Here is a 57,671-nt window from a genome sequence, read left to right on the forward strand (position 1 = left end):
CCCTCGGCGTCGGCCCGTGGGCTGTGTTCTTCCGCGTCGTCGTCCCGCAACTGCGCCTTGCCATCGCCGGCGGAGCACTGTTGGTCGCACTGCACCTGCTCGCCGAATACGGCGCGTTCGTCTTCATCCGATTCAACACGTTCACCACGGCGATCTTCGAGCAGTACCAATCGACCTTCAACGGAACCGCAGCGACCATGCTCGCCGGCGTTCTGGTCCTGCTCTGCCTGTCCCTGCTGATCATCGAAGCGGTCGTCCGCGGCAGCGCCCGGTACGCCCGTCTCGGTCCAGGAGCTGCCCGCCGAGCCGTGCCTGCCGAGCTCGGCCCGTGGTACTCACCGATCGCACTGCTGTTCCTCGGGGTTCTGATCGCGTTGTCGGTCGGTGTCCCCGTCGGCAGTGTCCTGCGATGGCTCATCATCGGTGGCGGCGACGTCTGGGAATGGAACGCCCTGGCCGCCGCGCTGGCGCAGACCCTCGGGTTCGGCATCGTCGGCGCCGTGGTGACCTGTGTACTCGCGTTCCCTATCGCCTGGATCTCGATCCGCCACCGGGGTCGGTTCAGCCGCATCCTCGAGGGCGGCACCTACATTTCCAGTTCGCTGCCCGGCATCGTCGTGGCACTGGCGTTCGTCACGGTCACCATCCGTTATCTCCCTCCGCTCTATCAGAGCGTGACCGTGGTGATCGCCGCCTACGCGCTACTGTTCCTGCCACGCGCACTGGTCAATCTGCGGGCGGGACTCGCCCAGGCCCCTGTCGGGCTCGAGGAGGCCGCCCAGTCGCTCGGCCTGTCCCCACTCTCGGCGTTCTTCCGGGTGACCTTGCGGCTGGCGGCCCCGGCCATGGCCGCCGGTGGCGCGCTGGTGTTCCTGGGTATCGTCAACGAACTGACCGCCACCTTGCTGCTGGCTCCGACCGGTACCCGCACTCTCTCCATGCAGTTCTGGTCCCTGAGCAGCGAGATCGACTACGCCGGCGCCGCACCGTATGCACTGCTCATGATCGTGCTGTCGCTGCCCATGACCTACCTGCTTTTCTCTCAGTCGAAGAAGGTGGCGGGACTATGACCTACGCCCTCGAAGTGGCCGCACTCGACAAGTCCTTCGGCGCCACGCCGGTCCTGCGGCACGTCGGGTTCTCCGTGAAGGCGGGCTCGACCACGGCGATCGTGGGCCCGTCCGGCTGCGGCAAAACCACCCTGCTCCGCCTGATCGCGGGTTTCGAGAAACCGGATTCCGGCACCATCGCCCTGGCCGGCCGGATCGTCGCAGGCGGTGGTTGGACGCCCGCGCACCGGCGTTCGGTGGGCTACGTCGCCCAGGACGGTGCGCTGTTTCCGCACGCCACCGTGGGAGCGAACGTCGGTTTCGGCCTTCCCCGCCGGGCCCGCACCTCAGCGAAGATCACCGAACTGCTCGAGATGGTCTCCCTCGACGCCTCGTACGCGTCCCGACGACCCGATCAGCTGTCGGGCGGGCAGCAGCAACGAGTGGCCCTCGCGCGGGCACTGGCGCGCGAACCGGAACTGATGCTGCTCGACGAACCGTTCTCCGCGCTGGACGCCGGCCTGCGGGCGAGCACTCGCAGGATCGTCGCCGACGTTCTCGCCAAGGCCGGGATCACCACCATCCTGGTGACCCACGATCAATCCGAGGCGCTGTCCTTCGCCGACCGGGTCGCAGTGATGAATGCAGGTCGGCTCGCCCAGATCGGCACCCCCCGCGAGATCTATTCCGCCCCCATCGACGTCACCACCGCACAGTTCATCGGTGACGCCGTCGTCCTGCCGGCTCGCATCGACGGCGGAACGGCACGCTGCGCGCTCGGCGAGATCCCGGTGTCCGCGAACGGTGTCCACGGACGCGCCCAGGTCATGGTGCGGCCCGAGCAGATCGAGCTCACCCTGGATGGCGCCGATGTGTCCGGGATGGTCGTCGATGTCGAGTATCTCGGATCGGAGATGCTCATCGGTATCCGCCTCGACGCCCCCGACGGCGCGGTCCCCGAACGCGTCACCGTGCGCCGCTTCGGTGTCACCACCCTCGATCCGGGCGACCGCGTCGGCATCCGAGTACTCGGCACCGGCGTGGCATACCCGGTTCGGTCTCTCGAGTCGGCGCCGGTCACCGGAGAATGGCAGCCTCCCGGCCTACAGCCCTGACGACATTCGAGCGCTCCTGTCGGCGACCTCCAGGTCGTACCTGCTTCAAGACCGTGCGGTGACGACGCGGTCGTCGAGAAACTCCTTCAATCCGTCACTGAAAACGTCATTGTCGTCACCAGCGACCATGTGGCCGGCGCCCGTGACGTCGATCAGCGTGGCGGTCGGGATCAGGTCGAGCAGTTCCTTCGCACCTTCCTCGCTGACCACATTCGATTGCCGGCCCCGAACAAGCATGGTGGGCACCGTGATCGCCGCCGCAGCCTCTCGAGCGCGTTCGTACCGCATGAGGGAATCGGTTTGACGAGTGGGCTCGTCACCGTGGCGAAGAAACGCCGGATCCCAATGCCAGAACCAGCGGCCGTCGCGCAAGCGCAGGTTCTTGCGCAACCCCTGCGGATTGGACGTGCGAGCACGGTTCGGGGTGTACGCCGCGATCGCTGCGGCAGCCTCGTCCAGGCTGGCGAATCCTTCGAGGCCACTGCGCATGAACGCCGCGATCTCGGCGATGCCCTCGGTTTCGACTTTCGGCGCGATATCGACCAGGACCACCCCGCGAGCGAGGTCGGGATTCTCGCCCTGCCCGATCAACGACGTCATACCGCCCATCGACGCCCCGACCAGTACCGGCTTCTCCCCCAGCTCGCCGATGATCGCCGTCAGATCGGCGACCAGAGCATCGATGCCGTAGTCCCCGTCCGGTGCCCATCGACTGTCCCCGTGGCCACGGGCGTCCACAGCGATGGCAGACCAGCCGTCCGTCGCCAGCCTTCGGCCGGTATTTCGCCAGGAGTGCCGGGTCTGCCCGCCACCGTGCAGCAACAACACCACACCCTTGCGGTCGATACCCGATCCGTTGTCGCTCACAGTGGGTGGGTCCCACCGATCCGCGGCAAGTACGACACCGTGGCCGCGAAATTCACACCGGGTGGCAATCGGATCCATGAGTCCCTCACCAACATTGTCGAGTCGAGTATTCACATCGATGGTGCACTACGCGGTAAACGGCGATTCACCCGCACCGGTCTACTCACCACCGAGCTCCGATCACGTCGTGGAACCATTCTCTCGGCGGCAGCGCCACAACAGAATTCGGACACGGGCTCTCGCCCTGGATGCCACCATCCGCGCGGTCGATTCACCGACGACACCGGCGAAGCTCGTCCGCACACGGTAATGACGACTACAAGCGTTGCTCCACTGCATCATCCGTCGTTCACGAGATCGGGTCACCCCATCCGATCGAAGCGAACAGAGTCGCACCGGGATCGGCTCCATCGGATCGATCGTTGCACTCCGCACTACCAGCCGGGGACTGCAGAGTTTGCGCAAAGTGTAGACGCAGAACAACTTTCAGAATGCCGACAGTCCGGAAATCGCAAAGTTGAGAAAAGCCTCGAAGGTCTTGTCGGGGTCCGCGGCACCGCCCTGCTCGTTCAGCGCACCGGTCGTCTCACCGAGGATGAAACCGGCCAGGAGAGCAAAGAGGGTCTTGCGGGCGTAGACCTGTTCTTCCTCATCGACACCGGCGTTGGCGAGAACCCGGTCGAGCGCTCTCCAGAGGAGGTGATCGCTTCCGGTCACCTCCGGATGCGACAGCGCGTAGAGCCACAGAGACGGATGCCGGCGCGCACTGGTGCGACACGCATAGCCGAGCGCCCGGAGCTGCTCTGTCCACGGGGCCTCGTCATCGTCGGGCACATCCAGTTGGAGGGCAACCAAGGCGCACACCCGCCGGAGAAGGGCGGTCTTGTTGTCGACGTGGTGGTAGAGCGACATCGGGTTGACGTCGAGTTCGACCGCCAGCTTGCGCATGGACAGTCCCTCCACCCCGATCGCATCGATGAGGCGCAGAGCTGTCGAATAGATCTCTTCCGGGGTCAAGGGTGCACCCCGATGCGCGCTGGCGGCCATACGCCGTATGCTAGCGATCGCCATACAGTGTATGGCTGGTGGTGGTACAGTCCCCCGCCCCGGCCCGAAGGAGTCTTCCGTGTCCGCGACTCGCTCCGTCCCCAGCCTGCGAGGAGTGCCCATCCTCGGCAACGCCCTCCAGCTTGCCGGCGACGTACCCACCGACTTCCTGGTAGAAGCGGCCCAGGAGCATCCCGAGGGCATCTTTCAGGTGGACATCCTGGGTCACCGGGCGATGTTCGTCTACGATCCCGACCTCGTTGCCGAGGTCTGCGACGAGACACGGTTCTACAAGAGCATCGCGCCACCACTGTCGCTCGTGCGCGACTTCACCGGCGACGGATTGTTCACTGCACGCGGCAACGAACCGGTTTGGGGTCAGGCACACCGCATCCTGATGCCCGCATTCGGACAGCGGTCCATGAAGGCCTACTTCGCGGAGATGCTCGAGGTCGCCGAAGCCCTGACCGCATCCTGGGCTCGGAGGGAAGGCGAAGACCTGCCCGTCGCCGACGACATGACTCGTCTGACCTTGGACACCATTGCGCTCACCGGCTTCGGCTTCCGATTCGAATCCTTCACCTCCCCACAACTTCATCCCTTCCTTCAAGCGATGAGCAACGCCTTGACCGAAGCCATGGTCCGCGCTCGGCAGCCCCGACTGGTTACCAGAATGCGCACCACACGCGACGAGACCTACCGAGCCGACATCCGTGTCATGCAGGAACTGGTGGACGAAGTCATCCGCCGGCGCCGCGGACGCGACCACGCCGGTAGAACAGACCTTCTCGGTTTGATGCTCGACGCCACCGACCCCCGAACCGGGCAGGCGTTGCCCGACGAGAACATCCGCAATCAGGTGCTGACCTTCCTCATTGCCGGACACGAGACGACCAGTGGACTGCTCTCCTTCGCCCTGTACAACCTGCTGCGCAACCCCCATGCGCTCGCCCAGGCGTACCGCGAGGTCGACCGGCTGCTTCCCGACGGCACCGCGCCGACATACGAAGCGATCATGAAACTGGACGTGATCCCCCGGGTGCTGGAGGAAACGCTCCGAATCTGGTCACCCATCCCCGGCATCATCCTCGAGCCGTTCTCCGACACCGAGATCGGCCACTATCCGATCCGCAAAGGTCAACAGATCTTCGTGTTGCTGCCGGCCCTGCACCGCCACCCGAAGGCGTGGGACAGGCCGGACGATTTCGACATCGACAGGTGGCTTCCCGAACGCAGAAACGCGCACCATCCCGCAGCATACAAACCGTTCGGAAACGGCGAACGCGCCTGTATAGGACGCCAGTTCGCTCTCACCGAAGCCAGGCTGGCTCTCGCGCTGATCCTGCAACAGTTCGCGATCGGTGATCCGCGTGCCTACCGAATGAAGCTCAAGCAGACCCTCACTCTCAAACCGGACGGTTTCACCGTCCGCGTCCGGAAACGCCGGCCTCATGAACGGGCCACCGAGCACACGCCTGTCGCGGCGACAACCCCCGAGGAACCGATCGACGCGGTCTCCGCCGGTACCGTCCTGACGATCGCGTACGGTTCCAACTTCGGCACCTGCGCCGATATCTCCGAACGGCTCGCCGAGCGGGCAGACCGATCCGGTTTCGACGTTCGCGTGATCACCCTCGACGAACTTGCTGCCGAACCGCCCCGTGAGGGGATTCTCGCCGTGATCGCCGCCAGCTACAACGGCCGAGCACCCGACAATGCCCAACTCTTCGATGCCTGTGACGAACTGCCGTCCCTGCACGGCATACGGCTCGCGTTGCTCGGCTGCGGCGACACTCAGTGGCCCACCTACCAGGCCTTTCCTCGACGGGCCTACGCCAAGCTGACCGCGGCGGGAGCGGTGCCTCTGGTCGACCGGGGCGAGGCCGACGCAGCCGGTGATTTCGACGGTGGTGTCAGCGCGTGGACCACTGCACTGTGGGAAGCGCTGGCCGCCGAGTACGGCACAGCTGCCGATGCCGGCGGTAGCCGTTACCGAGTGGACGTTCTCACAGAATCCGACACACGTCCCGAGGTGCTCTCCGCGGCGTCCGTCCCGCTGACCGTGGTCGAGAACCACGAACTCACCGGTGATCCTGCCGGGCTCTGGGACTTCTCGCGTGAGGCACCCCGTCCCGGGGTGCGTTCGATCGTTGCCGCACTTCCCGACGGTGTCACCTATGCCGCAGGTGATCACCTCGCTGTCGTTGCCCGGAATGATCCCGAACAGGTGCAGCGGGCACTACGCGTTCTCCGAATCCTCCGCGGCCAGGTGGTGCGGTTACGTGCCCGAGGAACCACCCACCTGCCGATAGGCAGGCCGGTCACGGTGGGGCTGTTGTTGAGCGAATTCGTCGAACTGCAGGAGCCTGCCACACGCTCCGATCTCGAGACGCTGACCGCCTACACCTCCTGCCCGCATACCCGCGGGCAATTGAGGGCACTCGCCCACGCCTACGCCGAGGAGATTCTGGCCAAGCACGTGTGCGTGACCGATCTACTGGAATGGTTCCCTTCGATCACGCTGCCGCTGGCGGTCTTTCTGGAAACTACCGGACCGATCCGTCCGCGTTATTACTCGATCTCGTCGTCACCGTCGGCGAGGCCGGGTCATGTCCGGCTCACCGTCGGGCTGGTGGAAGGTGCCGCGTGGTCGGGCACGGGCCGGTACCGAGGCACGTGCTCTGCCTACCTGGCAGATCTGACACCCGGAGAGATCTTCTACGGTCATGTCCGCACGCCCATACCGTCGTTCCGTTTACCCGCCGATCCGACGACCCCGGTGATTCTGATCGGCCCCGGAACCGGTATCGCACCGTTGAGGGGTTTCCTGGAAGAGCGCGCCCACACCGCCTCGACAGGACCGATCGAGCTGTTCACCGGTTGCCGTCACCCGAAGCACGACCGGCTCTACGGCGACGAACTCGACACCTGGCACGAAGCCGGCCGGGTGCGGGTGCACACGGCCTACTCCGCGCTGCCCGGCCATCCGATCCGTTACGTCCAGCACGCCGTGGCTGCCGAAGCCGACCGCATCTGGGACCTACTCGAACAAGGGGCACATATCTACATCTGTGGAGACGGACTGCGCATGGCACCGGCTGTCCGACAAGCGTTGGCACAGATCTACGCCGACCGGACGGGCGACGACGGAGAAGTTCGGCTGCGCCGCCTCGAGACCGAAGGGCGCTACCATCAGGACATCTTTGCCTGACACCACACGCGATCGACCGAAGGCGGCAGCTGCACATCGCCGGCAATGGCTGCACAGCTGAACGATTCACTCGTCTTCCCGGACCGGACCGTGCACGCGCACCGCTTCGATCGTTCACCGGTCGGGCAGTTGCCTCCGACCCGGGCGGCGCTCCCCCGGAGGAGCAGAGCCGATATCAGGATCCCGTATGGATATCGCCGGAGAGCATCAGGATTTCGTAAGGATCCGGCCGAACCGGTTCGGTGGGTGCCAGCGTGTGATGCGGGTGCCGACCGGCGCCTGTTCGTGTCGACGGCAAGGGAAGACGATATGACCGACACCGCATACGTGGTGCTGATCTTGATGGGGTTCTCGGTGTGCGTCCTGGTGCTGCGGGCTCTGTACGTGCGCGGTGAGAGATGACCTGGACGGGTGTGGCGAGCGTCGCGCTCGTCGTGCTTGCGGCGGCACTGGTGGTGTACCTGCTGAGCGCACTGCTCGATCCGGAGAGGTTCTGACGGTCCGATGAATCCTGCTGTGGCCGCGGGACTGCAGATCGCTTTGGTCGTCGCAGTCCTGGCTTTGACCTATGTTCCGCTCGGTGACTATATGGCGAGGGTCTACACGACCGATCTCGCCCTGCGATGGAAGGACTTTCGAGTCGAGTCCCTGATGTACCGACTGTGCCGGATCGATCCCCGCGCCGAACAGACCTGGTACGGATACGCCGCGAGCGTGCTCGGCTTCTCGCTGGCGAGTGCGCTCTTCCTCTACGCGCTGCAGCGCCTTCAAGGTGTCCTGCCGCTCGACCACGGTCTGGGAGCGGTGAGTCCGGCAGTCGCATTCAATACCGCCGTCTCCTTCGTCACCAACACCAACTGGCAGTCCTACGTTCCCGAGACGACGATGAGCCCGATGACCCAATCTGTCGGTCTCGCGGTACAGAATTTCGTGTCCGCAGCCGTCGGTATGGCCGTGGCGGTTGCGTTGATTCGCGGCCTGGTGCGTGTCGGAGGTGGCGGTGAGATCGGCAACTTCTGGGTGGACCTGACCCGTGGGACCGTGCGGATCCTGCTGCCGCTGGCGTTCGTCATCGCACTGATCCTGTTGTCCCAGGGAGTAATCCAGTCGTATCGCAGTGGGTTCACCGCCACCGGCCTGGACGGGAACACGGTCACCACAGCACTGGCGCCGGTCGCTTCGCAGGAGGCCATCAAGGAACTGGGCACCAACGGCGGTGGCATCCTCGCCGCCAACTCTGCACACCCGTTCGAAAACCCCACCCCGATCAGCAACATCGTCGAGATTCTCGCGATCCTTCTGATTCCGGTCGCATTGACCCGCACCTTCGGCACGATGATCGGCAACCGCCGACAAGGCCTGACTGTCCTTGCCGTGATGGCCCTGCTCTACACCACCGTGCTGGCAGTGACGATGGCGGCCGAATCCGGCACTCGCGGCGTGGCTGCGAATGCCGCCGGCGCGATGATGGAGGGCAAGGAGGTGCGCTTCGGGATTCCCGGTTCGGTGCTGTTCGCCGTGACGACCACAGGAACGAGCACGGGCGCGGTGAACTCCGCACACGACAGCATGTCCCCGCTCGGCGGCGGTGCCGTGCTGCTGAACATGCTGCTCGGCGAGATCGCGCCGGGTGGAGTGGGAACCGGCTTGTACGGCATCCTCGTCCTGTCGGTCATCGCCGTGTTCGTCGGCGGTCTGCTCGTCGGCCGTACCCCCGAGTTCCTCGGCAAGAAGCTGCGCAGACGAGAAATCACCCTGGCCGCGCTGGCGGTGCTGGTAATGCCTGCGCTGGTGCTCACCGGCACCGGGATCACAGTGATCCTCTCGTCCACGACCGGATACCTCGGCAACTCGGGTGACCCGGGCACACCCGGCGCGATCCACGGCTTCACCGAGGTGCTCTATGCCTACGCGTCCGCGTCGAACAACAACGGCAGCGCCTTCGGTGGCCTCACCGCGACGAGCGACTGGCTTCAATCCTCCCTCGGGATGTGCATGCTGTTCGGGCGGTTCCTGCCGATCCTGTTCGTCCTCGCCCTGGCCGGGTCGTTCGCCACACAGCGACGCGTCCCGTCCGGTTCGGGGACCCTTCCCACCGCCGGCGTCGCATTCGCCGGTCTGCTCACCGGCACGACGGTGCTTGTCGCGGCCTTGACCTTCTTCCCCGCCCTCGCCCTGGGCCCGATCGCAGAGGCACTGCAGTGACTGTAGATGTTCGTCCGGAGCGGGAGACCGCCTCCACCCGGCCACACCGTGTCGGCAGCGGGGTGTTCACCACCCGCGAGCTGGTGACGTCGTTGCCCGGCGCGATACGCAAGCTCGACCCCCGACATGTGGCGCGCAATCCGGTCATGTTCGTCGTACTGGTCGGTTCGGTGGTGGCCACCGCTGCGGCCGCGGCCGAAGGCAGTCTGTTCGCCTGGTCGATCGCGGCGTGGCTGTGGTTCACCGTGCTGTTCGCCAACCTCGCCGAGTCGGTCGCCGAAGGGCGGGGCAAGGCACAAGCAGCGAGCCTCCGAAAAGTCAAGCAGGACACCATCGCTCGCCGCCTCACAGGTCGCGGCACCGAGGAATCCGTCTCGACCACCGAACTGCACGTGGGTGATCTCGTCGTCGTGGAGAGCGGGCAGACGATTCCCGGTGACGGGGATGTGATCGACGGTATCGCCACAGTCGACGAATCGGCGATCACCGGGGAATCCGCACCGGTGATCCGGGAATCCGGTGGGGACCGGTGCGCGGTCACCGGTGGTACCACCGTGCTCTCCGACCGCATCGTCGTGCGGATCACCGCCGCACCCGGACAGACATTCGTGGACCGGATGATCGCTCTCGTCGAAGGCGCCGCCCGGCAGAAGACCCCCAACGAGATCGCCCTGAACATCCTGCTCGCCGCGTTGACGATCGTGTTCTTGCTCGCGGTCGTCGCGATCGGGCCGATGAGTGCGTACGCCGGGGTCGAGCAAGGACCGGTCGAACTGGTCGCACTGCTGGTGTGCTTGATCCCCACCACCATCGGCGCGCTGTTGTCCGCGATCGGCATCGCCGGGATGGACCGGCTCGTCCAACGCAACGTCCTGGCCAAGTCCGGCCGTGCTGTCGAAGCCGCCGGGGACATCGACACGCTGTTGCTGGACAAGACCGGCACCATCACCTACGGCAACCGTCGCGCCACCGCATTACACCCCGCCCCCGGCGTCACGGACGTCGAAGCCGCTTCGGCCGCGCGACTGTCGAGTCTGGCCGACGGCACACCCGAGGGTCGCAGCATCGTCGAACTGTGTGCCGAGCGGTACCACCTCGATCCGAGCCCGTCCGGCAACGAGGGGTCCGCGGAGTTCGTCGCATTCACGGCGCACACCCGGATGAGCGGGCTCGACATGACCGGTGACGCCGGGAGCCCCGTCCGCATCCGCAAAGGCGCCGCCGACGCCCTCATCCGCTGGGTGGACGAGCACGGTGGGTCGACACCGCCGGAGGTGACCGTCGTCGTCGACAGAATCGCCCGTGACGGCGGGACTCCGCTGGTGATCGCCCGAGCCGATGATCGCAGCGCATCGGTACTCGGCGTCATCGAATTGACCGACGTGGTCAAACCCGGCATGGCACAGCGGTTCGCCCAACTGCGGGCAATGGGCATCCGCACGGTGATGATCACCGGCGACAACCCTCTCACCGCCAAGGCCATCGCGTCCGAGGCCGGGGTCGACGACTTTCTCGCCGAAGCCACGCCGGAGGACAAGCTGGCATTGATCCGAGCGGAGCAGCACGGTGGTCGCCTCGTCGCGATGACCGGCGACGGGACCAACGACGCACCGGCCCTCGCTCAGGCAGATGTGGGGGTAGCGATGAATACCGGAACCTCGGCAGCCAAGGAAGCCGGGAACATGGTCGATCTCGACTCCGACCCGACGAAGTTGATCGAGGTCGTGGAGATCGGCAAACAGTTGCTCATCACGCGCGGGGCCCTGACCACTTTCTCGCTGGCCAACGACCTGGCCAAGTACTTCGCGATCCTGCCGGCCCTCTTCAGCGGGATCTATCCGCAACTGGCAGGGCTGAACATCATGGGTCTTGCCACACCGCAATCCGCGATCCTCTCGGCGGTGATCTTCAATGCGTTGGTGATCGTGGCGCTGATCCCTCTTGCCCTGAAGGGGGTGCGCTACCGACCGGCGAGCGCGTCATCGCTGCTCAGCCGCAATCTGCTGATCTACGGTCTCGGCGGGGTGATCACGCCGTTCGTCGGGATCTGGTCGATCGATCTCGTGGTGCGTCTTGTTCCGGGAATGGGGTGATCGTGATGCGATCGTTCGGCTTCATCACAGGCGTAGTGCGAGCGGCTCGGGTGGGACTGCTGATGCTCGTCGCTCTGAGCGTGATCGTGGGCGTGGCCTACCCGGCCGCAGTATGGGCACTCGGACGACTGGGATCCGTCAACGCCGAGGGGTCGCCCCTGACGGATGCGAACGGATGCGTGGTCGGCAGCAAGCTGATCGGTGTGGACCCACAGGTCCCCGCGGGCGAGCCGGATCCCTTCTTCCACCTTCGGACGGTGGGATCCGTCGCCGCCGATGACGCCTTCGCCCCGGGCGACCCGGCCGCTGCGCTCCCGTCGAACCAGGGCCCGAGCAGTGAGATCCTCGCCCGCTTCGTCGAGGAACGACGCGCGGTGATCGCAGCGCGGGAGAACGTGACACCGCACTCGATACCGGTCGACGCGGTCACGGGCTCCGGATCCGGCATCGATCCGCACATCTCCCCTGGCTATGCGGCCTTGCAAGCGCCCCGGGTAGCGCGGGTCACCGGCCTCGCCGAAGAACAGGTCCGCGACCTCGTCGCCGCGCACACCGAGGGCCGACAACTCGGATTTCTCGGGGTCGAACGAGTCGACGTACCCGAGTTGAACGTCGCCCTGGGACTGACTGCACCCGACTGCGACCAGGTTTCCTCGGGTGGATGATGGCATCGTGACCAGTACTGCGCCCAACACATCTCGACCGCTGCGGCGGGGACGGCTGCGAATCTATCTCGGAGCCGCCCCCGGCGCGGGCAAGACGTTCGCGATGCTCGGTGAAGCGCATCGGCGACTGGTCCGAGGCACCGATGTGGTGGTGGCGATCGTGGACACCCACGGCCGGGCTCGCACCGCCGAGCAGCTGGCCGGTCTCGAAATCGTCCCTCCGCGGCGACGCACCTATCGCGGCACGGAATTCGAAGAGCTCGACCTCGATGCCGTACTCGCCCGCCGGCCTGCGGTCGCCCTGGTCGACGAGCTCGCCCACACCAATGCTCCGGGCAGCCGTCACCCGAAGCGATGGCAGGACGTCGAAGAATTGCTCGACGCAGGCATCGACGTACTGTCCACCGTGAACATCCAGCACCTCGAATCCCTCAACGACGTCGTCGAGCAGATCACCGGTGTGGTCCAGCGCGAGACCGTCCCCGACGATGTGGTGCGCCGCGCCGAGCAGGTCGAACTGGTCGACATCACCCCCCAGGCGCTCCAGCGACGCCTCGCACACGGCAACGTGTATGCCGCCGAGAAGATCGATGCCGCCCTGCGCAACTACTTCCGCGAGGGCAACCTGACCGCCCTGCGCGAAATCGCCCTGCTCTGGCTCGCAGACCAGGTCGACGTCGCTCTGGCCAAGTACCGCGGCGACCATGCCATCACCGCCACCTGGGAGGCCCGCGAACGGGTCGTCGCGGCCGTCACCGGCGGACCCGAATCCGAAACACTGGTCCGGCGCGCCAGCCGAATCGCCGGCCGGGCCGGCGCCGAACTGATGGTCGTGCACGTCGTACGCGGCGACGGACTGACCGGTGTTTCGGCGCCACAGATGACGAAGGTCCGAACCGTGGCAGAGAGTGTGGGAGCGAGCGTGCACAGCGTCGTCGGCGACGACGTACCCACCACACTGCTCGACTTCGCGCGCGAGGTGAACGCCACCCAGCTGGTGATCGGTACATCCCGCCGCTCGCGATGGGCACGCATCCTCGACGAGGGGATCAGCTCGGCGGTCGTGCGCGACTCGGGCAGGATCGACGTGCACATGGTCACCCACGAACACACGAGCCGCGCACCGAAGATGGCACTGCTGGGCCGCCACGACCACCGTCTGCAGTCCTGGATCGCAGCGGTCCTCATCCCCCTTGTCGCCACCGCCCTGATGGCCGGACTGGACCGACTGTCCGGAGTGGCCGGCCAGAACGCGTTGTTCTTCGTGGTCATCCTCGTCGTCGCACTGTTCGGTGGCGTCGGCCCGGCCATCGTTGCGGCCCTGCTGTCGGGACTGCTGCTCAATTTCTTCTTCACCGAGCCGCGTTACAGCTTCACCATCGCCGAGCCGGACAATTTCGTCACCACCGTTGTCCTTCTCGTCGTTGCGGTGGCCGTCGCCGCATTGGTCGACGCCGCCTCCGCCCGGGCGCGCGAGGCCCGGCTCGCTTCCCAGGAAGCCGAGTTGCTCGCCTCGTTCGCCGGCGCCGTGCTGCGGGGTGCCGATCTTCCCCAGTTACTCGAGAAGGTCCGGGAAACGTACACCCAGGACGGTGTCAGTCTCCTTCGCAGTGACCGTAATTCACCCCAGGTGCTGGGGACGGCCGGGGCGGCACCACCGATGTCCCTGCACACCGCCGACACCGCCTGCGAGGTCGACGACAGCGCCTATGCTCTCCTACTCGCCGGACCACAACTGCGTGCGCATGACCGGCGGATTCTCACCGCTGTGGCCGGACAGGCCGCCGCGCTGGTACGGCAGCAAGAACTCGCCGCAGAAGCCTCCCATGCGTCGTCTCTGGCCGAAACCGATCGTCTACGGCGACTGTTGCTCTCTGCGGTGAGCCACGATCTGCGAACCCCGTTGGCTGCCATCAAAGCCTCGGCCTCCAGCCTGCGCAGCACCGATATCGAGTTCTCCCCCGAGGACACCGCGGAACTGCTCGCGACCATCGAGGAATCCACCGATCAGCTCACCGCTCTGGTATCGAACCTGCTCGACTCGTCCCGGCTCGCAGCCGGAGTCATCACTCCCGTGGTGACTCCGGTCTACCTCGACGAGGTGATCCATCGAGCCCTCCTCACCCTGACGAACGGAGAGTCGGAGCTCTCCCGCACAATCCGTGAACGCATTCACATCGACGTCGGTGAGACCACGGTCGCTGCAGACGGCGCACTGCTCGAACGGGTCGTGGCCAACCTTCTCGACAACGCACTGCGCTATGCCCCCACCGGCCCGATCCGCGTCGAATCCATCACCTCCGACGGCCGCACGGTCCTCACCATCGCCGACACCGGCCCCGGCCTTCACCACAAGGACACCGATACCTTTCCCCGGGCAGGAGATCACCGTGCCACCGGCGGCGCCGGACTCGGTCTGACCGTCGCCCGCGGATTCGTCGAGGTCATGGGTGGAAATCTCACTACCACCGACACGCCCGGCGGCGGCACCACCATGGTCGTCGACCTCGCCGCCGCACCGGTCGAGGTCCGCCCGTGACCCGCATCCTCGTCGTCGACGACGACCCCCAACTCCTTCGCGCGTTACGCATCAACCTCGCTGCCCGCGGATACGAAGTGCACACTGCTGCCGACGGACGTACCGCTCTTCGTGCCGCCGCACACCAACAACCCGACGTGATCGTGCTCGACCTGGGTCTGCCCGATCTCGACGGCATCGAAGTCCTTGCGGGTCTCCACGGTTGGTGCTCTGCCCCGGTCATCGTCCTCTCCGCCCGTACCGACGCCGCCGACAAGGTCGCCGCCCTCGATACCGGAGCCGACGACTACGTCACCAAGCCTTTCGGGATGGAAGAGTTTCTCGCCCGGATCCGAGCTGCCGCCCGACGGGCCAGCGCCTCCCCGGCTCCTTCCACCCCCGTGGTGGAAACCGACGCCTTCACCGTCGACCTGGCGGCGAAGAAAGTCACCCGGGACGGTACCGACGTCCACCTCACCCCCACCGAATGGGGACTGCTCGAAATCCTGGTCGCTCACCGCGGCACACTCGTCAGCCACCGCGAACTGCTGAGCGAATTGTGGGGACCGTCCTACCTCACTCAAACCCATTACCTACGCGTCTATCTCGCTCAACTGCGCCACAAGCTCGAACCGGACCCCGCCCACCCACGCTATCTGCTTACCGAACCCGGACGCGGATACCGTTTCGAGCCGTGAACGTAGTAACCACACTGCTGGGCGTTCGTCCACACTTTCCTCGATCGCGGGGGCGAGCAGGTCCTGCTGGAAGGACGGAGCCGCGACGTGCCGTGCGGGATATACCTTGATCTCGACCTTTCTCATCCCGCTACCGAGTGCGAAGCGGCGCAGCCACAACTCCTCGGCCCAGAGTCGAGCGGTACGCAGGGCAGGGCAGGATGTCACCTGCTCCTACGTCGGTCCCTACACCGACAACCCCGTGTGTGTGTGGGGGGGTGGTCGTGCTTCCGGTCGCGGTCTCGAATGGTCTGTGCGATGCCCCCATGGTCGCCGCAAGGTGCGGGTACTTCTCAGCGAGCGGGGCCGGGCATCGCACTCGGCACTGGCACCACGCATCCGTGAAGTCGAAAGGACCTCTTCGGAAGAGGCGCCGAATGCCTTCGCATCCAAAGTAATACGACAGGGGCCCTACACAACGCGTCGGCGCGGTTTCTGCCATGGAACCGAGTTCGAAACCGAGGACTTCCTCGACGGGCGTGCCCGTCAAGCCCGAGGTGTGCGTCCCATCGTGTAGAACTCGACGTTGGGCATCATCCCCGTCACGCTCGCCATGCGGTTACTCAACCCGAAGAACGCGGTGATCGCCGTGATGTCCCATGCATCCTCATCGGTGAGGCCGTGTGCGTGCAGGGCTTCGAAGTCGTCATCGCAGATCTCGTGCGAACGCGCGTTGACCTTGGTAGCGAAATCGAGCATCGCACGTTGACGTGGCGTGATGTCGGCGAGGAGATAATTCGTTGCGACCTGCTCGGCGACAGTCGGTTTCTTCTCGTAGACGCGGAGAATCGCTCCGTGTGCGACGACGCAGTACAGACATTTGTTCGCAGCGGAGATGGTCGTCACGATCATCTCGCGATCACCCTTCGTCAGTCCCGATTCCTCGCGCAGCATGATCGCGTCGTGATACGCGAAGAACGCTCGCCACTCGGCGGGACGACGCGCGAAAGCCAGGAACACGTTCGGCACGAACCCCGACTTGTCCTGTACCTCGAGGATGCGCTCGACGATGTCCTCGGGCAGATCCGCGAGTTCGGGGAGCGGGTAGCGTTCACTCATAGCCAGAAAGTTAATCATAATTAACCGAACTTTCAAGTGTCGCCTTTCGCAATCCGGGCAGGCGTGGACATCACCCCGACCCTGAACCACGACGGCACTACGCGCGGATCGACATGGCCCACCCTGGCAACTGCGCGGAAGGAAGCGGCGGGTCGGCGCACCCGAACCCGGGTAGGAATCACGAAGACCGGCCGTGCAGCAGCCCTCCCGCGAGATCCAGGTTTGTGTGTCCGCTCAGCCAGGCACCGAAGACCTCTCTCGTTCAACGAATGTGATACCGGCGAAACGCGATCCAAGATCGATTCGGAATCATCACCCAGTTGATCCCGAACGTCCGGCGCTCCACTTGCCGGACACCTCGGCCCGCAACGTGAACGAACGCACCGCGTTCGCGGCGGTCGGTGCGCCTTCCCCCTCCTCGGCGAGTGGGGCACCGACATGGCCACCGTTCCCCGCACCGTTCGCTTCAACTGTTCAGAATCCGGACAGTTGCCGAAACCCGGGGTCGACCACTATTACCTGCATCACATCTGTGTGGGTACGTTGGAGGGGTCGGCGTGGGCCGCTTCCTTCTGCATCGGACCGGAGCGCGGAGAGGACACGCGATGACGAATGGGCGACGCCGACCGATTCGACCACACATCTGTCGGTCCGGACGTCCGGTCGGCGGACTCCCGGTGACGGTAATCAGCAGGATTTGCAGACTCGGTACCTCGCGCTGTCACCAGAACCGGTCGGCCGGAGGCAACTGGAAGGAGAACGGCGATGCACACCTTGCGCCCGGAGATCGAACTGTCCTGGAAGCGCTCGCAGCTCAGCGGTATCGATCCGGCACGAGTGCCCGAGCCCACTCTTCTCGACCCGTCGGATTCGGCTGGGCGGTTGTTACGGGCCGCCCGACCGGTGCTCGACGACCTCCGGGTACAACTGGCAGGTACGGAATGTGGGATCCTCCTCGTCGACCGTAACTGCTGCGTCGTCTCGCGGATGTTCGACTCGGACGCCATGAGATCCGCAATGGAGGATGTCGGGGTACTACCAGGCGTCGCACTGTCCGAAGAGACATATGGCACGAACGCGCTGGGCACCCCACTCGAAGTACGTCAAGGCCTCATCGTTCACGGCGACGAGCATTTCCTCGAACCGTTCAGGCAATTCAGTTGTTACGGTCACCCGATCGTGCATCCGGTCACGCGCAGAATCGAAGGCATCCTCGACATCACTTCGACCGAGAAGACGGCCAATCCCCTCTTCGTGCCTTTCCTCGCACGAGCCGTCCGGGACATCGAGGCACGTCTGCTCGAGGGGGCACGCGAGTCGGATCGCCGCGTGGTCGACGCATTCCAGATCGCAGCCCGCCAACGCGGCGTGGCCGTGGCGGCCATGGGACAAGACGTCATGCTCACCAACAAGGCCGCCGTCGAACTACTCGAACCGGGTGATCATGTGGCGCTGCGCGCACTTGTGGAGGACGTGCCGCCCGGAGAGTCGCGCACACTCGACTTCGCGCTCTCCAGCGGTGGATACACCGAGCTTCGCATCAGTCGTGTGGCCGGCACCGAAAGCGGTGCACTGTTCCTTCTCGATGTCGACGAGACCCGAGCGCCCGTACGTCGACGGGCTACGGTGCAGGACGCGACCTCTCGGTTGAGATCCCGCCTGACCGAATTGCGTTCCAGTACCGGCTCGATTGTGATTTTCGGCGAGGCAGGAAGCGGGCGGAGTTGGGCTGCACGAGAGTGTGCGGCGGATCCGATGTGGGCCATCGACGCCGCCCACGTGGTGGCCGAAGGCGAGAGTAAGTGGTCTGCGAGGCTGCTCGAGCACGTCGAGACAGGACCCGAGCACGTCCTGATCGAACACGTCGACCTTGCCCCTGATTCCATCCTCGCGCTGCTGGCGTCTCTCGCTTCACGCGTTGACGGACCGAGATTCGTGTTCACCGCCGATCCCGCCGACACCGTCCGCCCCGCCGCCCGGGAGCTGTTCGCCCGTTGCGGCGCGCACGTGACGGTGCCGGCTCTACGACAGCGGATCCGTGAACTTCCGGCGCTCGTCGCTGCGCTTTCGACCGAGCTCGGACGTTCGGAGATTCGTTTGGGGCCCAGTGCATTGGCAGCACTGTCGGAACACACGTGGCCGGGCAATCTCGTCGAACTACGCGCAGTCCTCAGCGCCATTTCCGACAAGGAAGGCGCGATGATCCGGGTCGAGGACCTGCCCGAACCGTATCGGGCACCTGCTCGGGTGGCTCGTCTGGGCGGCCGCGAACGCGCCGAGCGGGAAGCGATCATCGAAGCATTGCAGGAAAGCGGCGGTAACAAGGTGCATGCGTCCGCCCTCCTCGGCATCAGCCGCACAACGCTGTACAGCCGGATCCGGGCTCTCGACATCAAGATGTGACCGATTGCTGTCCAATGCTTGAACAGTTCCGCCACCTCTTCGGGAGGCACGATGAACGTGTTCCACATCATATGCATCACCCCCAGGAGGTTGTGGCATGACAGGTGTTGCCGAGCAGTCGGTTTCAGCGAAAGTTCGTGATTTCCTCGCCGGTACCAAATTGCTGTACATCGACGGCCGCTTCGTCGATGCAGCATCCGGTCGCACGTTCGTCACGTACGATCCCGCCACGGGCGAGCATCTCGCCGACGTCGCCCACGGTGAAGCCGCCGACATCGACCGCGCCGTCCGGGCCGCACGCCGCGCATTCGACGAGGGACCGTGGGCCTCGATGAAGCCGAACGAACGTGAGCGTCTCATCTGGCGGGTCGGCGATCTGCTCACCGAGCGAGCTGCCGATTTCGGCCAGCTCGAGGCTCTCGACAACGGCAAATCCGCTGCGATCGCATCGGCTGTCGACACCGCGTGGGCAGCCGACGTCTTCCGGTACTACGCCGGCTGGGCCACCAAGATCGAGGGCAGTACGGTCAACGTCTCCATGCCGTTCGCGCCGGGCGGTCAGTTTCACGCTTACACGCTGAGGGAGCCGGTCGGAGTCTGCGGGCTGATCGTACCGTGGAACTTTCCCCTGCTGATGGCGTCGTGGAAGCTCGCACCCGCTCTCGCAGCCGGCAACACTGTGATCCTCAAACCCGCCGAACAGACACCGCTGACCGCACTGATGCTCGCCGAAATCTTCGAGGAGGCAGGCTTCCCGCCCGGCGTGGTCAACGTGGTACCCGGCTTCGGTGACGCAGGGGCCGCGCTGTCAGCGCACGAAGACGTCGACAAAATCGCCTTCACAGGCTCCACCGAGGTCGGAAAGAAGATCGTCGACGCGGCCCGAGGCAACCTCAAGAAGGTCACCCTCGAACTCGGCGGTAAGAGCCCGAATATCGTCTTCGCCGACGCCGATTTCGATGCAGCCGTGCAAGGCTCACTCAACGCATGGCTCTTCAACCACGGCCAGTGCTGCGTCGCCGGCACCCGCCTGTACGTCGAGAACACCATCTTCGAACGTTTCACCCAAGCAGTCGCCGAGGCCGCGAGCAAAGTCAAGATCGGTCCGGGTCTCGACCCCACGACCGAACTCGGTCCGCTCGTGTCGCAGGAACAACTCGACCGGGTCACCGGCTACCTGCGCGACGGGCTCGCGGACGGCGCGCGGGCCCTGACAGGTGGTCGGCGCTGGGGCGAGACCGGATACTTCGTCGAGCCCACCGTCTTGGTCGACGTGAAGCCGGAGTTCAGCGTCGTGCGGGAGGAGATCTTCGGGCCGGTCGTCGCCGCGATGCCGTTCGATGCCGATGACGGCATCGTCACCGCCGCCAACAGCTCGATCTACGGCTTGGCTGCCGGCATCTGGACCCGTGACATCTCGAAGGCACACTGCACCGCGCGTCTTCTGAAGGCCGGATCGGTATGGATCAACCAGTACAACGGCTTCGATACGGCCATGCCGTTCGGTGGCTACAAGCAGTCCGGCTGGGGTCGCGAACTCGGTGGGGCCGCCATCGACCTCTACACCCAGACCAAAGCCGTCAACGTCGCGCTCTGACATCCCCGTACCCCGCACTCAACAGGAGAGCACATATGAAGACCAAGGCTGCTGTTCTACTCGAGGCCGGAAAGCCCTTCGAGATCATGGAACTCGACCTGGACGGCCCCGGGCCCGGCGAGGTACTCATCAAGTACACCGCGGCGGGACTGTGCCATTCCGATCTGCACCTGACCGACGGCGACCTCCCGCCGCGCTATCCCATCGTCGGCGGCCACGAGGGCTCGGGCATCATCGAGGAAGTCGGACCCGGTGTCACGAAGGTCAAGCCCGGCGATCACGTGGTGTGCAGTTTCATCCCCAACTGCGGGACCTGCCGATACTGCGCCACCGGCCGACAGAACCTGTGCGATATGGGCGCCACGATCCTGGAGGGATCGATGCCCGATGGAAGCTTCAGATTCCGCTCCGGTGAGTTGGAATTCGGCGCCATGTGCATGCTCGGGACATTTTCGGAGCGGGCCACGATATCCCAGCACTCGGTCGTCAAGGTGGACGACTGGCTGCCCCTCGAGACCGCGGTTCTCGTCGGCTGCGGCGTCCCCTCGGGATGGGGGACCGCTGTGTACGCCGGCGGTGTCCGGGCCGGTGACATCGTTGTCGTCTACGGCATCGGCGGTCTCGGTATCAACGCGGTGCAGGGTGCGGTGCAAGCCGGAGCACGGTACGTGGTCGTGGTCGATCCACTCCCCTTCAAACGGGAAACCGCGCTGAAATTCGGGGCCACCCATGCCTTCGCCACTGCAGAGGAAGCCGCAGCGAAGGTGAACGAGCTGAGTTGGGGCCAAGGCGCGGACCAGGCGCTGATCCTGGTAGGTACGGTCGACGAAGAGGTGGTCGCGGCTGCGACCGCCGTGATCGGTAAGGGCGGCACCGTCGTCATTACCGGCTTGGCCGATCCGACCAAACTGACCGTGCACGTGTCCGGCGCCGATCTGACGCTGAACGAGAAGACAATCAAGGGGACGCTGTTCGGGTCGGCCAACCCGCAATACGACATCGTCCGACTGCTGCGTATGTACGACCAGGGCGAGTTGAAGCTCGACGAACTCGTCACGACACGCTACTCACTCGAAGAAGTCAACAAGGGGTACGAGGATCTGCGCGCCGGCAGGAACATTCGCGGCGTCATCGTGCACGAGCGGTAGCGGACCTGCCCACCCGCACGCACGTGCGGGACCCTCTGCCCCGGCACACCGGTGATCTCACCGGCAGGCCGGGGCGGAGGTATCTTCGCAGCAACCGTGCTCATTTCGCCCCATGACGGGAGTCAGGTTGTCTTCGCGGCCGATTACTTCCAGTACGCCCGATACTCGACGGTCGCCTTCGCAAGCCCGTGAGTGTGACTGAGGGTCTCGACGATCGAGCGCGTGGTGTGGCCAGGCAACCGATGGGGGTGCAGGCTCACACCGAGATTCGTCGACATCGAAGCCGATTCCCACACAGTGCGCTTCGTCCGGCGAGGGTCGTGTTGCCTGATCTACCTCACGGAGAACGACCAACGCGCGAGCTGCCCGCGCCGGACACCGGCCGATCGCCACGTGCACCTTCTCCGACATTTCACTGACACCCGAATCTGCGCAGAGGCCGGGGCCGGCTTGTCCATCCCAGGACAGTACCCGGCTCACACGGTCGGATCCGGGGTAATCATCTTTCTGGTAGCGCTGACAATCCTCACCCGTTCCCGAAGCCTGGCGCCGATAAGACGTATGGACCGACCCGACGAAGTCGCCGAGCTGATCGCCTGGCTGTCGTCGAACGGTCCGAGCTTCTCCACCGGTGCCGTGTACGACGCGAGCGGTGGGCGCGCATCGTACCGACACTCTTCCTCGCACCCCGGGTCGAAGCACCGTCGTGCGCAATCGGGACAGGGGACCCGGTCCGCGACGGGCGTCTGCGACGCACCTGCCGGAACAAGAGACGGCGTTGCCTTCTTGTATCCAAGATGTATTCTTGGCTGGTGGAGGAACGCGGGACTCCAGGACCTACCGAACGACACACAGGACGACCATTCGTAAGCATGTCGCGCCTCCCTGCCACGAGCGCAGCGTCGCGAACCCGACGGAGTTGCGAGCGATCGATTCTCCACGCACACAGTTGCTCTCGCAGAGAGAACGACACTACGCATAAAGACGTCGAGAGGTCCGTGCGCCCCAGCACGTCACTCCGGAAACCATGCCGCCTCAGCGAGCACCCGAAAGGACCACGCAGTGCCGATGCCTCCCCACGGGGTGACGCAAGTCAAGCTGATCACCGCGCAGTTGTTCTCCGGAGCCGGAATCGCATCCGGCTACGCCGTCGGTGGCCTGCTCGCCGAACAGATCACGGGGCGGACCGCGATGGCCGGATTCGCGCAGATGAGCGTCATCCTCGGTGCCGGGTTGATCGCCTACCCTTTGGCGGCGCTCGCGGCACGTACCGGACGACGCAAAGCCCTGACCCTGGGGTTCGGGATCGGCACCCTCGGCGCCTCGGTTGTGCTCGCGGGCGTGGCGATGGGGTTCCTGCCACTGTTCATGCTGGGAATGATGATGTGCGGATCGGCGACTGCAGCCGGGCTGCAGGCGCGGTACGCCGCTGTCGACGTCGCCGGTCCTGCGGCGACCGGACGGGCGATGTCCCTGGTGGTATGGGCAACGACCATCGGGTCCGTGCTGGGTCCGAACTTCACCGGCCCCGGCGCACATCTGGGCGAAGCGCTCGGAATGCACCCGCTGGCAGGGCCCTACCTGATCTCGATGGCCGCCTTCGCCCTTGCAGCTCTGGTCGCATCGACCCTGACGAGCGCGCCCCGCGCAAGCACCATGCAGTCGACCCGGACCGTCAAGGACGACGACGGAGCCCACGACGGTGCTGCAGTCGGCGACACGACCGTCGATACACCGCCGCTCGGCCTCATGGATGCACTGCGTTTCGTTGTGGCTCAGCCGATTCCGCTGTTTGCGATCGTCACGATCGTCACCGGTCAGATGATGATGACGAACGTGATGGTGATGACACCGGTGCACATGCATCACCAGGAATTCGACCTCGGAGCCATCGGTCTCGTAGTGAGCATTCACATTGCCGGGATGTACGCGCTCTCACCGATCTTCGGATGGATGTCCGACCGCTGGGGGCCGGGAACCGTGATCGCGTCCGGGGTCGCCGTCTTCATCGCGACGATCACGCTCGGCGTCCTCGACGCCCTGGCCCCGGTGTCATCGATGCCGTTGTTGACCACCGCGCTACTGCTCCTCGGCGTGGGATGGTCGATGTTTCTCATCGGCGGCTCGGCGTTGCTGACGGCTTCGGTGCCGCACCATGCGAGGGTCACGCTGCAGGGCGTCTCCGACTCCGCGATGAACCTGGGCGGAGCACTGATGGCTGCCATGGCCGGCACAGTGTTGGCGGCAGGCGGCTTCCTGTGGATCAACCTCATGGCTACCGCAGTTCTGCTCATCACTCTGGCATTCGCGGTCAGAGCGGTGCCGCTGATGACGTGGCCCGGCCGAGCAACACCATCCGCCCCGGACGACCACCACCTCGAAGGTGCAGAGCGGTGAACCTCCTTCCCCACAGAGCGGCAACCATCCGCACACCTTCGCTGGGCATCGAGCCCGGCCGAGGAAGCGGCATCAGAAGAACACCACGCACATGATCTGCGCTGCCCTACCGGCCTCGCGAGCGCGGCCTCCGTGGAATCCGTTCCCAGCACATGCATCGCCGAGTCGGATGGTTCCGATCGCTACGCTCGACAGTCCCAGATGAATCCGTCTCGGATTCGAGTCGAGGACGAGGAGACGACGATGACCGCCGGCCCGAACGAGAGCCCCAGTGCCTCCGAGCGTGCCTATCAGGTGATCCGCGATCACATCCTCGACGGCACCCACGCCCCCGGCACCATGCTCGGTGAGAACACGCTGGCGGCCGATCTCGGGGTGAGCCGTACACCTGTGCGTGTCGCACTTGCGCGCCTTCAGGACGAGGGGTGGATCTCCATCTACCCCAAACGTGGTGCCTTGGTGCAGGGAATGAGCGAGCGGACCGTCGCAGAACTCGCCGACGCCCGGTTCGTCCTCGAGACGACGGCGGTGGATCGAGCCTCCGGTGAATTGCGTCAGCGCCTGGCAGAACGCCTCGAACATTCCATCGACGAGCAACGCGCTGCCTTCGCCGGCAAGGACGTTCGTCGATTCATCGACCTCACACTCCGGTTCCACCGCGGGTTCGTGGAGGCAGGAGGCAACAGCGTCCTGCTCGAGCTCTACGACCAGCTTTCCGACCGGCACCGGTTCGTGCTCTTCGCATCGGGTGAGCACTTGCTCACGCGCTGCGCCGACATCATCGCCGAACATGTCACACTCGTCGAACACCTCCGAGCGGGCAACGCAGCCGAGTTCGCAAGAACGCTACGCGGTCACATCGCAGAGAACGCCCCGGCAGCGGCGGTCGGCCGAGACATGATCGAGTTCACCCCCTCCATCCACCAGTAGAAATGCGGGAAGCCGCAGCTCGACACGGCCGACCGGTGCGCTCCGGGGCCTGAAGAGGCAGGACCGGGCGGCAACCGATTCGATATTTCGAACAGGTATTCCGTTGGATCGGCACCTTCGACCCGCCGGCCCGGGCTCGCATGCACCCCGAACACGATCACCGAATCCCTCGGATCGGACCGTAGCCGTCCAGCGGGGCCGGAACGTAGTGGACTCCGGTCGAAAGACACCCGATTTTGACTGATCAACACTAATCTTGAACACTGTTCAAGTGATCGACACCGAAGTACTCATCGTCGGTGGCGGCCTTGCCGGACTCGGCGCCGCCCACTACCTCACCCGCCGCGGACGGACAGTCCACGTCCTCGAACGCAGCAGCGGCCCCGGTGGCACCTGGCTCGAGAACACCTATCCCGGTTGCGAGTGCGATATCCACCCCGCCCTGTACTCCTACTCGTTCACGCGACTCCCCGGCTGGATCAGCGGACGGGCCGATCATCACCAGATACTCCGCCACAGCCGACTCCTCGCAGACCGGATACACCGATCCGCGCGCGTCGACTACGACACCGAGGTCACCGACTGCCACTGGAACGACACCGACGCGCGGTGGCACGTCCACACCCGCTCCGGAACACTCCACCGCGCCCGCTTCCTCGTCCTGGCGACCGGCGCACTGAACGTCCCGCGCATCCCACGCCTACCCGGCTCCTTCGCCGGTCCGGTCCTGCACACCGCCCGCTGGAACCACGACCTCGACCTGCGTGGCGCCCGCGTCGGCGTCATCGGCACCGGCGCCAGTGCCGCCCAACTCGTCCCCGCCCTCATCGACCACGCCGGCCGGGTCACGGTGTTTCAACGCACCCCCGCCTGGGTCCTGCCCCGAGCGCGTACCCGGGTGCCGCTGCCCTACCGTGCACGCCGGACCGTCGAATATTGGCGCAACGAGACACTCCTCCCCGCCCTGACCGGCTCGAAACGTCGCCGCGCCGCCCTCGAGGCGCGGGCTCTGCGTCACCTCCACGCCCAGATAGCCGACCCCGTCCTGCGTCGAGCGCTGACGCCCTCGTACCGGATCGGCTGCAAACGCATCATCTTCTCCGACACGCTCTACCCCGCCCTGTGCCACCCCACCACCACCCTCGTGACGTCACCCCTCACAGAACTCGCAGCAGACGCCGTCCGCACCGCAGACGGCCGGCGGCACGAGATCGACGTGCTCGTCCACGCCACCGGATTCCACGTCTCCGCCGCTTTGATGCGATTGCCCATCCACGGCCGAAACGGGGTCAGCCTGCAAGAGGTCTGGGCTCGTGACGGTGTCACAGCGCACTTGGGCACCACCGTGGCCGGTATACCCAACGCGTTCATTCTCGGAGGACCGAACACCGGAGTGGGACACACCTCGGTGCTCTTCATGCTCGAAAGCCAACTCCGTTACGTCGCTGCCGCACTCGATGAAACCGACCGCACCGGTGCCGATGCACTCGTCGTACGTGAACAAGCACAACACCGATCCACCACACGCATCCACCACGACTCGGCTGCAACGACCTGGACCCGAGGCGGCTGCCGCAGTTGGTATCTCGACCGTGAAGGAATCAACCGCTCCCTGTGGCCGGGAGCCACCTGGCGTTACCGGTTGCACACCCGCGCATTCGATCTCCACAACTACACATCGATCCGGGCGTCCACAGGGGGCAGCGACGGCATCGAACAAGCCGAGCCCGGTCGCCAGAGGGATGAGAACGGCTCCGCAGCCGGAAACTGACCTCACCTTCCTTGCTCACGAGCTGCCCGCAACAGACTGTCCGTGCGGTCTCACCGACCGGTCGGACCGCGGCGGCCGGACACCCCTGATCGACCTCGAGGTACCCGCGGCCGTTGCCGGTCGGGCCCGGAGCACGAGTGGCCGGATACAGGCACTCGAGCGCGGCCTGCTCGTTGCAGGAAATGCCCACGGGCACGGAGCGCCCGCCGAGACCGAGGGTTGCTGATGACGGCATCCCTCGGCATGCCCGGTGCGCCGTCCGCGGTGAACCTTCGTCCGGACCCGACCCGGAAGTCATTCGAGGGTGAAGAGCTGTTGCGCGGTGGCGGCGTAGGCGGTGTCGACATCGACGGCCAGCAACGCTTCGACCGGACCGACCACTGCTTTCTGTTCCCATGTTCGGCCGGTGTCGCTGCGCCAGGCGACACCTTCGGCGTCGACACCCCATAGGGATCCGTCGCCGGCGGCAGAGAGCAGCATCAGTCTCGGCGCATCGGGAACGGCGGTGAAAGTGCGGGCGGAATCCGAACTGTGCTGCAACCCGTCGACGGTGGCCGCCCAGACGCCATCGTCGGTGACGGCCAGGGCTGCGGCGACCAGGGGGGCTCCGGAACTCCAGGTGACGCCGGCGTCGGTGGACACCAGCAGTCCGGTGGTGCCGTCGAAACCGACGAGCACCTCTCCGTCGGTGGCCAGAGCGTGGAAGTCCACTTCTCCGACAAGGGATTTCGGTGTCCAGATGTGACCTCCGTCGGTGCTGTCGATCAGCCCGAGCGGGTTCGGAGCGGAACTCGATGGTCCGGGATGTCCGGAGGCGAAGAGTCGATCGGTGCCCGGCACCCCGGTCAGTCCCATGAAGTCGTCGTCGGAGGTACCGATCCGGGTGGTGCGCCCGTCGACGCCGAGGGTGACCAGACCGGTGTGGGTGCCGGCCAGGATCGTGCCGTCGGCCCCACGGTGCAGCCCGTGCAGGTGGTCGAGGGCGGGGGTCAACGTCACCGCGGGCACCTCCGACACCGGAACAGTCCCCGATCGTGTCGGTGTCGTAGCGGGCTGCTGAGTCGAGCATCCGACGAGCACGGTCAGAGCGGCGACGGCGGTGAGCGCACCCCGGTAGGGGCGCGCGAACGATTTCCACATGGAGACAGAGAGACTTTCTCGAAGGGGGTGGGTGCCGCGCCGGTCAGGTGCGGGTCAGGTGGGCGGGGTCGAGGTCGAGGCGGCGCAGTAGCTGGGCGTTGAGGGCGACGACGATGGTCGAGACCGACATGAGCACCGCAGCCACCGCCGGGGAGAGCGCAACACCGGCGAAGGCGAGCACGCCGGCGGCCAGGGGCACGGCGATGATGTTGTAGCCGGTCGCCCACACCAGGTTCTGCCACATCTTCCGGTAGCTGGCGTGGGAGAGCTCGATGATCGACAGCACCGCCCGCGGATCGTTCGCCGCCAGCACCACCCCGGCGGATTCGATCGCGACATCGGTGCCGGCACCGATCGCCACCCCCACGTCGGCCCGGGCCAGGGCCGGGGCGTCGTTGACACCGTCACCGACCATGGCGACCGTGTGTCCACGCTGTTGGAGTTCGGTGACCTTCGCGTCCTTGTGTTCGGGCAGCACCTCGGCGAACACCTCGTCGATGCCGAGATCGGCCGCCACGGTGTCGGCGACCTGCCGGGCATCGCCGGTGATCATCGCGACCTTGACTCCGCGGGCGTGCAGGGCGTCGATCGCCTGGCGGGACTCCTCGCGGACGGCGTCCTCGAGTGCGACTGCACCGAGCACCCGATCATCTTCGGCGATATGCAGCACCGAGGCTCCGCGCCGTACCCATCCCTCGGTGACCGCGGTGACGTCGGCGGGTACCGACAGCGCCAGGTCGGTGAGCATGGCGGGGCCGCCGACGGTCACCGCAGTGCCGTCGACGAGCGCCCGCACACCGCGGCCGGGCAGGGACCGGAAGTCGGTGGCGGTGAGCCGCTCGTTTGTCGGGACGCGGGTGTCCGCTGCGTCCACGATCGCGCGTGCGACGGGATGTTCGCTGTCGGCTTCGACCGCGGCGGCGCGGGCCAGCAGATACGACTCGCCGATTCCGTGGGCGGTCGTGACATCGGTGACCTGGTGCCGCCCCTGGGTGAGGGTGCCGGTCTTGTCGAACAGGACCACCTCGACGGTGCGCATGCGTTCGAGCGAGAGCCGGTCCTTGACCAGCACACCGGCTTCGGCGGCGCGTTCGGTGGAGATCGCGATCACCAGCGGGATCGCCAGTCCCAGGGCGTGGGGGCAGGCGATGACCAGCACGGTGACCGTCCGCACCACCGCTTCGTCGATGTTGCCGAGCAGCGCCCACACCGCGAAGGTGAGCAGGCCGGCGATCGCGGCGAAGTAGAACAGAAACGCTGCGGCCTTGTCCGCCAGCGCCTGCGCACGCGACGACGACGCCTGGGCATCGGCGACCATGCGTCGGATGCCGGCCAGGGCGGTGTCCTCACCGAGGGCGGTGATCCGCACGCGCAGGGCGCTGTCGGTGGCGACGGTGCCGGCGACGACGGTGTCACCGCTTCCGCGGGTGACGGTCTTCGATTCGCCGGTGATCATCGATTCGTCGACCTCGGCACGTCCGTCGATGACGGTGCCGTCGGCGGGCACCCGGGCCCCGGCTCGCACGAGCACTACGTCGTCGAGTGCCAAGTCCGCCAGTGACACTTCCTCGGTGCCGTCGTCGGTGATCTTCTCGGCGGTGTCGGGCAGCATCGCCGCCAGCGCGTCGAGTGCGCCCGACGCCGACCCGAGAGCGCGCATCTCGAGCCAGTGCCCGAGCAGCATGATCACGATCAGCAGCGCCAGCTCCCACCAGAAGTCCAGGTCGAAACCGCCGAGGCCGAGGGTGGTGATCCACGAGGCGAGGAAGGCGACGCTGATGGCCATCGCGATCAGCAGCATCATCCCCGGTCGGCGCGAGCGCAGTTCGGCCCAGCCGCCGGTGAGGAACGGGGTGCCGCCGTAGACGAAGATCACCGTGCCCAGTACCGGCGGAATCCACATGGCCCCGGGAAAGTCCGGCATGGTGTAGCCGAGCAGCTCGGCGACCATATGGCTGAACCCCACGACCGGTAGCGACAGGACCAGTGACACCCAGAAGCGTCGTCGGAACATCTCTCCGTGCGCGCCGTGTCCGGCGTGCCGATCGTGCCCGGTGTGCTCACCCTGCCCGACGTGGGCGAGGTACTCGCCGTGCACGTCGTGCTCGTCGGGGGTCGGACTCTGAACGCTGGCGCCGTGCTCGTGCCGGGCGGGCGCCGGGCCGGGGTGGGGGTATCCCTGGTCCGGGTGCGACATCGAAAGCCTCCTGGGATGGCGGGCCGAGAGAAAACCGGGCGGGGCCGGTTACAGGGTGGTCAGCAGCTCACGCATGGTGTCGATCTCCTGCTGCTGAGTGTCGACGATGGTGCGGGCCATGACCACCGCATCGGGGAACTGCCCGTCCTCGATCTCGGTCTGTGCCATGTCGACGGCGCCTTCGTGGTGGGCGATCATCTGCTCGAGGAACAAGCGGGCCGCGTCGATGCCCTGCGCATCCGCCAACGCCTGCATGTCCTCCTCGCTCATCATCCCTTCCATCTGCATTCCCTCCATACCGTCCATGTCCTCGTTCATGTCCATGCCCGGCATGTCGTTGTTGCTGGTCTCGGGCATTTCGGTGGGTTCACCCCACTGTTCGAGCCAGGACTCGAGCTGTTCGATTTCCGGTCCCTGCGCGGCCTTGATCTGCTCGGCCAGCGCGATGACCTCGGCAGGGATGTTCTCCTTGGCGAGGAGCATGTCGCTCATCTCGATGGCCTGGCTGTGGTGCGGGATCATCATCTGCGCGAACATCACATCGGCGTCGTTGTGAGCCGCAGCCTGTTCTGCGGGCGTGCTTGCCGAGGCCGGCGCGGTCGAGGTCGCGACGGTGGTGCCGGTGTCGGAGTCACTGCAGGCAGCGGCGGTGAACACCACTGCCAGGGCCATGGCGCCGGCGGCAAGGGGCCTCTTGTTCATCAGGGTGTGTTCCTTTCTCGAACGAGTACAGGCATCGTGATGGGACGGTTCGGTACCGCCGGTCGGCGGGGGGCGATCACGCCAGATAGGACACGGTGGTCATCATTCCGGCTTCCTGGTGATAGGCGTTGTGGCAGTGCAGCGCCCATCGGCCGGGGTTGTCGGTATCGAATTCGATCTCGACGGTGCGCATCGGCCCGATGGTGACGGTGTCCTTGCGCAGTCCGGTGTCGGTGAGCGCGAAGGTGTGGCCGTGCAGGTGCATGGGGTGGAACATGTCCGACATGTTGCGCATCCGCATGCGCACCCGTTGTCCTTGGTTGACGTTCAGCGGTGCGCTGGCGGGATGAGCGCGGCCGTTGAGGGTCCAGCGGTACGGCGACATGGTCCCGCCCATATCCACGCTGTGATACAGGTCGTGATCACGCTCGGCCAGACGCACATGATCCCGGGGCGCAAGGTCGGTGCCGAGCAGCACCCGCCGGTCCAGTTCATCGGGGCGGGGTTGTGGCGGCAACTCGCCGGCGGCGGTGCGCACCACGGCCTGTCCGTACCCGGTCTTGCCTTCGGCCTGGGCGAACAGGGGAAACACCCCGTCGCCGAGGGTGACCAGCACGTCGAAACGCTCACCCATGCCGATCAGCAGTGCGTCGGTGTCCTGCGGTACGACCGGGAAACCGTCGGTGTGGGTGACCGTCATCCGGTGACCGCCCACTGCGACACGGAAGGCGGTGTCGGCGCCGGCGTTGACGAACCGGATCCGTGCCCGTTGCCCGGGTGCGGCGGTCAGGACCATCGGATCGTCGGGTACACGCCCACCGACGAGGAAATGGGGATAGCTCACGTCCCCGGCACCCCCGAGCAGCGGCGAGAGCATGGTTTCCTCCCCCATGTCCATACCGCCCATGTCCATGGCGCCGTGGTCCATCCCGCCCGTGGTGGTGTCACCGTTGCTGGTATCGGCACCGATACCGAGCTCGCGGGCCACATCCTCAGGGGTACGTCCGGTGCCGTCGAGCCAGTCGTCGAGCACCACGATCCACTCGTGCTCGTACGCACCCGGATCGGCCGGATCATCGACGATCAGTGCGCCGTAGAGCCCGCGGTCGAGTTGCAGACCGGAATGGGAGTGATAGAAGTACGTGCCCGCATGAGGGACGGTGAACTCGTAGACGAACCGCCCTTCGGCGGCGATGGGGTCCTGGGTCAGCCCGGGAACCCCGTCCATGTCGTTGCTCAATGCCAACCCGTGCCAGTGCACACTCGTCTCCACCGGCAGCTGGTTGTCCACCTCCACCCGCAGCAGATCCCCGGCACGGGCGCGGATCAGCGGCCCCGGCACCTGGTCGTCATATGCCCAGGTGGACACGATGCGTCCTCCGAGATCCACCTCGACCGGACGCGGCGCCAACCGGGCCGAGACCACCTGCTGGCCCGGGGAGCGGCGCTGCTGCTCGAGACGACGCACCACCGGTGACGTGGCGGACACCGGCACGCCGGTCGCGGCCCCCGACGGGGAACAGGCCGCCAGAACCCCGACGCCGGTCAGCATCGAGCCGATCAGGAAGGCTCGGCGGGGAATCCTAGCCACGGGCCTGCTCCTGTTGCTCGCCGGTCGAGGCGGCGCCACCGGGCTGCGTCAACGTCCGTCGGCGGGACACGAATTCATCGGAGGTGATATCGCCACGGGCGAAACATCTTTCGAGCGTCCGCAGTGGATCGTCCTGCTCGGTGCGAGCAGGACCGTCTGCTCGATCGGTGCGGAACAGGGCAGCCACCAGATAGATCGCCACCGCCCAGAACACGAGCGTGCACACTGTCATGACGGTCCATCCCGCCCACCCGATGTCACCGACCCAGCCCATCATGGTCGCCTCCATCCCTCGGTTTCGTACCTTCAGCGTCGGGCATCCACCCCACAGGTTCGGTGGAGGTCGTATGAAGATTTGCTCAAGAAGCCCGCCGCGGCGCCGACTCCTGGACGGTGCCGGCGATGGTGGACACCGTGTCGTCCTCTTCCGCTCGCCCACCCGCATCCGGCAGCGACCCGACGACGCCGGTGCGCCCCTCGACCGGTCTGCGGGCGATGATTGTCGAGGACGAACCGCGTTTGGCGAATCTCGTGGGCGCTTCTCGTTGCGCGTCGTCGGATTCCACTACACCGAAGTCAATGCCGGATCGGCGTGCTACATCCCTCGCCACGACTTTCCGGCGCATCGAGACCCTCCGCGCGACTCGCAGTGGCAGATCGTGAGCCCGGCGCCCGTCGGTGGAACCGAGGGCCGCTCGTGGGCCCGTCACACTCCGTGCCGGTTCCGCCACACCGTGCAGCCCCTGTCCGCGTTCCTCTCCGCATCGCCATCTCAGGTGAGGAGCAGAAAGATGGACGGCGTCTCGTCACTCCGGCATATGGTCGTCGAGTTCGAGAGCAACTGCCCGTGTGAGAGCGTCCTCGGCGGGGAGCGCAGCCTGCTCGGCGGGCGAGAGGTCGTAGCGCGATACCGCGATCGGCTGCGTGGTGCCGGCGAGGGCGTACCGGACGACGGACTCGTTCTTGTCCGCGACGAGGAGCATCCCGACGGTGGGCTGGTGCTGCGGTCTGCGCAACCGATCCTCGACCAGCGCGACGTAGAAGCCGAGTTGGCCGGCATCACGAGGGTCGAACCTGGTGGTCTTGAGTTCGATGACCACGTACCGGAGCTGTTCGACGTGGAAGAACAGCAGATCGACGAAGAAGTCGTCGCCCTCGACATCGAAGTGGACCTGACGACCGACGAACGCGAACCCGGGGCCGAGCTCACGCAGAGTGTCGATGATGCGCTCGACGAGCCGATCCTCGAGCTGGCGCTCGGCGGCGTCCCCGTCGATGGCGAGGAACTCGAGCGTGAACGGATCCTTGGTGATCTGCTGAGCAAGCTCGGAGTCGGGGCGTTCGAGAGCGCGCGGAAAGTTCGACGGGGCTGCCCCCTCCCGCGCGTGCAGGTTCGTCTTGATCTGGTGAGCCAGCACGGGACGACTCCAGCCGTGTGCGACGTCCTTGGCGCTGTACCACTCGCGTAACTCGACGTCCTCGAGCTTGTCGAGCAACTCGATGACATGTCCCCACGGCAATTGGCCAACGGGTCGTTGGCCGATTGCCGCCGGGTCGGGCCAGGCCTCAGCGAACCTGCGCATGTACTTGAGGTTGGCCGGGGAGAATCCCTTCACTCCGGGAAACTCGGTGCGCAGATCCTCCGAGAGCCGGGACAGGACTTTGCTGCCCCAGGGAGCTGTTTTCTGTCGCTCGATGATCGTCGCACCGATCTGCCAGTAGAGCCGGAGCAGTTCGGTGTTCACCCGGCGCTGGGCCACGTAGCGTGCTCGATGCACGAGCCGTTTGATGCTCTCGAGCGTGTCGGCGTACTCGGACGGGACGGGAGACGACATTCCTCGACGCTAACGGACCGAACCGGCCCTCCGTCCTCCTGGGAGGGTGCGCCTACAGAGATGTCGCCGGATACCTGGCGGGGAGGCTGTCGTCGACGTGGCGATATCGCACATCGGCTACTCGGAGACCGCACCGATGTGGTGGGCGAGCTCGTCGTAGTCGACCTGCCGCAGCGCCGGGGCGCCGGTGACGCGACCTCGACACGGTAGGCCTCGGACCGTGTCGTCACCGAGGCAGTCGGCGGTATTCGGCACACCGATCCTCGATCGAGGTCGTTCGGCCGAGCGCTGCAACGGTCCGGCGGTAGGCGCACATTCAGGCGTAGTGGCAGGCAGGCCCGGTCATCGTCCCGCTCGCTCCAGCACCCTGCGTGCTTGCCGAGCGACCGCTTCGTCGATCAAGAATCCGGCTTCATCCACAGCAACACCGGACTCCGCCGCCTCCAGGCCGGCCAGCACGGCACGGGCCTTGCATACCTCCTCCGAGGACGGTGTGAACACTCGGCGAACCGGGGCGAGCTGCGCCGGGTGAATGCACGCCCGCCCAACGAATCCGAGGCGCGCAAGGGCGCGCGTATCCGCTTCCAGGGCGTCGCTGTCACGGAAATTGCGTGACACCGCGGCAGGGGGCGGATCGATTCCTGCCGCCACACCCGCAGCGATGACTCGGCTGCGTGCGAACAACAGCGCCGTCCCGTCGTCGTCGACCTCGACACCGAGGTCTGCGGCCAGGTCGACTTCTCCGAGTTGCAGAAACCGCATTCGGGGCGCACGAGCAATGGCCGGTGCGGCGAACACACCGGCAGCGGTCTCGATCAGCGCGGATACCGCAGCATCGGGACAGAGCTCTGTCAGGAGGCCATCGACCTGTTCGACGTCGTGTGCGGATCCCACCTTCGGCAGCCACACCCCCGTCAGCCGCGGGTGCGCGACCGCACGGATGTCCGCCTCCTGCAGCGCTCCCGGGTTCACACGCACCCATACCTCCACGGAACCGGGGGCGAGCGCAGCGATCCACCGAGCTACCGTTTCACGCGCGAGCACCTTTCGATCAGCGGCGACCGCGTCCTCGAGGTCGAGCACGATCGCGTCGGCACCCGAGGCGAGTGCCTTGTCGAAACGCTCCGGACGATCACCCGGGACGTACAGGTAGGTCAACGCCACGCTCATCCGATGACCCCGGAACCGGAGACCAGCGCCTTGGCTATGACTGTCCGCATGATGTCGTTGGTGCCCTCGCCGATCGACATGAGAGGGGCGTCGCGGTACAACCGCTCGACGACGAACTCCGTCGAGTATCCGTAGCCGCCATGGATACGCATCGCTTCGAGGCTCGCGGTGATGGCCGTCTCGGAGGCGAAGTACTTCGCCATGCCGGCCTCCATGTCGACTCTCTTACCCGAGTCTGCCTGCGAAGCCGCCCAATACGTCATCAGCCGGGCGGCCTGCAGATGAGTGGCGATGTCCGCCAGCTTGAGCTGGATCGCCTGGAAGTCCGCGATCGGCTGCCCGAACGCGGTGCGCTCTCGCGCGTAGGACAGCGCTGCGTCATAGGCGGCCTGGGCGATACCGACGCTACGGCCGGCGATGTTGAGCCTACCGATTTCCAGGCCCGACAGGGCCTGCTGCAGACCACGCCCTTCTGTTCCGCCGAGCAATGCGTCGGCCGGCACCCGAATGTCGTCGAGGAGGATCTCGCAGGACTCGGTGCCCTTGTACCCCAGTTTGCCGAGATCCCGTTGCACCTCGAAACCTGGAAGCGTGGTGTCGATCAGCAGGATGCTCATGCCTTTGTGTGCCGGTTCCGCGGACGGGTCGGTCTTCACCAGAACCGGGAGGACGTTCGCGTGCCGGGCGTTGGTGATCCACGTCTTGGCGCCGCTGACGATGTAGTGATCGCCGTCGCGCCGCGCAGTCGTTCGGATTCCCTGCAGGTCCGTGCCCGCGCCGGGCTCGGTGAGTCCGATCCCGGTCCGCCACTCCCCCGTGGCCAGCTTCGGCAGCAGGGTCTGCTTCTGTTCCTCGGTGCCGTGGCGGTTGATCATCCAGCAGGACAGATTGTGGCTGCCGAGAATGCCGGCGATGCCCATCCAACCGCGGGCCAGTTCCTCGTACACGAGTGTGAACGACACCTTGTCGAGGTCGATACCGCCGTACTCCTCGGGCGTGGTGATGCCGAACAGTCCCATGGCCTTCATGTGTTCGACGATCTCGGTGGGATACCGTCCCGATTTCTCCCACTCGTTGGCGACGGGAACGATCTCTTTGTCCACGAAGTGACGTAACGCCTTTCGGAACGCCAGTTGCTGCTCGTCGAAGGTGAAATCCATGATGGCTCCTGGGATGTTCGGTGCACAGGTGGTCAGTGCAGGGGTGCGGGCGCGATGCGGGCCGCGAGATCGAGGACGGCGGTCAGATCCGGCTCGTCGGCAAGCCCGAAGATTCGGTCGGCGAGCTCCGGGGCACAGGGATGATCACCGCAGTTGGCGATGAACTTGGCGAGCAACTGCTGATCGTCGAGGGGGAACGCGGCGGTACCACGGCTACCTGCGACGCGTCCCTCGAATACACGTCCGTCGTCGAGAGTGACGATCGCATGTCCGGATGCCGACGCCGCCGGACCCTCGGTCGGGGCTTCGACGACACGGACCGTGCGAGCGGTCGCGAGCACCGAGTCGCGGGCGATCGACGCGCCGGTGTAGGTCGCGACATCGATACGTCCGTCGTGCACGAGCGCAGCGACACTCCACGGAAGGTCGAACTTGCCGTCGTAGGTGCTGCGCGGTGCGGCCACACCGGCGTTCGGACCACATACGATCGGCACGGAATCCGGATGAACGTGCACCTCGATATCGACCACCTGCGCGGGGTCCACACTCCCAACGCTCAGAGCCGCCGTGACCGCGTCGAGAGTGACATGCATGAGCTGGCAACTCGGGTAGGGCTTGATACCGATGCGGGTCGCTTCCCACTCGGTGCCCAATCCGTCCGTCAACACCGTGAGGTCGGCGGGTCGCTCCGACATCGACGCATACACACCCCGGCGTCCTTCGAGTACCGACGCCGGGCCGCTGGCGCCCGCAGCAGCCAACCGGGCTGCGAGGATCCCGCCCAGTGTGGCCGAGCCGGGGTGCAGAGCCTTGGTGTCGGCGTCGGTATCGAGGAACTCGAGCAACCCTCCACTCGACGAGCCCGCGACACCGAGAGCGTGCACCAGCACCGGAACCGGCAGCCCGGTCAGCTTGCCCGCGACAAGCGCCGCGGCGAACGGGCCGACCACGGCTGTCGCATGGAGGCCACGTCCGTGGAAACCGTGAGGACTGGCGGCCCCGAGCCGGCACGCCGTCTCCAGTCCGATCGCAGCAGCGGTGAGAACGTCCGCTCCCGTGGCTCGAACCTGTTGTCCGACAGCCAATGCTGCAGGAACGGACACCGCAGTGGCGTGGACGAGGGCACCGGCATGAGTGTCGTCGAAGTCCAATGCGTGCACCAGCACCGCGGTCGCCATACCTGCCGCCGGAGCGGAGATCGCCCGCGTCCCGGTCAGCGGCCTGGCTTCGGCCGGACCGCCGAGCGCATCGGCGACCGTCCATGCGGCTCGCCCGTATCCGAGGCGTTGCGCGGCGACGGCGTTACCGACCCCGTCGAGAAGATGTCGCGCGACAGCGTGCCGGACATTCTCGGACAGGTCCGCGACGGTCAGGCCGTGGGCCCATCGGGCGAGGACCGACGACGTCACGCCCGAGCCTCGCTCGTTTGTTTGCCGAAGGCACCTTGGCCGGTCAGCTCCGCAACGCGTTCGGTGCTGTAGCCGAGGTCGCGGACGATCTCGTCGAAATGTTCGTTGCGTAGCGGAGCACGCCGGTACTGCGTCGGCTCGGAACCGAACCGGACCGGGGAGGCGACTTGGCGCACCGTACCGAAGGTGGGGTGTTCGGTCTCGACGAGGAGGCCTCGTGCACGGGTGTGCGGTTCGGTGAGAGCTTGGGCGACGTCGTTGATCGGGCCCGACGGCACACCGGCCGGCTGCAGGCGCGAGAGCCAGTAGTCCACCGGCTGCGTAGCGAAGGTCTGCTCGAGAATGGGGAGGAGTTCGTCTTGGTTCTCCCCGCGCAGCGCGAAGTTCGCGAAGCGTGGATCGGCGCCCAGGTCGGGTCTGTCGATCGCGACGACGAGGCGTTCCCAGAACTTCTCCTTGGCGCAGCCGACGACGAGCCAGCCGTCGCTGGCCTCGAATGCCTGGAACGGTACGAGGGAGGGGTGCGCCGAGTTCTTGGTGCGCACCGGTTCGAAGCCGGCGTTCAGATGCCAGGTGGCCGGGTAGGTGAGCAGCGACATCGCGGTGTCGTAGAGCGAGACGTCGCAGTCTCCGCCGATGCCGTCCCGTTTGGCGGCGTGGAGTCCGGACAGCAGGCTGATCGCGGCGACGAAGCCACCCGAGTAGTCCACGAGCGAGAGCCCGGATTTGGTGGGAGGTCCTTCGGGGTCACCGGTGACGCTCATCCATCCCGCGAGTCCTTGCAGAATGTAGTCGTATCCGGGCTCTTCGGCGCGCGGGCCGGTCATGCCGAAGCCGGTGAGGCTGCAGCAGACGATGGCCGGATTGAGGTGTTTGAGGTCGTCGTAGGTGATGCCGATTTTCGCCGGTACATCGCCGCGGAGGTTGGAGTAGACGGCGTCGCTGGTGCGGACGAGGTCTTCGAACACTGCGCGACCGGCCGGTGACGACAGGTCGAGCGAAAGGCTGCGCTTGTTGCGGTTGAAGGTTTCGAAGAACAGTGAGTCCTCGCCGTCGTTGTAGGGCGGGACGTAACGTCCGACGTCGCCCCCGACGTTGGGGTCTTCGATCTTGATCACGTCGGCACCGAGGTCGGCGAGGTGGACACTGCCGAACGGGCCCGCCCCGTACTGCTCGAGCGAGATGATGCGGACGTCCTGGAGTGGTTTCACGACAGCGCCCCTTCCGGGTCGGCGGGTGCCGGCAGTTGCAGCGGTCCGCTCTTGGCTTCGGGGAAGTAGTTCTGGCCGATTCCGCTCTCGCGGGTTGCGACCATGACCGACCGTTTCCACGAGATGACTTCCGTGCCATCTTGATTCAGTCCGCGGGTGATCATGGATACGATTCCCGCATAGGGTCGGGATTCGGACCGGCGCAGTCCTGTGCAGATGCTCTCCGCGTAGATGGTGTCCCCTACGTATACCGGGTGCGACATCTTGATATCGGTGAACGCGAGGTTCGAGATGGCGTTCTGGCTCATGTCGAGCACCGAAATACCCAGTACCACAGCGACTGTCAGGCCGGAATTGACGATGACCTTGCCGGCGGTGATGGGGTTCTGCGCTGCGAGATGAGCGTTGAAGTGGTTCTGGTTGGTGTTCATCGACAGCAACGTGATCCACGTGTTGTCGGCTTCGGAGATCGTGCGCCCGATGGGGTGCTGGTAGATGTCCCCTACAACATAGTCCTCGAAGAATCGGCCGAGAACAGCCTGATGCACTGCCACCGTGTCTCCTCACATCAGTTCGGCGAGTACGTTCCTTCGAACAATACATCAGACATTTGGAGGGTCAATAGGGCGGAGCGAGGCAATTATCGTCAAATCTGCAACCTTCATCCGCCTAAAAAGCAGATGTTTTATCTCTAGTCCGGACCGCGTCGATCCATCCGGCGATACGAATCACCCAAGTTGTCCAGATGCCGACGCATCAGATCCATCGCCGCCATGGAGTCTCCGGCGGCGACGACATCGAGGATCGCGCGGTGATCGTGATCGACACACTGCCAGAACCCCTCCGGGGCATGCTCGCGCCCGAATCTGCTCGACAGCACCCGGAACACCGGCGCAGTGATCAATTCGAGCAACGGATTGTCGGTCGCCCGCAGAAGGACCAGGTGGAACTGCTGATTCTTCGCGAACGTCTCGGGCCCCTGCAGACTGTGCGGGTCGAAGATCGACGCTTCGAGTTGCTCGAGGTGCTCGTCGGTCCGGCGGAACGCGGCCATGCCCGCCGCCGGCACCTCCATGAGGTTCCGCACTTCCATCAACTGTGCGACGGTGACCGTTTCCGCTGCCGCCATCAAAGCCACACCCGTCTCGAGATGCGCACTGATGTGCCCGACACTCGGCGCGGCGACGAAACTCCCCCCGGTGACACCGCGGGTCGTCGTGATCAAGTTCTGGCTCGCCAGCGAACGCAGGGCCTCACGGATCGTGCTGCGGCCGACACCGAATTCGGCGGTCAGCTCGGCTTCCCCGGGCAACCGGGCACCGGGTTGCAACTCACCGGACAAGATTCGGGTGCGCAGATGCTCCGCGAGGACCGCATAGGCAGGTCCGTTCTTGACGGGTGCGTCCCCGGTCGTCGATTCGGTCACGAGCGTCGACTCTTCTCTCTCGAAAGCTGCGGTGAACGGCCCGAGCCTAACCCGACATTGCGGCCGGGGTAGGTCACCACGCACCCATCCCATACCCGCTAATCATCCGCTCTTTAGGCGCAATTTCCAAGGATCTGACCTGAGCATGCCGGGATTCGAGGCAGATTCGCACCGAAAACATCTGAGGTATTGATTTCTCGGGCGCCCTCAAGCACGATGACCTACATCACCCCTCCCGGTGACCCCCCACCCCAGACTTCGGACCGCCGTACGGCTCGGTCGTCCCCTCCGCTCCTCGCGGGCACCGAAAGATTGGAAGTACTGATGAAGAGAATTGGAGTCGACGTCGGCGGCACGTTCACCGACCTCGTGCTGTGGGACGACGACGGCACCGTAGTGGTCCACAAGACTCCGTCGACGAACCACGACCCGTCCATCGGAACCATGGACGGCATCGAGGTCCTCGCCGAACGCGCCGGCATCGACCCATCCGACATCGACATGTTCTTCCACGGCACCACCGTCGCCACCAACATCGTGCTCGAACACAACGGGTGCAGCGTCGGCATGATCACGACCGAAGGCTTCCGCGACCTGCTGCACATCGCCCGCAAGAAGCGCCCCCTCAACTACTCGAACTATCAGGACCTTCCCTGGCAGAAGTGGCAATTGGTCCCACGCCGCAACCGCCGGGTCGTGCCCGAGCGGATCGACGCCGCCGGCAACGTCCTCACACCGCTCGACGAAGACGCGGTGCGCCGAGAAGTTCGCCTGCTCCGTGAACGCGGAGTCGACGCCATCGCCGTCGCCTTTCTGCACTCCTACCGCAACCCCACACACGAAAAACGCGTCAAGGACATCATTCTCGAGGAGTACCCCGAGGTGTTCATCTCGCTCTCCAGCGAGGTCGCCCCGCAGTACCGCGAATACGAACGCTTCTCCACCGCGGCACTCAACGCCTTCATCGGACCGAAGACCTCGCGCTACATCGCCAGCCTGGCGCAGAAGGCTGCCGCAGCGCAGGTCGGTGACGACGTGCACCTGATGACCTCCGCCGGTGGTCTCGTCACCTCGCGCAGCGCCAGCGAACAGCCGGTCTCGCTGCTGACCAGCGGCGTGGTCGCCGGACTGCTGGGTGGATGCGCCATCGGCAAGGCCTCCGGATTCCCGAGCGTCATCACACTCGACGTGGGCGGAACCTCCGCCGACATCGGCGTGGCACCGAACGGCGCTCTCCGAATGAAGCACCTCCTCGACACCCGCATCGGCGACTACCACGCCATGGTGCCGATGGCCGAGGTCGACACGATCGGTGCCGGCGGCGGTTCCATCGCCATGGTCGACGAAGGCGGCATGTTCCGGGTCGGACCCCGAAGCGCCGGCGCATTCCCCGGACCCGCCTGCTACGCCCGCGGCGGCACCGAACCGACCTCGACCGACGCCATGGTCATGATGGGCTGGCTGCGCAAGGACAGTTTCCTGTCCGGCACCATGAAGGTCGAACCCGAGCTGGCCCGCACCGCGATCCGGACCCACATCGCCGACAAGCTCGGAACCGGCGTGGACGAAGCCGCGATGGGGATCTTCAAGATCCTCGCCCACTCGATGACCGAAGCGATCAGCCTCCACTCGGTACGCAAAGGCTACGATCCGCGCGACTTCTCGCTCATCGCCGAGGGCGGCGCCGGTCCCCTCTTCGCGTGGCAGATTGCCGACCAACTCGGTATTCCGCGTGTCGTCGTGCCCGGGCACCCCGGCATCACCTCTGCGGTCGGCCTGCTGACCACCGACATCCGGTACGAAATCCCTACCACGGTGTGGACGTCTTCCGCGGACGCGGATCTGAACCTGCTGCGGACCCAGATGGACCGGCTCTCCCGCGAGGCCATCGCTCAACTCGAAGCCGACGGCGTTCCCGCCGAGAACATCTCGCTCGAACGTAGTGTGGATTGCCGCTATGTCGGTCAGGGCTACGAACTGCGGGTCCCGGCACCCGACGGCGAGATCGACGACGTCTGGGTCAAGACCGTCTCCGAGGCCTTTCACGAGGCACACGGGCGGACCTACTCCCAGCGTTTCGACGACAAGCCGGTGCAGCTGATCAACATCCGCGTCACCGGTGTCGGCGCCGTACCGCACGTCCGTATCACCGAGATCGACACGGGCACCGCCGACGGTTCCGCGGCGATCAAGACCATGACCCGCGCATTGTTCTGGCGCGACGAAACAGCCGCGCCGCAGTGGATCGACACCCCGGTCTACGACCGCTCGCTTCTCCTGGCCGGCAACACCATCGAAGGCCCCGCCATCGTCGAGCAGTTCGATTCCACGACCATCATCGGCATGAATCAGCACGCCACCGTCGACGCGGTCGGCCACATCATCATCGAGAGGAAGCCCGCATGAGCAAGACCCTGATGCCCAGAACCGGCGTATCGCTCGCGGGCGAATCCCACCGTACGTGGAACGACGTGGAGGTCGACCCGATCACCCTGCGCGTCATCGGCGGTGCACTGCAGTCCATGGCCAAGGAGATGGCGCAGGTCCTCTACCGCATGGCCTACTCGAGCCTGATCCGCGAATCCGAAGATCTCGGCGCCGGCATCTTCGACGTCAACGGCCGCGAACTGTGCGAATCGGATTCGACACCGATGCACTGCGGTTCGATCCCCGCCTACATCCGGGGCGTCAACCGCAGACTCGCCGGCACCTACCGGCCCGGCGATGTCGTCCTGCACAACCATCCGTACCACGGCGCAGCCCACTCCCCCGATTACGGCGTGATCATCCCGATCTTCTGGGAGGGCGAGCACATCGGATTCGCCGGATGCACCGGACACGTATCCGACGTCGGCGGCAACTTCCCCGGTCTGTGCATGGACGTCGTCGACGTCTGGGCCGAGGGCAAACTCATGGATTCGATGAAGATCTATGACGCCGGAGTCCGCAACGATTATCTCATCCAGCACATCCTCGACAATGTCCGCACACCCGAACAGAACCGAGGCGATCTCGAAGCACTCATCGCCTGCGCGCGCATCGGTGAGAAGCGATTCGTCGAACTGCTCGAGAAGTACGGCCTCGACACCGTCATGAGCGCCAGTGAACGGTGGATGGACTACTCGGAGAACATGCTTCGAAGCCGAATCCGCGAGATCCCGGACGGCAGCTACGAAGCACCTGTCGGCTATCTGGACGACGACGGAAAGAACCGCGGTGTCCCCCTCAAGGTCGCCGTGCGTGTGCAGGTCGAGGGAGAAGACATCCTCATCGACCTCACCGGTTCCAACGACCAGGTCCCCACCGCCTTCAACGTGCCTTTCGAAGGATCCGTCCTCCCTGTCGCAGTCGCCGCGATCCGCACCATCCTGCTCGACGAAGACCTGACCGAGGAATTCGTCCCCCAGAACGACGGTTGCTTCCGCCCGGTGAAGGCATACGCACCCGAGGGAACGATCTTCAACCCGGACTTCCCGGCATCGTGTTTCGCGCGGTTCTCCCAGGTGAACCGAATCTTCGACTCCATCAACCTCGCCCTGGCACCCGTGCTCCCCGACCACGCGATCGCCGGGTCGTCGGCAGCACTGTGCGCCATCGCCTACTCCGGTGTCGCCGAAGACGGCGAATCCTATTGGGTCTACATCGAAATCAACGAAGGCTCGTACGGCGGACGTAACGGCAAGGACGGCATGGACGCCGTCGACTCGCTCATGGCCAACACCCGCAACAACCCCATCGAAGAACTCGAACTCAACCACGCCATGCGTGCCCTCCGATACGAACTCCGCGACGAAGCTCCCGCCCCCGGCCAATGGCGAGGCGGCATCGGCAGTGTCCGCAAATGGCTCATGGAGACCGATACCTTCCTCGGCTCCGAAGCCGACAACCGCTCCGACCCGCCCGCCGGAGCGCTCGGTGGCCACGACGGCGTCGCAGGTGCATTCACCCGCAACGCCGGAACGGACCGCGAGGAGGTACTTTTCTCCAAGGTCACCCAGGAAACCATCCGGGAGGGCGAAACCTTGGAGATCAAGCTGCCTTCCGGCGGTGGATTCGGCAATCCGTTCCTCCGTGATCCCTTCCAGGTCCTCAGCGACGTCTGGGACGAATACCTCACCGCGGAGGACGCTCGGCGCGACTACGGGGTCGTCGTCGACACCGACTCGTGGACCGTGGACGAGGACGCCACCGCGGCACTGCGCGCAGGGAGCCCATCCTGAGCGGCACCACAGGTCGGGCCGCCGCTATCGGCGGCGGCCCGACCGCTCGTGTTCTCGACGAAACATTGGGCAGCGTCGTCACCTGGATTCACCCCGCGATCGGTGCCGCACCCGACGGGCCACTGGCGGGTATGAGAATCGGTGTCAAGGACAACATCGACGTCGCCGGCGTCCCCACCACCTGCACATCCCGCTTCTTCGCCGACCGCATCGCGTCCGCCCACGCGGACGTCGTCGGCAGGTTGCTCGCTGCGGGCGCGCAGATCACCGCGAAACTCAACATGGCCGAGTTCGCGGTCGGAGTCACCTCCCAGAACTCCGCCGCGGGCCCCGTTCGCAACCCCTGGGACCCCACACGCGTCCCCGGCGGTTCGAGCGGAGGCTCCGGCGTCGCAGTCGCTGCAGGACTGGTGGATGCCTCCCTCGGCACCGACACCGGGGGATCCGTCCGTCTACCCGCAGCGGCATGCGGTATCACAGGCCTGCGACCGACCTGGGGCTCGATCAGCAATGCCGGAGTCTTCCCGGTCAGCGACGCCTTCGACACCGTCGGTCCGATGGCACGGTCGGTGACCGAGGTTGCCCGCCTCTTCGATGTACTGCGTGTCGCCCCGGCCCCGTCGCCTGCCCCCACTCGACGGATAGGGTTGCCGTCGGTGTTCATCACCGACGACGTCGACGCTGCCATCAGCGACGCAGTCCGAGCGGCGGCACGACAACTCGGAGAACTGGGCTACGAGACAATACCGGTCACCGTCCCCGGTGCTGCTCGCGCACAGGACATCGTGTACACGCTGTTGTATTCGGATCTTGCTGCGCTGCACCGTAACCGAGTGCATTCCTCACCCGAACTGTTCCATCCCGACACCCTCGCACGCGTGTCCTTGGGTCTGTCCATCTCGGACTCCGAGAGAACAGCAGCGATAGCCGGCGCAGCGGAGTTCCGTCGCGGACTCCGTGCACTGTTCACGACCGTCGACGCCGTACTGACCCCGACCATGCCGGTCGATGTGCCTCGCATCGCCGGTGGCGACGATGTCATTGCACGCTCACGCCGACTCGGACAGTTCAGTTATCCCTGGTCCCTCCACGACGGACCCACGCTCGCACTCCCGGTCGGATTCCATCCTCGTTCGGGGATGCCGATCGGTGCTCAACTGACGGCGGCCGCCCACCACGAATTGCTGCTCTTCGAGATCGGTGAAGACTTTCAGAGCACAACGGACTGGCATACCCGGAGACCGCCGCTACACATCACGCGGTGAGCCGCCATCGGAGGGGGCAGAGACCCGTCGAGGCAGTGGTGCGCCCCGGTTCCCGATCAGCCGCGCACGGTCACCATCAGGGCCTCCAGGGAATCTGCGGTGTGCAACCCCAGTGCAGCTCGGACCACCGCTGCTGCACGCTCCGGCGACAGCCTGTTCTCGACATTGAGATCGAACTTCATCGTGAGTTCCTCGTCGGAAAGCGGATTCGCCGGACCACCACGATTGTGGTCGACCCGAGCCTCGTGCCAGACACCATCGCGAGTGCGTACCCGCAGCACTGCCGGGAACTGATAGGGGTAGATCTCGTCGCACCGGTCGTCGCTGCGGCTGGTGACCAGACCCGCGAGTTCGAGCGTGCGTGGATCCTTCGCGGCCTCGTCGGTGAAATCGGCGTGTCCCACTCCGAGTCCCGATCCACCGAGCAGCGCTCGTGCGACGGTGAACGGACCCGAGAACGCTGCATGATATCCGGATTCGGGGGCCGCTTTCGAGGCGGGAGGTTCGGCGATGGTGCGCAGGACCGGTTTCGGAACACCGAGTTCGATCTCCGCGATGTGGGCGGGGTCGAGCCCCTGGCGGACGAGCGTGCGTGCAGCGTCGATCCCGGCGTGGGTGAAGTGGTTGCACGGATACGGCTTGAAGAAGATACCCGGCAGTTCCCAGCGTTCGCCCAGTCCATCCAGGACCTTCGCGGTGTCGGCCCGATCGCCGCAGAAGGCGTGCAGGAAACCGAAACGTCCTTCGATCACGGTGGGCGGTCCGGTGAGGCCGGCACGAGCAAATTCTGCCGAGGTGACACCGGAATGTGCCGCCCATCCGCAGTGCGCGCGCTTGACCGTGCCGCCGGTGCGGTTGGCTTCGAGCAATCCGGCGCCGAAGCTCGCGGCGATGCCCATGGCGTCTGCGATACCTTCGGCGTCGAGGCCGTACAGCATCGCTGCGGCAGCAGCCGAACCGACGGCACCGCAGATGGATGTCGCGTGCAGGCCACGTTCGAAGAACTCGGAGTTGCCGAGTTCTTCGTCGTAACCGCCCATCCCGAGACGGACCACGATCTCGATGCCCACGCCCGCAGCGTCGAGGACGGCTGCGCCGGAGGCTCCTACCGCTTCACCCACGGCGAGTGCCGCCGGGATCACCGAGGCGGACGGATGCAACACCGACGGCAGGTGGGTGTCGTCGGAGTCCATCGAATGGGCGAGTGTGCCGTTCACCAGCGCGGCAGTGGCGGCCGGAAAACGTTCTCCGGTGCCGATGCCGGTGGCCGCGGCCGCACCGGCCCAGTTGCGTGCCACCTCGATGACGGCACGAGCCGAGGGCTGGTCGTGCGCCGCGAGGGAGTTCCCGAGCAGATCGAGTACCCGCCGCGCGACGTCCTTCCGCAGTTCTGCGGACAGTCCCGTGGTGCGGATGTCGGCGGCGAGGGCGGCGAGCCGACCCACGACCGTTCCGGTCAGGTCGTGTCGGGTCTCGGTGCCGGTCACGAGGCCACCACCGCGACGGGACGGACCGGCGATCCGGTGCCGCCGGTGATGCGCAACGGTGCCATGACGAACGTGAATTCGGTCAGGCCACGCGCGCTGGCGTCTTCGAGGTTCAGATGCTCGATGATGTGAATTCCGTTCTCCACAAGCAGCACTCGATGAACCGGAAGAACGCTGTGTCCCTTCCCCGGGGGGATGTGTTCGAAGGCGGTCGTGTCGGAACCTGCGGCTGCGATGCCGCCGGCCGCGAGCCACCGCCCCGCACCCACATCGGCACCGGGGACGCCGTCCTGCCCGGCCGACCGTTACGGTCTGCCCGGCAAGGGACGACTCGCCGAGGGCGCCGACGCCGACATCGCAATCGTCGATCCCGACCGTACCTGGACGGTGCATGCAGCGGATTCCGAATCCACCCAGGAGTACACGCCTTTCGAGGGATTCGAACTGTCCGCTGCTGTGACCGACACCTTCGTGCGCGGTAACCGGGTTCTGACCGACGGAGTCGTCACCGGCACGCCTGCCGGCCGCTACCTCGCCCGTCCGTACTGAGGAGACACCAGTTGACCGACGACAAGACCCCTGCCGGACCCCTGCGTGGGATCAAGGTCCTCGACGCCTCCACCATCCTTGCCGGGCCGCTCACCGCCCAGATTCTGGGCGACTTCGGCGAGGTCATCAAGATCGAACATCCGGCCAAGCCGGACGGCATGCGTGGGCACGGCCTGGACAAGAACGGCGTCCCGCTCTGGTGGAAGATGGTCGGCCGCAACAAGCAGACCGTCACCCTGAACCTGAGCACCCCGGACGGTCAGGAGATCTTCCGTGATCTCGCCACCGACGCCGATGTGGTGGTGGAGAACTTCCGGCCCGGCACGTTCGAACGTTGGGGACTGTCCTATGCCGAACTCACCGAGCGGAATCCCGCACTGATCATGTTGCGGGTCACCGGTTTCGGGCAACAGGGACCGTATGCGACGCGTCCCGCGTTCGGCACACTGGTGGAATCGATGAGCGGCTTCGCCCATCTCACCGGCCACCCCGACGGACCTCCCACACTGCCTGCATTCGGCCTCGCCGACTCCATTGTCGGTATCGCCGGGTCGTCCGCAGTCTCGATGGCGCTGTTCGAACGTGAACGCAACGGCGGCACCGGACAAGAGATCGACCTCGATCTCCTCACACCGATCATGACCGCGGTCGGGCCCGGTGTGATCTATGCCGATCAACTGGGCATCGACCAACAGCGCACCGGCAATCGGTCGCAGAACAACGCCCCCCGGAATCTCTATCGCACCAAGGACGACCATTGGGTCGCCGTGTCCACGAGCGCCCAGACGATCGCAGAACGCGTACTACGTCTGGTGGGGCACCCCGAGGTCATCGACGAGCACTGGTTCGCCACCGGCCGGACCCGCGCGGAGCACGCGGACCTGCTCGACGAGTACGTCGGTGGATGGATCGCCGACCGTACCCGCGACGAGGTCGTCGAGGCTTTCGAGGATGCCGGCGCCGCAGTGGCACCGGTCTACCGACCCAGCGACCTGCTGACCGACCCCCAAGTCGTCGCGACCGACATGGTCACCACTGTCGACGACGACGAACTCGGCCCCGTACGCATGCAGAACGTCATGTGGCGCATGGGCCGCTCCCCCGGTGCGATCCGCCACGCCGGGCGCCCTGCCGGTGCCGATACCGACAGGGTCCTCTCCCACCTCGGGTGCACTCCCGAGCACATCGACGAATTGCGGGCCCGCGGCGTCATCTGACCCTGCGACTGCGTCATCCGAAGAGTTCGCTATGAAATCGCGTTGGTGGACCATCGCCATCATTCTGGGCCTGGTAATCGTCAACTACATCGATCGCAGTGCCATCTCGTTCGCAGCATCCGACCTGCGATCCGAGTTCGGGATCACTCCCGGCGAGTACGGCGTGATCAGTTCCGCATTCTCGATCGGCTACATGCTCTTCGCGCTCCTGTCGGGACCGCTGGTCGACCGCTACGGTTCCCGACGCGTGCTCATCGTGGGCATGTTCATCTGGGCCGCCGCCACAGCACTGACCCCGTTCGCCGGCGGGTTCATCGGCCTGATCCTGCTACGCATCCTCCTCGGAGCCGGTGAAGCGCCGTGCTTCCCCGCAGCCACGCGACTCGTCAGCCGCTGGCTACCGGCACAGGAGCGAGGCAAGGCGCTCGCGCTGATCGGCGGTGTGGCGGTCTCCGGCAGTCTGCTCGTCGGGGGGCCGATCCTCACCCAGCTGATCGCCCTCACCGGCTGGAAGGCGATGTTCTGGATTCTGGCGATAGTCGGGGTCGTGTGGGTCGCGATCGCCTATCCGACACTGAAGAACTCGCCGACCGAGGCGAAGTTCGTGTCGAAGGAAGAGCTGGACTACATCCGTGCCGGCCAGTTGGACGGTGAGGAGACCGGTCACGAGTCGAGCACCGACTGGGGCGAGGTCCTCCGCAACCGGAACCTCTGGCTCGTCGGCCTCGGCTACTTCTCGTGGGGCTTCATGTTCTGGGCCTTCATGTACTGGCTTCCGCAGTACCTCGAGCACGAATTCGACCTGTCCATCAAGGAGGTCGGCGCGTTCTCGGTGGCGCCGTGGGCAGCCGGTGTGCTGGGTGCGCTGCTCGGCGGAATCCTGGTCGACCGCGTGTACAAGCGCACGCAGAGCATCCGCTCGCGGTTCATCATCATCGGTGTCGCACTCCTTCTGGCGGGTGCGTCGATCGCACCGATCCTGTTCTTCCGCGGCAACCTCACCGTCGCATTGATCTGCATCTCGGCGGGCGTCGGCTTCGGCTTCGTCACCGGCGGCATCTGGTGGGTCGCGTCGATCGATGCCGCCCCCAGCCAGCCCGGGACCGCCGCCGGCTTCGCCGATGCCTGTTTCGCACTGTCCGGTATCGTCGCCCCGTCCGTCATGGGCTTCAGCGTCAGTCGCACGGGCACCTACGACGGCGGATTCCTCGTCATGACGGCGTTGTGCCTGGTCGGCGCAGTGGCCATGCTGTTCTTCACGAAGGAACCGCAGCGGCCGCATGCTGCAACAAGCGAGTTCGACGACCCTGCACACCTGAGGCGTGCCTGAATGACAGGCTGCGCTATGCCCGACCGCGAGGCAATCGAACTCGCTCCGCACTCCGACCGGTGAGGATTCTGTCCGATACCGAAAGGCCGGCACTGTCCTTCTCGCAACAGTTTTCATTCGTCCCGGTTCGCCGCGCGGATGCTCCCCGCGAGAATGCCGATCAGGGTCCCCGCCTCTCACGGCACCGAACATTCGTGCCCGGAACACGGTCGAGGCCCTGCCCGGAAGGCCACTGCAGCGACGGACGGCTCGCTACATCTTTTCCATCCGTACGATTCACGGTCCCGAGGCCGTAGTTCGGATCGAAGGTGATCCCTCCGAATCCTGGCGTTCCGGACAGCGTCCGGAACGCCAGGACGTGTTCCATCCCGAAGTGGGCGCTGCCCCCTGAAGCTCGCCGCATACAGGAACGGGAGCGACACTCGGCCGATCCACCTCCACTGGACGGCGTGCTCGCCGAGTGAACGCGACAGCGACGAGGACCATGACCTATCCGGTTCGTGAAGCGTCCTGGCACGATGCTCCCGCCTGTCCGAACCGTCGCCGAGACACGAGGCTCACTCTACGAGCGACAAGCGGTGCCCGATACCCGATCACGGGATGACGTAACCGAGTTCGTGCGCTGCGGTATCGCTGGCATCCGCCAAGCCTGGATGCGACAGAGGATAGCGACAGCACAGGACGTTGCGGGAACGCGTCGGCGGTCGGTTCGCCGACGGCGACGGCCGTGCCGCCGGCGAACCGACCGCGATAGACGATCCCGGCGGGATCGGTGTGGGCGCGATGGAGGGTGCGTGCCCACTGCTGGGACAGTCGGTGCGGCGCCGAATAGAGAGCATGGTTGCCGCCGCCCACCCGGGTGGCCCAGACCCCTCCCCCGATGCCGGACACGTCGGGCAACCGCAGGACGCGGGTGAAGCGAACGCCGGTCGGATACGGGCCACCGCGGTGGCGATCGGTCCCGTGCCGACCGAAATGCCTCCGCCGGCGCCCCTCCGGGGCTCGAAGCGCCGTACCCGACGCCGTAACCGGAATGCTCGGCCCGCGGAAGCGGCTGCTGGTCCGATCGCAGAATCGGTCCGAATTCACGCAGGGCATTCCACGCGAGCACATGGGGCCGGTGGTGCGGTGCACGCGCCACGCGGTCTCGCTCGGCTGCCCTTCGAGCACTTCCTTCGGTGACAGTCCTGCCCGACGAAGGTACGGGATGAGCGCGGTAGCGGGAGCATCGCCGCATCTATGCCACTTCCCATTCGGTGGCGATGAGCACGTCGACGACATGCTCGACGTCGTCCGACCTACCGGCGGTGCCGGTCAACCACGCGACGATCGACACCGGCCGGCCGTCGACCACCGACGAGGGTTGCGGCTGCGTCAGCAGTGCCTGCACCGTCAGCGGATGCAGGTTCCTCGGGAGGTGGGGCATGACTCCGTCGATGTGCGGCACGGTCCCACCGGCGGTGAATCGAGCCGGGGCAACAGGCGGTTACGGCCGGAATCGAATGCCCACAGGCGACCGTTCGCGATACGTTGCCTGATGCGAGCGGGCGTTACGCCGAGGCGGACCGCCGCCTCGGCGATGGACAGAGAGCCGGCGACGAGGCCGGCCATGCGGATGTCTCGGTCGACGCGTGCAGCCGTGGCCTCGGTGGGCCTGCCGTGAACCCGGACTCGGTGAGCAGGCGGGCGTCGTGTTCGGTCGGTGCGGGCCCGCAGGGTTCACCGTATGGAGCCCCTTCAGGATCTGCACGAGTTGATCGCGGCCGATATCCGTGCCGGTGACCTCCCGCAGGGCGTTTTCGAAGTCGAGGTCGCCTCGTGGGTACCGGCCTCCGTGGTGGCTTCGCTCGTCACCACGCTCTACTTTCTTCGCCGATCTTCGCTCGCAAGTACATGCGAGCGGATTCATCGACCGCTGCGCATCCCTGAACCCTCACATGCGCTGGGTCCCTGTCGGGACGAGACAACGCCCCAGCTGATCTCTTCCACCTGCTTGTTTCTCTCCGAACCGACCGGTATGCGCAGCACCGCAGGATCCACGACACCCGCACCCCAGGAGCGGCGCCCTGTCTCCGCCCGATCCTGCCGACGGCGGCAGGCGAGAGCCGACAGGCAGGACCGCATCCCGACGAACCGTTCGACGACGCGACCCGATCCTCGACCGGGCAGAACCCGGAACACCAGCGCATCCCGAACCGGCCGGAACAGACCTGTAGCCGTCACCCCCAGTCATCCTCGTCTACTACCCACTCGTCCTCGGGCGACTTGCCGTCACTCCAGTGCGTCCAGGGGGCGACCACTCCCCCACCTGCCCCTCGTCCTCGGCATGAGTGCCCGGGAATTTTCCGCTATCGTGCGCTGCCCGATAGCGGGGAGAGTCGAGGACCGGTCGAAGCCGGAGTGTCGACCACCTGCAGCTGTGTCGGCCGAGCGTCCCGGTCGGAAACGTCGAGGTTCCTGCGATCCTGGAATCCGGTCGCTTGCATCCGGTGACCACTGTCGCGGGCGTCCGAGGGATAGTCGCTCGCAACGACCGGCACCCTCGCCTCGGACGGTGGAACGACGTGGTGGCGGAGTTTGCGTTCGCACGTCGGCAGCCGAGCCCCGACCATCGTCCGTAGGCGGTGCCCTGCCTACCCCAGCCCTGCCTACCCCAGCTGTCGCGTCATCCGCCGTCGCGGACACTCCCTTCGCGACCGGTCGTCGGAGCGACGAAGAGTCCCTCCTCGAGATCACCCGGCCACCGGTCCGTGTGGGCTCCTTTCGAGCATCACCGTCGAACGTCTCACCCACGGGACGTGTAACGGTGATGCATGCACGGAGTACGCCGATCACCGCGGACGAGGCAGGACACACCGGCGGAGGATCCACGCGACCGGGCGGGCGTACCTCTATAGCGCAGAAGGGGCGTGCCCTCCGTTCCGCTCGACAATGTCCTATGCAGTCGGATGCTCCGAGCCGGTTTCTGTCCTCGTCGGGGTCGGCATCCGGATCAGGCGCGCCGAGAACCGGCCCGATGGTGTGATCCGCCCCGTCTCGGCGCCTGTCGGTACCCGGCCGCGGTGAACCGTTCCGACCGCCCGCGAAGTCCGTCTTCGAGCATCGGGACGCGCAGGCCTTCTGCCGAGAAGCCCTACGGCACGCCGAGTGCGGCAGATAACCGGACCATGCTTCTTCTCCCCCGATTTCACCGAGAAACCTGAAACGCCGGTGCCCAAGGCATGATTCGCCGTTGAGTCCCGGGGCCGGTTTCCTCTCCGCATCCTCCCCGTCCGGAACCGCGAAAATAAATTCGAGCCGGTACGCGACAGAAGAGAGATCATGTGATGAAATTACTGCCAGCAATATAACCGGACCGAAGGAGATCGAACCTTACCGATCGCAAACAACTACATGACGCTCGCGCAGCACATGACGAAACCCCCTTGCGGGGGCTCGTCATTCGGTCGAACTTTGCCGAGATCGATCGGTACTCAGAACACCTAACGGCGTTAGTTTTCACCTTCGCCGCTAGGTGCCCTTATGGATCCGAAGTTGCCGCTTCGTCTCCGTCATGCGCTCTGACCAGGGATTTCCTTGCCGAGATCCCCAGCTCCCCGAAGGGACTTACCATGCCTGGTACGTCTCAGGGTACCCCATGCCCTGAACAGCAAACAACCTTTTCGACGACTTCCGGTGAGGAACCTCGTCGTCCCAAAGAAATATCGATTGCTTCCCCCCGCTTCGATGCCGAAGATATCGAATTCTCTGCCGCGATATCCCGCGCTGAAGAGAATATCCAGCGCGTCGAGAAAATGAATCAGGAAAGCGACCAACGTGGCCACACATGGTCCATTCCCGTGCCACCGTCGATGCAGTCCAAAACCCCCATTTGGTCGGGACGTATGCAATGGCAACGGCAGGTCCGCGAATTGCTCAACGAAGAGAAAGGCAGAAATGTCTGCCGACGCCATCACGCCGATCCCGAGCGGGTCTTTGCCGTCGCGGTAACGATGGCGTCCTTTGCGGACCTTCGCACGGGCCGCCGCGTGACGGCCTCCCGCGACGTGCTTGCAGACCGCGCGGGCGTGTCCGTTACTGTCCTCAAACGTGCTCGACGAGTCCTGTCCGACCTCGGCCTGGCCCGAGAGATGATCCGAGGACGATTTCTCCGCACGCTCGAGCAGTGGGCCGCTGAGGCTCACCACGGTCGTAGACAAGTCAAGGGCACCAGCGTCTGGTCGCTCATCTCCCCCAGGGCGGCCGTTCGGAGCCCCTGTGATGCCGGCCGGCCGGAGTCTTCGGCACGCTCCTGTCGCGCAGCGCTCTCCAGCACCGACGCACCGTCACCGCCCCGTTATCCCCAGACAAGCGATGGTGGCCCCCAATCTGTTGCTCTTTCTTTTGGTTCTTGTACTTCTGTTAAGAAGTACAAGACAACGCGCGCGAGCGCGCGCAGGAACAGAAATTCTCCGAAGGGACGGTCGCAGCCGCGCCCGATCGGCCTTCAGAAGGCCGCTGCAGCGCTAGTGGCCGCAACCCCTTGCCTGGAGGCAGCGGGGCATATCGGATCCGTCTGCGACGCACTCAGGGACCATTACGTCGATACAGAGCGGTGGAGTGGCCGCGATATTGCGACTGCGCTCAACGAGGACACTCGACGACGTGGATGGATCTGGCCGTCTCGAGGTTCCTTGAAGCATCCGGTTCGATACCTCCGCTGGCGACTTGCCGCTATCGACTGGTCGCTCCCCTCCCCCACCGAACGTGCGGAGGCCGCGAAACATCTCCGCGATGCCGAACGCCGCGCAACTGCCCGTGTGCTCGCTCACCGAAATGCCCAGACCGCTTCCGCGGGGACACGGCAGAGCGCCATGACACAAATTCGTGAGCTGCTGCAGGGGAAACGGTCGAAGGTCTCCGGATCGTAGTCGGCCTCACAAAGTCATATGGTGACACGGCCAGCAGAATCGGGAGTCGGTAGGCGCTCGCGTCACGCAGCGCAGGCTGTGTCCACAGAGACGGTTTACCGCGGTAAACCACATGAACTACAGGACCCTCAACATTGCCCTACTGCGGCACCGAATCTCGCCACATCGTCTATCGCTGGTTTACCGCGGTAAACCGCGACACGATGGAGTTGCTCGAGCCGCCGGTCGCTGCACGGAGTGGCCCTGTCGATAAGAAGCACCGGTCTCGGGCTTCCCCGCGACCGCTGGTTTACCGCGGTAAACCAGCGTAGGACAGTGTCCACTGGTCCGCTTCGGCCACTGAGCCGCGAACAATCGAAACCCACGCACCGTAGGTCGGCCCTCGGCCGAGGCTCCCCCGGCCTGCGCGTATCCATCGGTTTACCGCGGTAAACCGCGACACGATGGAGTTGCTCGAGCCGCCGGTCGCTGCACGGAGTGGCCCTGTCGATAAGAAGCACCGGTCCCGGGCTTCCCCGCGACCGCTGGTTTACCGCGGTAAACCGATCAATCCAGTCAGGGATCCCACCGTCTCAGCAACCGGAGTACACCTCGACGGGACGGTCCGAGAAGGTTGGATCGGCGCCTCATCCTGTCGTGCACCGGCTGCGGTTTACCGCGGTAAACCGCGCGTCGGACCCCGGTCGGGGGTCTCACTCGAACTGAACATGAGAACACTCCGTTCGGACACGCATTCGCTCCAGCGAAAGACTGTCCTCGCAAAGAGAGGGCATCGTGGGCGGAGATACTGCACTCAGTGGCCGGGAAGAGCGTTGAGGCACAGACACACGCCGGGGGCTGCGTATCGAGCACGTGGTGGGTTCGGAGTCGTCCATGAACGGTTGTGTCTATAGAGCGTTCTGCCCGTCGACGGTTTACCGCGGTAAACCGTCGACGGATCCTTCTCGTTATTGCCGGCGTATGGTCGGGGGCGGAGGGGTTCTCAGCAGGCGCAGACGGTGGCTCGGTTTACCGCGGTAAACCGCGCCACCGTCTGCGCCTGCTGGACTCGAACGGGCGACATTCCGCGGGATCCGCAGGTCGAATCGTGGGCAGGGCGGTACATGCGCCTATACCAAAGACGCGATTCGTTCGATCCTGGTTTACCGCGGTAAACCGCGGCATCTGTTGTACAGATCCGCGTAATAGGGGAGCGGACACGGCATCCTCGCGTCGGTGCTGGCCACGCCGATGACCAGACGGCCCCGCAGCAGTGGTCCGACAGCCCCGGGTGTCGATCGCGCCCAGATGGAAAGGGAGTGGGTTGCTATGAGGCGACCCCTCGATCCTCCGGTGCTCGGTGACGTCGACGCTCCGGTAACTCGTGTGTAAGTACAACAAGAATCCGTCGCTCTGCTCGAGCAACCTCGCGACATCCTGCCGTTCTGAGGCCCGGTTTACCGCGGTAAACAGTGCCTCAGAACGGCAGGATGTGTAAACGGTAAGAGGGAGGTGAAGCGTCACGCAACGCGCGAGAGCCCCGCCGCCCGGACTGGGGCTCGCAAGGATGTACTCGCCGGTGGATCCGGAAGTTCGGTCGCGTAGGGGAGGGGAGGGGCAGCCTCCGAAGTGCGGGAGCCAACGACCAGGGGAGAGAGGGATGCGGAGTGACCGCATCGAATCGCCCGTCCTTCGCTCGGTCGAATCGCAGTAGGTCTGCCGAAACCCGTCACGATACCGAAATGGTGGGCGATCGTGCGCGATGCGATGTCGCAGCAGGGGCGCGCCCCTGCAGAAGTACGCGTCGTATAACTTGGAGACGAATGTCGTGATCGAGCAAGACTCGGACGTGGGGTGGATCGGTGCGCGACGCGAACTCGGACGGGTATCCGATTCGGTGGTTTACCGCGGTAAACCACCGGCCGCTGGAGGATCTGGACCAGTACCGCTGAGCCAGCTCGCTCGCTCTGCGAAAGCAATCTCGGCAGGACGGAAACTCGGAGCCTCGTCCCTCCCCGTCATCGGTGTAACCTCCGCGTCGCTCAGGGGAATTCGAGACGC

The 57,671-nt window shown here is 65.5% G+C and carries 42 protein-coding genes and 1 pseudogene (1 of these 43 only partly in view); 22 read left to right on the forward strand and 21 right to left on the reverse strand.

Annotated elements, in window-relative coordinates:
* Positions 1-1,070: the 3' portion of an ABC transporter permease gene (locus tag A8G18_RS09570; RefSeq protein ID WP_037222918.1), read on the forward strand. Its footprint begins 433 nt before the window's first position; only the last 1,070 of its 1,503 coding nucleotides appear in the window; its start codon lies beyond the left edge, outside the window; its stop codon occupies positions 1,068-1,070.
* Entirely contained in the window at positions 1,067-2,164 is a 1,098-nt protein-coding gene (locus A8G18_RS09575) for an ABC transporter ATP-binding protein (protein WP_064063691.1), read from the forward strand. Before A8G18_RS09570 ends, A8G18_RS09575 begins: the two co-directional genes overlap by 4 nt.
* Positions 2,165-2,209: 45 nt before the next feature.
* On the opposite strand, the gene A8G18_RS09580 is transcribed toward A8G18_RS09575, so the two are convergent.
* Positions 2,210-3,109 (reverse strand): alpha/beta fold hydrolase, encoded by a 900-nt coding sequence (locus tag A8G18_RS09580; RefSeq protein ID WP_064063692.1) that lies wholly within the window; start codon positions 3,107-3,109, stop codon positions 2,210-2,212.
* Between the two features lie 408 nt (positions 3,110-3,517).
* On the reverse strand, positions 3,518-4,078 hold the full coding sequence (locus A8G18_RS09585; protein ID WP_016933505.1) for a TetR/AcrR family transcriptional regulator: 561 nt from the start codon (positions 4,076-4,078) through the stop codon (positions 3,518-3,520).
* 79 nt (positions 4,079-4,157) lie between these two features.
* Between A8G18_RS09585 and A8G18_RS09590 the strand changes: the two genes are divergently transcribed.
* The 7 genes from A8G18_RS09590 to A8G18_RS09620 all read left to right on the forward strand — a co-directional run bounded on the left by A8G18_RS09590 (position 4,158) and on the right by A8G18_RS09620 (position 15,468).
* Complete coding sequence (locus A8G18_RS09590) at positions 4,158-7,289, forward strand: bifunctional cytochrome P450/NADPH--P450 reductase (protein WP_245207822.1); 3,132 nt, start codon at positions 4,158-4,160, stop codon at positions 7,287-7,289.
* 398 nt (positions 7,290-7,687) lie between these two features.
* A complete protein-coding gene (gene kdpF / locus A8G18_RS09595; protein WP_024100290.1) occupies positions 7,688-7,786 on the forward strand; it encodes a K(+)-transporting ATPase subunit F in 99 nt (32 codons plus the stop codon).
* Positions 7,787-7,793: 7 nt separating this feature from the next.
* On the forward strand, positions 7,794-9,494 hold the full coding sequence (gene kdpA, locus A8G18_RS09600; RefSeq protein ID WP_064063694.1) for a potassium-transporting ATPase subunit KdpA: 1,701 nt from the start codon (positions 7,794-7,796) through the stop codon (positions 9,492-9,494).
* Complete coding sequence (kdpB, locus tag A8G18_RS09605) at positions 9,491-11,587, forward strand: potassium-transporting ATPase subunit KdpB (protein ID WP_064063695.1); 2,097 nt, start codon at positions 9,491-9,493, stop codon at positions 11,585-11,587. Before kdpA ends, kdpB begins: the two co-directional genes overlap by 4 nt.
* Before the next feature lie 5 nt (positions 11,588-11,592).
* A complete protein-coding gene (locus A8G18_RS09610) occupies positions 11,593-12,252 on the forward strand; it encodes a potassium-transporting ATPase subunit C (protein ID WP_064063789.1) in 660 nt (219 codons plus the stop codon).
* Positions 12,253-12,259: 7 nt separating this feature from the next.
* Positions 12,260-14,791, forward strand: coding sequence for a sensor histidine kinase (locus A8G18_RS09615; RefSeq protein WP_064063790.1), 2,532 nt, complete (start codon positions 12,260-12,262; stop codon positions 14,789-14,791).
* Positions 14,788-15,468 carry a response regulator gene (locus A8G18_RS09620; RefSeq protein ID WP_016934561.1) on the forward strand — a complete coding sequence of 227 codons (681 nt, stop codon included), beginning with the start codon at positions 14,788-14,790 and terminating at the stop codon, positions 15,466-15,468. Before A8G18_RS09615 ends, A8G18_RS09620 begins: the two co-directional genes overlap by 4 nt.
* A gap of 525 nt (positions 15,469-15,993) precedes the next feature.
* Here A8G18_RS09620 and A8G18_RS09625 read toward each other — a convergent pair.
* Positions 15,994-16,566, reverse strand: coding sequence for a peroxidase-related enzyme (locus A8G18_RS09625; protein WP_064063696.1), 573 nt, complete (start codon positions 16,564-16,566; stop codon positions 15,994-15,996).
* Positions 16,567-17,331: 765 nt separating this feature from the next.
* Here A8G18_RS09625 and A8G18_RS09630 point away from each other — a divergent pair.
* From A8G18_RS09630 to A8G18_RS09655, 7 genes and pseudogenes are all read left to right on the forward strand, one after another.
* Positions 17,332-18,969, forward strand: a complete 1,638-nt coding sequence (locus A8G18_RS09630) for a sigma-54-dependent Fis family transcriptional regulator (protein WP_064063697.1) — start codon at positions 17,332-17,334, stop codon at positions 18,967-18,969.
* 97 nt (positions 18,970-19,066) lie between these two features.
* Positions 19,067-20,566 (forward strand): aldehyde dehydrogenase family protein, encoded by a 1,500-nt coding sequence (locus A8G18_RS09635; protein WP_064063698.1) that lies wholly within the window; start codon positions 19,067-19,069, stop codon positions 20,564-20,566.
* Positions 20,567-20,601: 35 nt separating this feature from the next.
* Entirely contained in the window at positions 20,602-21,714 is a 1,113-nt protein-coding gene (locus tag A8G18_RS09640) for an NDMA-dependent alcohol dehydrogenase (RefSeq protein WP_016934781.1), read from the forward strand.
* 522 nt (positions 21,715-22,236) lie between these two features.
* Positions 22,237-22,383 (forward strand): annotated as a pseudogene (locus tag A8G18_RS23345) (3-oxoacyl-ACP reductase); the annotation flags it as partial.
* A gap of 399 nt (positions 22,384-22,782) precedes the next feature.
* Positions 22,783-24,111 (forward strand): MFS transporter, encoded by a 1,329-nt coding sequence (locus A8G18_RS09645; protein WP_064063699.1) that lies wholly within the window; start codon positions 22,783-22,785, stop codon positions 24,109-24,111.
* Between the two features lie 243 nt (positions 24,112-24,354).
* Entirely contained in the window at positions 24,355-25,041 is a 687-nt protein-coding gene (locus A8G18_RS09650) for a GntR family transcriptional regulator (protein ID WP_041804383.1), read from the forward strand.
* Between the two features lie 271 nt (positions 25,042-25,312).
* Positions 25,313-26,812 carry a flavin-containing monooxygenase gene (locus A8G18_RS09655; protein ID WP_064063700.1) on the forward strand — a complete coding sequence of 500 codons (1,500 nt, stop codon included), beginning with the start codon at positions 25,313-25,315 and terminating at the stop codon, positions 26,810-26,812.
* Positions 26,813-27,106: 294 nt separating this feature from the next.
* Here A8G18_RS09655 and A8G18_RS09660 read toward each other — a convergent pair whose 3' ends face one another.
* The 14 genes from A8G18_RS09660 to A8G18_RS09720 form a co-directional block, all read right to left on the reverse strand.
* On the reverse strand, positions 27,107-27,952 hold the full coding sequence (locus A8G18_RS09660; protein WP_064063701.1) for a F510_1955 family glycosylhydrolase: 846 nt from the start codon (positions 27,950-27,952) through the stop codon (positions 27,107-27,109).
* A 43-nt stretch (positions 27,953-27,995) separates the two neighbouring features.
* Complete coding sequence (locus A8G18_RS09665) at positions 27,996-30,149, reverse strand: heavy metal translocating P-type ATPase (protein ID WP_425337695.1); 2,154 nt, start codon at positions 30,147-30,149, stop codon at positions 27,996-27,998.
* Between the two features lie 48 nt (positions 30,150-30,197).
* The gene (locus A8G18_RS09670) at positions 30,198-30,851 is read right to left on the reverse strand and encodes a DUF305 domain-containing protein (RefSeq protein ID WP_064063702.1); all 654 of its coding nucleotides are present in this window, start codon (positions 30,849-30,851) and stop codon (positions 30,198-30,200) included.
* Between the two features lie 76 nt (positions 30,852-30,927).
* Complete coding sequence (locus tag A8G18_RS09675; protein ID WP_064063703.1) at positions 30,928-32,442, reverse strand: multicopper oxidase family protein; 1,515 nt, start codon at positions 32,440-32,442, stop codon at positions 30,928-30,930.
* Positions 32,435-32,731 carry an SHOCT domain-containing protein gene (locus A8G18_RS09680; protein WP_064063704.1) on the reverse strand — a complete coding sequence of 99 codons (297 nt, stop codon included), beginning with the start codon at positions 32,729-32,731 and terminating at the stop codon, positions 32,435-32,437. Before A8G18_RS09680 ends, A8G18_RS09675 begins: the two co-directional genes overlap by 8 nt.
* A 70-nt stretch (positions 32,732-32,801) precedes the next feature.
* On the reverse strand, positions 32,802-33,008 hold the full coding sequence (locus tag A8G18_RS09685) for a hypothetical protein (protein ID WP_064063705.1): 207 nt from the start codon (positions 33,006-33,008) through the stop codon (positions 32,802-32,804).
* A 240-nt stretch (positions 33,009-33,248) separates the two neighbouring features.
* Complete coding sequence (locus A8G18_RS09690; RefSeq protein ID WP_064063706.1) at positions 33,249-34,277, reverse strand: PDDEXK nuclease domain-containing protein; 1,029 nt, start codon at positions 34,275-34,277, stop codon at positions 33,249-33,251.
* Between the two features lie 117 nt (positions 34,278-34,394).
* The gene (locus tag A8G18_RS22755; RefSeq protein ID WP_024100310.1) at positions 34,395-34,532 is read right to left on the reverse strand and encodes a hypothetical protein; all 138 of its coding nucleotides are present in this window, start codon (positions 34,530-34,532) and stop codon (positions 34,395-34,397) included.
* 87 nt (positions 34,533-34,619) lie between these two features.
* Positions 34,620-35,447, reverse strand: coding sequence for an HpcH/HpaI aldolase/citrate lyase family protein (locus tag A8G18_RS09695; protein ID WP_064063707.1), 828 nt, complete (start codon positions 35,445-35,447; stop codon positions 34,620-34,622).
* Positions 35,444-36,607: an acyl-CoA dehydrogenase family protein gene (locus A8G18_RS09700; protein WP_024100312.1), complete on the reverse strand. Its 1,164-nt coding sequence runs from the start codon at positions 36,605-36,607 to the stop codon at positions 35,444-35,446. The genes A8G18_RS09695 and A8G18_RS09700 overlap by 4 nt, the downstream gene beginning before the upstream one ends.
* A 32-nt stretch (positions 36,608-36,639) precedes the next feature.
* Positions 36,640-38,016, reverse strand: a complete 1,377-nt coding sequence (locus tag A8G18_RS09705; RefSeq protein ID WP_064063708.1) for an MmgE/PrpD family protein — start codon at positions 38,014-38,016, stop codon at positions 36,640-36,642.
* Entirely contained in the window at positions 38,013-39,227 is a 1,215-nt protein-coding gene (locus A8G18_RS09710; RefSeq protein WP_064063709.1) for a CaiB/BaiF CoA transferase family protein, read from the reverse strand. Before A8G18_RS09710 ends, A8G18_RS09705 begins: the two co-directional genes overlap by 4 nt.
* Positions 39,224-39,781 carry a MaoC family dehydratase gene (locus A8G18_RS09715; protein ID WP_064063710.1) on the reverse strand — a complete coding sequence of 186 codons (558 nt, stop codon included), beginning with the start codon at positions 39,779-39,781 and terminating at the stop codon, positions 39,224-39,226. The genes A8G18_RS09710 and A8G18_RS09715 overlap by 4 nt, the downstream gene beginning before the upstream one ends.
* 137 nt (positions 39,782-39,918) lie before the next feature.
* Positions 39,919-40,653 carry a FadR/GntR family transcriptional regulator gene (locus A8G18_RS09720; protein WP_016932722.1) on the reverse strand — a complete coding sequence of 245 codons (735 nt, stop codon included), beginning with the start codon at positions 40,651-40,653 and terminating at the stop codon, positions 39,919-39,921.
* Between the two features lie 324 nt (positions 40,654-40,977).
* Between A8G18_RS09720 and A8G18_RS09725 the strand changes: the two genes are divergently transcribed.
* The 3 genes from A8G18_RS09725 (at position 40,978) to A8G18_RS09735 (ending at position 46,138) form a co-directional block, all read left to right on the forward strand.
* Positions 40,978-43,059 (forward strand): hydantoinase/oxoprolinase family protein, encoded by a 2,082-nt coding sequence (locus A8G18_RS09725; RefSeq protein WP_064063711.1) that lies wholly within the window; start codon positions 40,978-40,980, stop codon positions 43,057-43,059.
* Positions 43,056-44,873, forward strand: coding sequence for a hydantoinase B/oxoprolinase family protein (locus tag A8G18_RS09730; protein WP_084421665.1), 1,818 nt, complete (start codon positions 43,056-43,058; stop codon positions 44,871-44,873). Before A8G18_RS09725 ends, A8G18_RS09730 begins: the two co-directional genes overlap by 4 nt.
* Before the next feature lie 65 nt (positions 44,874-44,938).
* Positions 44,939-46,138, forward strand: a complete 1,200-nt coding sequence (locus A8G18_RS09735) for an amidase (RefSeq protein ID WP_084421681.1) — start codon at positions 44,939-44,941, stop codon at positions 46,136-46,138.
* A gap of 56 nt (positions 46,139-46,194) precedes the next feature.
* Here the strand turns inward: A8G18_RS09735 and A8G18_RS09740 are convergent, their stop codons facing one another.
* Together A8G18_RS09740 and A8G18_RS23350 are read right to left on the reverse strand one after the other, a co-directional pair.
* Positions 46,195-47,625: an MmgE/PrpD family protein gene (locus A8G18_RS09740; protein WP_064063712.1), complete on the reverse strand. Its 1,431-nt coding sequence runs from the start codon at positions 47,623-47,625 to the stop codon at positions 46,195-46,197.
* Positions 47,622-47,771: a cyclase family protein gene (locus A8G18_RS23350; protein WP_245207823.1), complete on the reverse strand. Its 150-nt coding sequence runs from the start codon at positions 47,769-47,771 to the stop codon at positions 47,622-47,624. Before A8G18_RS23350 ends, A8G18_RS09740 begins: the two co-directional genes overlap by 4 nt.
* A 67-nt stretch (positions 47,772-47,838) precedes the next feature.
* On the opposite strand from A8G18_RS23350, the gene A8G18_RS22760 reads away from it, so the two are divergent.
* Genes A8G18_RS22760 through A8G18_RS09755 form a run of 3 tightly spaced genes read left to right on the forward strand, consistent with a single transcriptional unit; the run spans position 47,839 to position 50,721 of the window.
* A complete protein-coding gene (locus A8G18_RS22760) occupies positions 47,839-48,174 on the forward strand; it encodes an amidohydrolase family protein (protein ID WP_245207824.1) in 336 nt (111 codons plus the stop codon).
* A gap of 11 nt (positions 48,175-48,185) precedes the next feature.
* Positions 48,186-49,391, forward strand: a complete 1,206-nt coding sequence (locus A8G18_RS09750) for a CaiB/BaiF CoA transferase family protein (protein ID WP_064063713.1) — start codon at positions 48,186-48,188, stop codon at positions 49,389-49,391.
* A 31-nt stretch (positions 49,392-49,422) separates the two neighbouring features.
* A complete protein-coding gene (locus tag A8G18_RS09755) occupies positions 49,423-50,721 on the forward strand; it encodes an MFS transporter (protein ID WP_064063714.1) in 1,299 nt (432 codons plus the stop codon).
* A gap of 1,237 nt (positions 50,722-51,958) precedes the next feature.
* Here A8G18_RS09755 and A8G18_RS23355 read toward each other — a convergent pair.
* Positions 51,959-52,147 (reverse strand): hypothetical protein, encoded by a 189-nt coding sequence (locus A8G18_RS23355; protein ID WP_245207825.1) that lies wholly within the window; start codon positions 52,145-52,147, stop codon positions 51,959-51,961.
* 2,125 nt (positions 52,148-54,272) lie between these two features.
* The gene (locus A8G18_RS22765; protein WP_147290712.1) at positions 54,273-54,908 is read right to left on the reverse strand and encodes a hypothetical protein; all 636 of its coding nucleotides are present in this window, start codon (positions 54,906-54,908) and stop codon (positions 54,273-54,275) included.
* Between the last annotated feature and the right edge of the window lie 2,763 nt (positions 54,909-57,671).

Origin of the sequence: Rhodococcus gordoniae, assembly GCF_001646655.1 — a bacterium.
In the GTDB taxonomy this organism is placed as follows: domain Bacteria; phylum Actinomycetota; class Actinomycetes; order Mycobacteriales; family Mycobacteriaceae; genus Rhodococcus; species Rhodococcus gordoniae.

What these genes read in the sequence shown, in the direction of transcription:
- A8G18_RS09575 (WP_064063691.1), top strand. Translation starts at nt 1,067, where the DNA reads ATGACCTACGCCCTCGAAGTGGCCGCACTCGACAAGTCCTTCGGCGCC.
- A8G18_RS09580 (WP_064063692.1), bottom strand. Translation starts at nt 3,109, where the DNA reads ATGGATCCGATTGCCACCCGGTGTGAATTTCGCGGCCACGGTGTCGTA.
- A8G18_RS09585 (WP_016933505.1), bottom strand. Translation starts at nt 4,078, where the DNA reads ATGGCCGCCAGCGCGCATCGGGGTGCACCCTTGACCCCGGAAGAGATC.
- kdpF (WP_024100290.1), top strand. Translation starts at nt 7,688, where the DNA reads ATGACCTGGACGGGTGTGGCGAGCGTCGCGCTCGTCGTGCTTGCGGCG.
- kdpA (WP_064063694.1), top strand. Translation starts at nt 7,794, where the DNA reads ATGAATCCTGCTGTGGCCGCGGGACTGCAGATCGCTTTGGTCGTCGCA.
- A8G18_RS09610 (WP_064063789.1), top strand. Translation starts at nt 11,593, where the DNA reads ATGCGATCGTTCGGCTTCATCACAGGCGTAGTGCGAGCGGCTCGGGTG.
- A8G18_RS09625 (WP_064063696.1), bottom strand. Translation starts at nt 16,566, where the DNA reads ATGAGTGAACGCTACCCGCTCCCCGAACTCGCGGATCTGCCCGAGGAC.
- A8G18_RS09630 (WP_064063697.1), top strand. Translation starts at nt 17,332, where the DNA reads ATGCACACCTTGCGCCCGGAGATCGAACTGTCCTGGAAGCGCTCGCAG.
- A8G18_RS09635 (WP_064063698.1), top strand. Translation starts at nt 19,067, where the DNA reads ATGACAGGTGTTGCCGAGCAGTCGGTTTCAGCGAAAGTTCGTGATTTC.
- A8G18_RS09640 (WP_016934781.1), top strand. Translation starts at nt 20,602, where the DNA reads ATGAAGACCAAGGCTGCTGTTCTACTCGAGGCCGGAAAGCCCTTCGAG.
- A8G18_RS09645 (WP_064063699.1), top strand. Translation starts at nt 22,783, where the DNA reads ATGCCTCCCCACGGGGTGACGCAAGTCAAGCTGATCACCGCGCAGTTG.
- A8G18_RS09650 (WP_041804383.1), top strand. Translation starts at nt 24,355, where the DNA reads ATGACCGCCGGCCCGAACGAGAGCCCCAGTGCCTCCGAGCGTGCCTAT.
- A8G18_RS09660 (WP_064063701.1), bottom strand. Translation starts at nt 27,952, where the DNA reads ATGTGGAAATCGTTCGCGCGCCCCTACCGGGGTGCGCTCACCGCCGTC.
- A8G18_RS09665 (WP_425337695.1), bottom strand. Translation starts at nt 30,149, where the DNA reads ATGTCGCACCCGGACCAGGGATACCCCCACCCCGGCCCGGCGCCCGCC.
- A8G18_RS09670 (WP_064063702.1), bottom strand. Translation starts at nt 30,851, where the DNA reads ATGAACAAGAGGCCCCTTGCCGCCGGCGCCATGGCCCTGGCAGTGGTG.
- A8G18_RS09680 (WP_064063704.1), bottom strand. Translation starts at nt 32,731, where the DNA reads ATGGAGGCGACCATGATGGGCTGGGTCGGTGACATCGGGTGGGCGGGA.
- A8G18_RS09690 (WP_064063706.1), bottom strand. Translation starts at nt 34,277, where the DNA reads ATGTCGTCTCCCGTCCCGTCCGAGTACGCCGACACGCTCGAGAGCATC.
- A8G18_RS09695 (WP_064063707.1), bottom strand. Translation starts at nt 35,447, where the DNA reads ATGAGCGTGGCGTTGACCTACCTGTACGTCCCGGGTGATCGTCCGGAG.
- A8G18_RS09700 (WP_024100312.1), bottom strand. Translation starts at nt 36,607, where the DNA reads ATGGATTTCACCTTCGACGAGCAGCAACTGGCGTTCCGAAAGGCGTTA.
- A8G18_RS09725 (WP_064063711.1), top strand. Translation starts at nt 40,978, where the DNA reads ATGAAGAGAATTGGAGTCGACGTCGGCGGCACGTTCACCGACCTCGTG.
- A8G18_RS09730 (WP_084421665.1), top strand. Translation starts at nt 43,056, where the DNA reads ATGAGCAAGACCCTGATGCCCAGAACCGGCGTATCGCTCGCGGGCGAA.
- A8G18_RS09755 (WP_064063714.1), top strand. Translation starts at nt 49,423, where the DNA reads ATGAAATCGCGTTGGTGGACCATCGCCATCATTCTGGGCCTGGTAATC.
- A8G18_RS23355 (WP_245207825.1), bottom strand. Translation starts at nt 52,147, where the DNA reads ATGCCCCACCTCCCGAGGAACCTGCATCCGCTGACGGTGCAGGCACTG.